Genomic DNA, 48,501 nt, shown 5'->3' on the forward strand with positions numbered 1-48,501 from the left:
AAAAGTTACTGTATCTGGATCAAAAAGAGTTTTTGGTCTAAATACCATTATTGGAAATGTTCCCGCATAATCTTTTCTGCTAAGATAAATTCTTAAATATGCATTAGAAAATGTTCCCCCTGGTGGGATTGTTGGTGTATCAATTGTTATCAAGGTTCTGTAAATGTCATTAAGTGAAGTGAAGCTACCTATAAACATTGGGATAGTATCTATAAAGTTCGTATTTGGGTATGCTTTTGCGATGTAAGGATTTTCATTCGGGGTTAATATAATTGTAGGCATCAGTATCATCCTTTCTTTTAAATAATTTTACTAACAAATATTCTTGTAGTTAAATATTTCTTTTCCTGATACATAATATTAGAATGATAAAACAAGGTTACAAAAATGATATAAATAAACTTGAAATATTGGCTTATTAATTTGAATTCTATGAATTATGGTATAATGTCAATAATAATTAATAGTTAGTATATTTTTAAAAGAAAGATAAATAAGTCTATTTTATATTTTTAGGAGGAAATTAATGACTTATCATCAAGGAAGTTTTAATCGTTTTACTTTTGCAGAGCAAACAATTGGAGAGATTAAAAAGTACTTTATAAAGAAAAAGTATGCTGAAGGAACTATTATTTATTGTTTGCTTGAACGTGGATTAGAAATGTTGTTTTTTGATTATAAAGTTGAGTCTAATCAGAAACTATCTTTATTTGAAAGTCAAGATGTATTAGAAATATTTTATTGTATTAGTGGTGAGATCATTTTAAATTATCATAAGTATAATATTGTATTAAAAGAGAATATGATTGGTATGTATGACTTTAATGTTTGTCCTAAGTATGTCATGCTGGAAGAAGGAGAAGTTAAAGGTATTAGCCTTATATTAGATATTAATCTAGCTGATGAAGTTATTGGAAGATATCTAAAGAAAGATGTTTTAAAAATGAGTCAACTTAAGAAAATGATCTCTGATAAAAAAGAATTGTTGCTTGCTTTTGGAAGCAACAATATACGTAAAATATTCACTCAAATTGCTGAAAATACATTTGAGTTTGATAGAGAGTACCTTCTGCTAAAAGCAATTGAACTAATATTAGTAATAAGCAAAGGATTGAAGAGTAAATTGCAAGAGAGCCGTACTAATAAAAGAAGTATCCGTGACCGTAGAATATATGAAAAAGCTGTTGTATATATGGAAGAAAATATGGGGAATACTTTAACAGTTAGTGATATAGCTTATTCAGTCGGGCTTTCACAAAGACAGCTTTCAAATATTTTTTTAGAAATTGCAGATAAGAATGTATATGCTTTTTTAAAGCAGATACGCCTTTTAGAGGCAAAACGGATGATAAAAGAAACAAGACTGTCAATAACGGAAATTGCAGGTGAAGTTGGCTGGCAAAATCCAAGTAAATTTTCCTCTTCATTCAAGAAGGAGTTTGGATATACTCCCAGTTGGTTCCGTAAAGAGTATTAAATATGTTTTTATTGCAAAATTGGATTAGTATAGGTGGAAATGGAGTTGTCTCTTAAATAGTTGAAGCATATAATAGAGCCATAGTTAGATTAATCTAACTATGGCTCTATTATATGCTTGACCTATTTTAAAATATAAAGTAACTATACGTGGCCTAATACACAATTTTAAAGATTGGAGGTTAAAATACATGATTGCCCAAAATCGAACATTTTATATTGCAGAAAGTTTAAAAATTGATAAAAGGAATATTAAGCAGTATAAGAAGTATCTTAAAGAGAACTTAACTAGTTTTTATGAGCAGCTAGATAGGGAAGGTATTATTGATTCATATGCTATATTTCAACACAAAAAATCTGTAGAAAAGCATGGTGACTTTGATATGTGGAATTTTCTTATACTTGTGCAGTTGAAAAATAAAGAGAGTGGAAAAACATTTCTAAATAGAAGAGAAAAAATAAAAAAGATATTGGGGACACAGGTTATACGCATGGAGTTACTCATGACAACTCCAGAAAGTACTTACCCTATACCATCTTCAACTGTTCAGAAGAGACGAAGCAAGCCAATTTTTGCAGTTGAGTATGTTGACGTACAAGAAGAGTATCTAAAGGAATTTCAAGATATTATGATTTTCAATAATGGACCTGCTATGAAGTATATTATGAATAATGCTAAATGGTGCCATAATTTTATAGCATTAGAAACTATAGAAGTCTATTATCATAATGAAAATTATCCAAAATGGAATCAGTTACATGTAATCGGTCTTTACCCAGAGTCAATTTTATTTTATAAAAAGGACTTTTCGGAAGGGTTAGACCAAGCAAATAATATTTCATTTGATGATAACTTTAATAGGTTAAAAGAAATTCGTACTATGCTGTATAAAACAATAGGAAGAAAAATCCACTATTAAGGTTAAGTTTTTCTTGCTTTGACCTGTTTTTGAGAATAATGATATAATTATAATTATAAAAATTGACTTCTTTAGTCAGAATGTTAGGTGAAAAGATGAAAGAAAAAATATTAGTTGTTGAAGATGAAAAAAGCATTGCTGATGCAATTGCATATGCATTTAAAAGAGAAGGGTATCAAGTCGAAGTTGCATATGACGGAGAGACAGCTATTAAAAAAACACTAGAATTTTGCCCCAAGGCCATGATTTTAGATGTAATGCTTCCAGGGATGGATGGTTATGAGGTTTTAAAGAAGGTTCAAGACAAGGATAGGATGGGAGTTATTATGTTAACGGCAAAGGAGGATATTGTTAACAAAGTGTTAGGACTTGAACTTGGAGCTGATGACTATATCACAAAGCCCTTTGACATGAGGGAACTTCTTGCACGATTAAAATCATTGTTAAGGAGAATGCAGTCTATAGTAAAGAGACAAGAATCTTCCGAGGTTGCATTGGGGGGAGTGGTGATTAATTTAAAACAGAGGTCAGCTTTTGCCGGAAATAAAAAGTTGGATTTGACGCCAAAAGAATATGATTTATTAGTACTTCTAGTTTCTAATCCAAACAGGGTTTATACAAGAGACCAGATTTTAGATTTAGTATGGGGAATGGATTATATAGGAGGAACTCGTACTGTAGATATTCACATCCAGAGGATAAGAAAAAAGCTAGGTTCTGAATTCAATGTATTATTGCAAACTGTTCACGGTGTTGGCTATAAAGCTTTAGGGGGTTAATGTGAGAATAAGTATAAAGATCAGATTTAGTATTTTTCTAGCTGTACTTTTGCTTCTTACCTTAATAATTTTAAGTTCATTGGTACTAGAAGGAATTGAAAAGGACCAACAGAAGCAATATGAGGAGTATTTAGCTCAGCAAGCTAAAACAGCAAATTTATATTTTATCCAGTTAATTTTGGCTGAATCCAGTAAAGTGCCTAGTAATTTTCTAGCATCAAAGGGAGAAGAATTTGCTGAGCAACTTGAATTGATTATTGGCCAATCAGTTGTTTTATATAATCAATCTGGGACAATAGTTAGTGAAAAAGCACCTCAAAATCAATCTAATGATTTAAAGGATGCCCTTCAGTTTGCACTTGATAATAAAACAGCTTATCAGATTGAGAATGATTCCTTGTATTACATGACCCCTTTGAAGGTGGGAAACGAGCAAGTTGGGGTTATACAGTTTTACTATTCCCTTTCAAGGAACTTAGAGTTTTATAACCATATTAAACTATTATTTATATATATAGGAACAGGAGTATTTATTCTTAGCTTTATTTTGGCATATTTTTACTTTAATTCCTTTGCTAATGGAATTATCATGCTTGAGAAAATGATATATAGAATTCGTAAAGGTCATTATGAAACTAAAGTCCTTACTCGTAAAGATGAAATTGGGAAACTAAGTGAAGGTATTCATGAAATGAGTGAGCAAATCATGAAAACCATACAAAATATGAAAAAAGAACAAGAGAATTTAAGATTAGCAGTTAATAAATTATCTCAGCTTGAAAAACAGCAAAAACAATTCATTGGTAATGTAACACACGAGTTTAAAACACCTTTGACATCGGTCAAAGCTTATATTGATTTATTAGAAATGTATCCAGATGATGAAGAACTATTGAAAACAGCGAAAACAAATATAAAAAATGAAACTCAACGTCTTTATGAAATGGTTGAGAAAGTACTAGAGTTATCTTCCTTAGAAAAGTATGATTTTGAGTTTAACAAAGAGAAGATAGATGTTAAAGAATCAATTTTGCAGGTGTTGAATAGCTTGAAAGGAAAGATGGATAAGTTCGGTATAAATCTGGAAACTGAATTGACTAAGGCTTATGTGGAAGCTGACAAAGACAGTATGATAATTATACTTGTGAATCTAATGGACAATGCAATTAAATACAATAAAACAAGGGGCAATATTTCTGTGAAGAGTTATGTGAAAGATAATCAAGTCATAATTGAAATTGCTGATACTGGTATTGGAATTCCAGAAAAAGTGGTCAATAAAATTTTTCAACCCTTTTTTACAGTTGATAAAAATCGTTCTCGGCAAAATGGTGGTACGGGATTAGGCTTAGCACTTGTTAAAAATCAAGTTGAAATTCAAGGAGGCTCTATATCTCTTGTAGATACAAGCTCGAAGGGATCTACATTTAGAATTTCATTTCCATTATATAAACTATCAAAAACAAAAAAATAAGTTTACATTTTAGAAACATTCGTTGAAGTTTTGGAAATAAATCCTTGGTATAATATGAATCAAGGAGGCGGTTTATTTGAAGAAGAGTAAATTGATTAAAGTTTCAGTTGCTTTGGTATTAGTGTTATCCATCACAGCTTGCAGTGCAGAGAAAGATGGAAATAGAACTGTTATTAAAGAATCTGATAAAATCATAACAATAATTGAAGATGATAATGATGATTTAGGTGAGATTAAAGTATCAGTAGAAAAAATTGAACAGTATAAGGATTTAGAAATATCTGATTGGCTAGATGATAACACAGTTATTATTTCAAAGGAAAATGAGTCGTTAGAAAAAATGAGACTAGAAGAGTTGGCGGACCTATATCCTAAAAGTCTATACCTTTATAATTTAGATACCAAAGAATACGAACTAATTAAAGAAAAAGAAAATATGTTTTTGGGGGGTGCGAACTTGTCTCCTGATAAGAGGCACGTATTATATTATGGTAACACTTTAGGTGATCCTAGCTATTATATAATGGATATCGACAATCAAGAAACATTTCGTATTTTCAGTGAAGAAATTGGAGCACCTTATAGTGCTGAATGGACTAGTGAGGGATCAGTTATAGGAGCATCTTATAATGGAGGTGCATATTTAGCGAGTACATCAGGAGAAATTGCTCCCTTGATAGGTTTAGAAAAAGAATCTTTGTTTATTGTTAGAGAAATGAAAGAATGGATTTATTACAACACAAATTCCAACACAACTTTAATGAGGTTGAATCAGGCGACAAAGGCAAAGATAAGCTTGAATATAAATCATGCGTATAGAGTTTTCCCTGCACCGGATGGAAGTCAAATACTAGTTCTACAAGATAACGGGTCAACAAAAACTTTGATTCTATGCGATGCTAATGGTGAAAACATGAAAACCATTGCAGAAGGAACAGAGCTTAATGGGGTTTCATGGTCGCCAGATCAGCAAATGATTGCATATAGCCTGAAAGAAATTGTAAACGGTAGAACTAGTAGTGACCTTTATATTTACAGCATGTTAACTAACGAAGCTACTAAAATAGTGGTTGATGTTGGGAATATAGTAACTTGCTGGAGTCCTTCAGGGAAAGCACTGGCTTATACTGAATGGAATGACTCACGATATAATAGTAGCATTGTGTATTTGAAGCAATCGCTACAGGAATAAATTAAAATGTATGGTATTTTCCCTCTCAACTAGTAGTTGGGAGGTTTTTATTATTGAAGGAAGTTTTACATAAAATAGTGACTTTTTCAAAAAAATTTATATTTTAATAAAATAAATTATAGCTATTGCATATTACGTTACGTAATGTGCTTTAATAGAAATAAGGAGGAATAAAAGATGCAAAAGGAAAATAGGTTTTCTGTAGGAGATGTTGCTAGATTGACAGGTGTTACCATTCGTACTTTACAATATTACGATAACATCGGACTAGTACCTTTAGAAAGAGAAACTACTAATGGGAATAGATATTATAGGGAATCCGATTTAACAAGACTTCAACAGGTTTTATTTTATAAGTCATTAGGATTAAAAATTGAAGATATTAAAAATCTTCTTGTAGAGACTGTGACAATAGAACAACTTATCTCTGTTTTAGAAAAGCAGAAGGATATATTTTACAACAAGTTAAATGATTTAAAAAGTAGTATAGCATATATTGAAGCAAGTTTAGTCAGCTTGGAAGAGAATAATAGCATTCATTGGGGCAATTTAATTCAATTAATAGTATCTTTGAACAAAGAAACTGTTTTTGAATATGAAGATGTTGAATATGATAAACATACTGAAAATATTTTTACTAAATATTATGATAATACTGAAGCAGTTATGGAAGTATATTGGGACTGGAAAAAACTTATATTAGAAGCTATTTCACATATTCTAAATGATGTCCAGCCAGGAAGTAGACAGGGACAGATATTTGCGAAAAAGTGGGTGGATATGATTTTACAAATAACCAATGGGAGAGAAGATTTACTAGAAGCTCATAAAACATCATATGAAAACCGAGGGCAATGGCCAGAAGAAGATCGTAGACTAATGGAGTTTGCGAATAACTTTATTGATAAAGCTACCGAAGTGTATCTATCATCTGATAAAAATAAAGGTTTGGAGGGAGAATATGATAAAAATTAAGGATTTAACAAAAAACTTTAAGGATAAAGTAGCTGTAGAAGGACTATCTTTAAATATTCGTCCAGGTGTAGTAACAGGTTTTTTAGGACCAAACGGAGCAGGAAAGTCAACAACCATGAAGATGATTCTAGACTTAATAAAACCAACTCAGGGAGAAGTAACTATTGACGGAAAATACTATAAAGACTTAAAAAACACTACTTCAAAGATTGGAGCACTAATTGACGGAAATGCAGTAAATCCAAATTTGACAGCTAGACAACATTTAGAATTAATTGCTACAGCTGGTGGAATAGCTATTGAGCAAGTAGAAAATATGCTCTATAAGACTGGATTGAGTAAAGTTAAGAGTAATCCAATAGGAGAATTTTCCCTAGGAATGAGACAACGTTTAGGGATTGCTGCTGCTCTTTTGGGAGAACCGGAAACTGTGATATTAGATGAACCTTTTAATGGATTAGATGTAGACGGAATCCATTGGTTGAGGCAGTTAGCTAAAGACTTAGCTAGGCAAGGGAAGGCAGTTTTAATTTCTAGTCATCTAATGAGTGAAGTGCAAGCTGTTGCTGAAAGAATTATTGTTTTGGCAAAAGGGAAATTAATTGCAGATATGACTATAGAAGAAATGTCTAAAAAAAGCTTGAGTGCGTATATAAAAGTAAAAAGTGAAAACAATGAGTTGCTAAGTTCTTTATTAAAGAAAAAAGGGGCATTTATTCAAAATGCAAATGATGAAAATTTACATATTCGTAAAATGACGTTGAAACAGATAGGAATTATGGCAAAAGAAAGTCATATTGCTTTATTTGAATTAAAAGAGATGCAACCTTCACTTGAAGAGCTATTTGTAGAATTAACTGAGGGTAAGGTAGAGTATATATCCACAAAAGATATTAGGGAAAGAAAGGATGGTAGGAAATGAAAAATCTAATTCAATCAGAAATCAAAAAAATCTTTTTTCTCAAATTTTCTAAAAATTATCTTATATCTATGATAGCTATGGGCTTAGCATTAGGGATAATCTTTTCTTTAACCACTAATGTAACCCAAGGAAAAGCAATAACAGAATTGTCTCCAATGGATATAGTTTCAACAAATATGCTGGGAGTTGACTTAGCTAATGTCATGCTAATTATCTTTACTGCTTTATCAATTTCAAAGGAATTTTCTACAGATGCAATATACGTTTCTTTAGTGGTAACACCTAATAGAAAGAAATTCTTTGCTAGCAAAATGATAACTTATTTTTTATTATCTATTGTGGTAAGTATAGTTATGGTAGCTCTAACCTATTTAACTAGTCAGTTGATTTTATCAGTGCATGGTATGTCTAGAATCGCATTTCAAAATGCCAATTTAAGGCAGTTTCTTTTAGGGGTTTCAGTTATGCCAGTATTTTATTGTCTCTTAGCAGTAGCGGCTACATTTATATTTGAAAGTAGTGGAGGGTCTATTACTTTCTCTCTAGGAATTATGGCTATACCTGCTCTTATTAAAATGTTTTCAAGCACTATTCAAAAATTAGTTATGCCAATATTGCCACAGTCAGCAATACATAGTCTATCAGGGGTAGCTGAGCAAAATTCTTTCGAATCATTAGGAATATTTTTTAGCATATGTATTTTATTAGCTTGGATTATACTAGTATCATTGATAGCTGTTGTAAAGTTCCAAAAACAGGATATATAACTATTGTAAATATGGTCATATTAATTCATTATATAATAGTAAAATGTTTAATGTTAAAAACACTATACTTTCAATGTTAACTTCAAGTTAGTTGAGATTAATCTAATATACATTATTTTCGTATATTAGATTAATTATATCAGAGATATATACAAATTTTATATCTTTATTTTGTAATTTAGGGTACATTGACTTAATAGCTTTTGCAGTAACTGTTCCTCCTTCTACACCAACATGTCCTATTCCTATAGCATACCCTCTTTCCAAAGCTATTTCGCCTAATTTTTCTATCTGTTTTTCTATATGATTTTGATTTTGTGTTCCGTCAAGAAAGATATCACGGGTAGCAAATTTAACATTCAAATTTTTTGATATATCTGGTATCACAGATTTTGGTGTCGTCTTACTATCTATAAAAAATAAATTTCTATCTTTTATAATTTTTAAAACAGATTCAATTATTCTTTCATCTTGAGTAATCTTTGATCCCATATGATTATTCATTCCTACAGCAAATGGAATTTGTGATAAACTATCTTCAATGCAGCTCTGAATCTCTTCATTTGATAAATCATCGGTAATTCCTCTTGGGCCTAACCACTCCTTCTTTCCATGTTCTGGCTCCATTGGGATATGTAATATTACTTCTAATTTTGCTTCGTGAGCTGCCTGAGCATCACTTTCACTAAAAGGTTGAAATGGCATTACCGCTGCAGTCAAGGGAATATTAAGATTATACATGTCTTCTGTACCTTGACTGTTATTTCCAAAATCATCTATTATTATAGCTATGTAGCTAGTTTTTCTAGAATTAGTTTCTATTGTATTAGTATGTATGGTTGAAATAATACTTATTATTATAAGGGTTAATATTATAATCATAAAAATTGTTGTTAAGCGTTTTTTTGAGATTATTATAAACATTTAGTATTCCTCCTTTTATAAAATAAAGAAAGTATTAGCTCATAATACAATATATATTCAAAAATATTTAATAAATACAGAATCTTAGATAGAAATAATTTTGTAATCTAAGATTTTATTTATATTTTTGTTGTGTATTAAACTTATATAGTGATATCAACAATTTTTTATAATATTGTTTTGAGACAGCTATTTTATAAACTAAAAGCAGGATTATTGTTCATAGTACGAGAATTAAATATTAAATTAACTATTAATGATAGGAGGCAAAATATGTTTGAAGTTAAAAATATTGAGCCAGAAATGACCTATAGTATTAGACATAGTATTCTACGTCCTCATCAGTCATTTGAAGACTGCAAATATGATACAGATTTTGAAAAAAATACATTTCATGTTGGAGCATTTTATCAAGGAAGGCTAATAAGTATTGCATCATTTTGTGAAAGAAAAAATATTGATTTTACTAGTGAAAAGCAATATCAATTAAGAGCGATGGCAACCCTTGAGGAGTATAGAAAGCTAGGGGCTGGAAGAGCAGTTGTTAATTATGCAGAAAGCTTTTTACAAAGGGAAAAAATTGAGATTTTATGGTGTAAAGGAAGAACTAATGTCCAAAAGTATTATAAAAGACTAGGATTTATAACACATGGCGAAGTCTTTGATTACCCGCCTATTGGACCTCATATTATTATGTATAAAAAAATAAATGAAGGAAATATATATTAAAACTTTTGACAACAATATCTTAATGACTTGATATTCAGCCACTTTACAATTCAATTTGGGGGAAAGTTGTCTGTAAGATAGAAAGGGTATTCAATCAATAAGTACATAATTCCTTCATTTGTTATAACTATTATAATACTGTAATTGTATTTGAAGATTCTATTTTTGGGAATAAATAATAGTGAAGATTAAAATAAATTAATCCTTTAGGCTCGAGTATTTTGGTTAGAGGTGATTGATAATGGTAAATGAATTATTGAAAAAGCAAAAAGACTTTTTTAAGAAAGGCTATACTAGTGATATTGACTTTAGATTGAATTCCTTAGGAAAACTTAGAAAATCTATACAGTATTATGAAAAAGATATATTAGAAGCATTACAAGTTGATTTAGGTAAGCCTCATTTTGAAGGATATGCAACTGAGGTAGGATATGTACTTGATAGTATAAGTTATATGGAAAAAAATCTCAAGAAATGGACAAAGGATAAAAAAGTCAAAACACCTATTCATCAAGCCCTTACAAAAAGCTTTATAAGGTATGAGCCCTATGGAACAGTGCTAATAATAGGGCCATTTAACTATCCTTTTCAGTTAATAATAGAGCCGATGATTGGTGCTATTGCAGCTGGTAATACTGTAATATTAAAGCCTTCGCAAGATACAGTAAAAACTGAGGCAATAATAAAAAGGATTATCAATGAGGTGTTTGAAGAAGAGTATATTAGTGTTATAACAGGTGGAAGAGAAGTAACGTCTGAACTAATTAATTCGAAATTTGACTATATATTTTTTACAGGGAGCGTTCCAGTAGGAAAGATTGTGATGGAGGCAGCATCTAAAAATCTAGTTCCAGTTACCCTTGAACTGGGAGGAAAAAGTCCAGTAATTGTTCATAAGGATTCAAATTTAGATAAAGCCGCCAAAAGAATAATGTGGGGAAAATTTATTAATACTGGACAGACATGTGTAGCTCCAGACTACGTGTATATACATAAGGATATAAAGGATGAGCTATTACAGAAAATGAAGGAAGTATTAATAGAGTTTTATGGTGATAAGCCTAAGAATAGTGAAGACTATGGCAAGATAGTAAATACCAGACAATTTGATAGATTAGTAACACTTATAGATGAAGATAAAGTTTTTTATGGTGGGAATTACGATAGAGAAGAATTATATATAGAACCAACGATTTTAAATAATGTTACTTGGATGGATAAGGTTATGGAGGATGAGATATTTGGACCTATTTTACCTGTAATGGAGTACGGTGATATAAATAAAGTTATAGATATAATAAATTCTAATCCGAAGCCACTATCCTTTTACATATTTTCAGAAAATGAACGGATACAAAATATGACTATTGATAGGATATCCTTTGGTGGAGGATGTATAAACGATACTATATCTCACGTAGCCACTCCCTATATGCCTTTTGGTGGGGTAGGTAACTCTGGTATTGGATCTTATCATGGAGAGTATAGCTTCTATACATTCTCTCACGCTAAAAGTATAATAAAGAAATCAACTATATTTGATTTAAATCTTATATTTCCACCATATAAGGATAGAATTAATATACTTAAAAAAGTTCTAAAATAGAGTTAGTTTATATATTAAGTTGAAAACTTGTTTGAAAGGCTGAAATTATGAAGACCAATAAAATGGGGTAGATGAAATGAAAAAAATTAAAATGAGTAAATTACAAGCTCGTCGTTTTCTTGTAAATTATCATGGACTAGATAGCTATAATCACTTTGAAGGAGAAGAAGGTGTTTTAGAATTTATGAGAAAGGTAGGATGTATTCAGTATGACCCTCTTAATGTTGTAGGACGAAATCCAGATTTAGTTTTACAATCTAGAATTAAAGGGTACACATCAGATATCTTGGAAAAGCTTCTATATACAGATAGATCTTTAGTAGATGGTTGGGACAAGATGATGGCTATATATAGAAAAGAAGATTGGGCACCTATGGGTCATGTAAGGAATAAGCATATTGAATCTTTTATAGGTACAATGAATAATAGAGGGACTATGAAAGCTTTAGACTTAATTGATGAAATAAGGAATATAATAAAGCAAAATGGACCAATACAAGCCCGTGATATAAACATAGGTGTTTCACCGAAAGGGTCGTGGGGACATAGAAAGCTATCCAGTGTTGCACTTGACTACATGTTTAACAATGGAGAGTTAGGAATATTTAGAAAAAACAATACTCAAAAAGTTTATGATTTAATAGAAAATTTATTACCAACTGAAATAATTGATAAGGACTCATTTAATAGTAATTATGAATTTCATAAATGGTACTTCAAGAGGCGTATTGGAAGTGTGGGAATGATATGGAAACGTAGTGGAGGTGGCTGGCTAGGACATTTTCTCTCAAACAAGGAATTAAGAAATACTATTATTGATGAATTATTAAGTGAAAATAGTATTGTACCTGTATCTATTGAAGGAATTAATGATGATTTTTATATTAGGACTGAAGATGTTAAAAACTTTGATTTTACAGAAGTAAAAGAGGATATGTCAATGCGTTTTTTAGCTCCACTTGATAATATTTTATGGGATAGGTCTATGATTGAAGAAATTTTTGACTTCAAATATAGATGGGAAGTTTATGTTCCTAAAGATAAAAGAAAATATGGTTATTATGTGCTTCCTGTGCTTTATGGTGATAAGCTTATAGCTAGATTTGAACCTGAATTACATAGGGGGAATGAACCTCTAGTAATAAAAAGGTGGTGGTGGGAAGAAGGAATTATAATAACCGATAAAATGAAGAAATCTGTAAAAGATAGCCTAGAAGAGTTTTGCAATTATCTTCAGGCTGATGGTTTAGCTAAAGAAAGCATTAGCAAAATCTATTGAAGATAATATACATAATATCTACTTAATAGACTGTAAAGCCCTCAACGATTGTTGAGGGCATATCTGTTATAGATATTATTTTAATGTAGTTATAGACTCAGAGAGATACATATTATATAGAGGATATAATACGTATTTATTTACTAGGCTTTAACTTATTAGACTCTAAGAATTCCAGTATACGACTAGATTGATTAACAACTACGTGTCCTGTATTAGGTAACAATGTATCATTAGTTTGAGAAGTAAATCTCTTAAGATGATTGATACTTTTTTGAGCAGGAATCAAATTGTCACGTTCTCCAAAGATGACTTGTATTGGCATTGTTAATTTGGATAGAGACACTCCATCAAAAACTGGAAGCTTTTCTAATCTAGGATTAAAGTGCTTACTAATCAGTTGTGTGAATTCAAGAGCACTTTTCATATCAGATGTTGATACTGAAGGGGTTGCATCATTATACACTAATTTCATGGCTTGTTTTTTACCCCATTTGCCTAATAGAGATAAAAAGAGATTCTTCCATAAAAAGCTAGACTTTGTTTTTGCAAGTCCTCCTGGGCATAAAAGAACTAGCTGTTCTACCTTATCTGGATATGTGGTTGCAAAATCTAATGCCATCCAGCCACCCAATGATAGACCAACGATTGAGCATGTCTTGAGGCCAAGTGATTTAAAGGTTTCATCTAGCCAACTAGAATAATCACCGCTTTCATAAGTAGGACGATTGGGGTCAGAGAAACCTGCTTCTCCTATTAAGTCGATAGCATAGACATGATGAGTTTTGCTAAATGTTATTACATCACTATACCAACAGAAAGAGTTTGATACACTTCCATGAAGTAATATTAGGGGTGGATTATCATTTGACCCAGATTCAATTACAAAAGTAGAACCAAAGCTTGTATCAACTTTATATTGTTTGTTCTCAACAGGCCAACTTGATAGTATTTCCTGATATCTCTTTAAAACTTCTTGTTTGCCTTCTTCAGACTTGAATATTTTTTTCATAATTTATATTCCCCTCAACTCATTTTAAAAGCCATTCTTCAGCTTCTTTTTTATTATCATAGACCCTAAAACTATTACTCTTATTTATTTCAAGGGCCATTTCTTTAAATTTACCTTTTTGACTGATGCTGTTTGGAATAATAGCAGCTACTTTCACATTGTAATTAATAAATTTTTGAATTATATTACCTGCTACCTTAGTCTTAAGTTTATAAAAGTCCTCAGACAATGTATTGTGATGTAACATAAGTAAGTTTGTATCCTTTTCTCCACATAAAGCTACCAATTCTAGAGCATCATCTTCGGTTTTTAGTGGAGTAGCAGCTGACATAAAATCTATATATCTTTTATGATTTTTTTCTATAACTTCATATTTCAATTTCTCTTTCTCCTTTCTAACTTGATTTTCAAATAACTTTTCCCTTAATTCTTGGATCCAATCTAATTCATTCTTATATGAGAATATAATGTTTTTATAAATCATATCCCATATGAAAGCTTCTCTATCATCTCTATTAGGCGTATAACGAGCACGTCTTCTCTTTTCTTGTTCAATAACTAACTGTATTTTGAGTTCTTCTTCATAACTTGTAAGAAGCCCATTTAACTCTTGGTTAGATAGTACATTAGACCAGGCCAGTTGTATTAAAAAAGTCTTTTTAAGTTCAGGGGCTTCTGGGCTAGACATAGTCCACTCCTTTAATTCATTTAAACCTTCATCTGTAATCTTATATGTTTTTTTAGAAGGTGCTCCATCCTGATGAAAAACTTCACTGGAAACAAAACCTTTATCTTGTAATTGAACTAGGGCTTTATAGATTTGATTATTATTGCCAGACCAATACATAAAAGTGGAATCCTTAAAAATTTTCTTTAACTCATATCCAGTTGAAGGCTTCCAGCTAAGGATACCCAGGATTGCAAATTTAATTGACATTAATTACACTTCCTTTTTAAATAATTTCATATAACCATAACATATGTTAATAGTAACATATGTTATTTTGATAGTCAACTTTTTTTAAAACAAAATTCAGATTAATTTAATTGAAGAACAACATATTTAAATTTTGATGAGATTAAGTTATTGATCCTCGAGTAATAAAGCATGATTCATGGAATTTTAGTTGTTATATATAAAGTTAATTTAGCAAAGAAGAATTATGGGATTTGGACATATGTCCTTTTGCTTAAGAAATATATAAAATATAATATTTATAATAAGAGGAGGAGTGAAATGGAAAATATAAATAATCCACGGGTATTAAAAGAGTATGTGGATAAATTCAATATCAACAGTTTATTTCAAGATAATATGATGGAAGATATGAAGTTGTGTAAATTTAATTCTGAAGAAATTATTTTTTTAGAAGAAGAGCATATAGAGAATTTTTATTTTATAGTTGAAGGCAAGGTAAGAGTGAAGGCTTCATTGAAAAGTGGCAAGGAAATTTTACTTAGATTTATTCAACCATTTAATACTTTAGGTGAAATTGAACTAATGGGAGATTGTTGTGCCAAGAATAGAGTTGAATCAGTTAAAGAGTCTTTGCTAATTGGTATTTCAATAGATAAAATGAGAAAATTTGCATTTGAAGATATAAAATTTCTTAAATATATTAATGGAATTTTAAGTCATAAGATATCCACAATTGATAAAACTATGGCTTTAAATTTAACATATCCATTAGATGTCAGGTTAGCGAATTATTTAATTACAATAAACTCTACAAATGAAAATAGAATTAATGAACTAGAAACTAATGATTTAAATGATATAGCAGAGATATTAGGTAGTAGCTTGAGACATTTGAATAGAGTTATAAAGGACATGAGTGATTTAGGTATATTGAAGAAACAGAATAAAAAATTGTTAATTCAAGATTATGATAAATTAAAGCAAATGTCTGTTGAACTTTACTTTTAATGTGAAATGGAGGGGAATAATGTATAGAGGAATACTTTTTTCAATAATGGCAGGACTTTTTATAGCAGTACAAGGAATTTTTAATACAAGAGTTAGTGACAAAATCGGTTTTTGGGAAGCAAATACCTTTGTGAAGGGAACTGCTTTCTTATTTGCTCTCATTATTACTTTGATATCAGGTAAAGGAAACTTTTCAAATATTACACAAATAAATAAGGTGTATTTATTAGGAGGAGTGATGGGAGCAATAATTGTATTTGGAGTTATGAAGGGAATAACATATATTGGAGCCACTAATGCAGTAACTTTAATAATAGTATCACAAATTATATGTGCATTAATAATAAATAGTTTAGGATTATTTGGGGAGAACAAGCTAAGTATTACTCCTATTAAAGTATTAGGATTAGCTTTTATGTTTGTCGGTATTATCCTCTTTCAATTCAAAGGGTTGAGTGAGTAGATAATCTCTCATATTAAATAGTTATTAGAAGAATAGTGATATTATAAAAATAAAGGTGGTTTTAATAAAGTAGACAAGAATATTTTAAAACAGATATGTGCTAATTAGGCAACTAAGAAAGGTAGAGGATTAATATGAAGTTTATATCTATTGGCGACAATTGTATGGATGTATACAAGCAGATGGGAAAAGCTTTCCCAGGAGGAAATTCAGTGAATTTTTCTGTTTATGTGAAGCAGCTAGGAGAATGTTCTTCCTATCTAGGAGTAGTAGGTAATGATGATTATGGAGATATCATGATAGAACAAATTAGATCAAAGAAAGTAGATATAAGCCATGTACAAAAAGTAGAAGGTGAAACTGCCCATACAAATGTAGAGATTAAAAACGGTGATAGGATATTAAATGACTATGATGAAGGTGTTTTAAAGCATTTCAATCTATCTGACGAGGACTTACAATACATTAGAAGTCATGACTTTCTGCATACAGCCATTTGGGGAAACTGTGAAAGGTATCTAAACTATTTGAAGGATTATGTAACAATCTCTTTTGATTTTGCAGATAGAATTGATTTAGTTAAGATAAAAGAGGTTTGTCCTAATGTCGATTATGCCTTTCTATCTTATAGTGAGGACAATCTTTCTATAAGAAATACTTTAGAACAGATAGTTAGTCTTGGTCCAAAATGTGCAGTAGCAACTTTGGGAGCTAATGGAAGTGTTGCTTATGATGGTGTAAGCTTTTATAAAGAAAAAGCAAAAAGAATTGATGTAGTAGACACATTAGGAGCAGGTGATTCGTTTATAGCTGCATTTATGGTAGGTATAGCAAAAGGCTATGATGTAAGAATGTGTTTGCAAATGGGAACTAGAAAAGCATCAAAGACAATCACATATTTTGGAGCATGGTAAATAAGGAAGTATTCCTATTGCAATATAATTTTGATAGATATTATAATAAAGATGTAGATAAAGCACCGCATAGTATAGAACCCACAGTTAGTGCAAAATCAGTATTTTCTTTGAACCTATCGAGAATGTAGATGAAATTAATATAGTTTTAAATGTAGGTTTTGAAGAATTTAAATTTGATAATATAGAAGTGTAAAAATAATTATTATAAAGGATAAAGGGACTCTTTTGAGTGCCTTTATTATGTTTTTTTGATATTATTTGTTTCTACAATTATAATTAATAATATAAACTTAATTTTATAAATTATAATTTGATAAATAAGTCTGAGCAAGATTATAAATGTTAAATTTTGTAATTAAATATTTAATAAGCTACTAGCTAAGAAAGATGGTGATAGTTTGTTAAAAAGAATAAAAAATATGACTTTACAATTAAAGATTACTATTATCTTCATATCAATGACTCTATTAATTTTGCTAATTCTAGGATCTATATTTTATACAAATACTACTGAAACCTTAAAAGAATCTAAGGAAAAGGAAATGAAGACTATTGCCATTGAAACAGCGAATAAAATTGAGAGATTTCTATTTGAGCGTTCAGGAGATATAGACGTATTATCAGAATCAAAAATTTTAACTATGCCAGAAGTTCAGAATAGTACACGGCTTCACTTTTTATCTAATGTTATGGAAGCATATAAGACATATGATAGTATCTTTGTCTTAGATTTAAATGGGAAAGTGACACTTTCAACTGGTGACGTGCCTAATATTGAGAGAATACGCAATGGATTAATAAACTCAGATTCATATATATCTGAGATAATTACAAATGAAGAAGGAGAAAAATTAATTTGTTTTTCTAAGTTTTTAATTAATGAATCTGGAGTAAAAATAGGTACTGTAGTTGAAGTAATGAATTTTCACTCCATTGAAGAAATAGTTGAAAATGTAACTGTTGGGAAGAGTGGATATGCTAAGCTAGAGGTAGTCAAGTCAAATGTGGAAATTAACAGTGACAATCATGCTGTTAAAATAAAGAGTCAAGGTGAGGATTATATCACTATTAGTGTACCTATTAAAGAATTTTACTCTAATAAAAGTCAATGGAGTATTAAAGTTTTACAGAGGGAAGATGAGGCATATGAAGTTATAAATAATTTTATTAAATACTTATTACTAATATCCTTTGTTATATTTGTCCTGTTTTCTTTCTTATCTATAATTATATCAAAGGTAATTACTGAGCCTATAAGAAACTTAATGTACAAGGTTAATCAGCTTATGAAAGGAAATAAAAGATATAATTTTAAATACAAGACTAAAAATGAAATAAAGAGTTTAACATCTTCTTTTGATATATTACTTGAGCAGCTGAACTTTATGATGCAAATGGTTCTTGAAAAGACAGGAGAAGCTGCATATATGGGTGAATTTAATGAGAATATTAAAGATCTATTTAAAAGTATTTCAAAGGGAATCCTAACAATAGATGCTAAAGGTCAGGTGACATCTATAAATAGAGCTGCAGCACATATTTTAAAGTTGGACTATAATAATGAGTATGATTTAAATATTAATAATAATGAAACCCCGGGATTAGGCGATTTCTTCAAAATTCTAAAAAATAGTTTTGTTAATGATATAAAATATAGAGGAGAAATATGTAATATTTCCCATGGCAAAGAAGGATTTATTCCTGTTATATTTAATACTCTTAGACAAACTGATCATAATGGAGAGCTAATAGGAATGACAGTAATTATTAATAATTTAGAAGAAAAGAGAATGTTTCAAGAGAGCATATTTAGAGAAAAGCATTTATCTCAACTTGGAGAGCTGTCAGCTGGTATGGCTCATGAAATACGAAATCCATTGGCTTCGATTAAAGGATATGCTCAAATTGCTCGCATGGAGTTAGAAGAAAGTCATCAAAGTTATGAAGATTTAACTATTATTCTAAATGAAGTTGAGAGGTTAGATAGGATTATTGAACGATTTATGGCATTTGCAAGACCAAACCAACCAATAAAAACGGAAGTTTCAATTGGAGACTTGATTGATGAAACAATAAGGTTAATGAAAAGCGACCTTGTTAAGAATAGAATAAAAGTAAAGTTTGTAAGAGCAAATAACGATAAGATATTAGTTGACTATGAGCAGATAAAACAAGTACTTATTAATATATTAATCAATGCTATTCAAGCATCCAGCCATGGAGATGAAATTCTTATTAAAACCTATGGAATCTATAAGGAAAATTTTTTTGCAATTAAAATAATTGACCAAGGGGTAGGCATTAATGATGAAATAATAGATAAAATCTTCACACCTTTTTATACAACTAAAGAAGATGGTTCCGGGCTAGGTTTATCTATTTCGTCCCAAATTATTAAAAATCATCAAGGATTCCTTGAGATTGACAATACGTTGAAAAGGGGAACAAGTATACTAATTAAATTGCCAATGAGAGGTGAAGATAAAAATGAATAATTTAAATGTTTTAATTGCAGAGGACGAAGCTAACTTGGCTAGATTATTAGATAGAATATTACGAAAAAGAGGGTATAATACTTTTGTAGTTAATAATGGGGAAAAAGCTCTAAATATTGTAAAAAATGAGCCAATTGATATCGTGATAACAGATATTCGGATGCCTGGGATTGATGGTATAACTTTACTAAAGGAAATAAAAGCATTTGACTCATGCGTTGAGGTTATTGTGATGACAGCATTTGCAACTGTGGATACTGCAATTGATGCTATAAAGATAGGTGCAAGGGATTATATACGTAAACCTTTTGATGTAGAAGAAGTGCTGGAGGCTATAGAAAAAGCTAAACTGATAGTAGGGCATAACTCAGAGTATGATACTCATGATTTTAAGACTGACGAGATTTTAGTTACTAATAGTATGTCCATGAGGAGTCTTAAGAAATTAATCGAAAAAGTAGCAAGTAGCAAAGCTACAGTAAATATATATGGTGAAACAGGAGTTGGTAAAGAACTTGTGGCTAAAACAATTCATGAAATAAGTGATCGTAGTGAAAAGCCTTTTATTAAAGTTAATTGTTCTGCATTACCAGAGACTCTTTTGGAAAGTGAATTATTTGGATATGAAAAAGGTGCATTTACAGGGGCTTTTAAGCGCAAGCTTGGTCGTTTTGAGCTTGCCAACGAAGGAACTATATTTTTAGACGAAATTGGTGATGTCTCTCCTTTGATTCAACTAAAACTGTTGAGAGTGATTCAACAAAAAGAACTTGAACGCTTAGGAGGAACTCAAACAATACCGCTAGATATTCGCGTTATTACTGCCACTAATAAGGATTTGGAGGGACTTGTTAAAGAGAATAAGTTTAGAGAAGATTTATATTATAGATTAAATGTCATCCCTATAAAAGTTTCTCCACTACGGGATAGAAAAGAGGATATTCCTGAATTAGTTAATACATTTATTAGAATTGCTTGTGAGAAAAACAATATACCAATAAAGAGATTTTCACCAAAAGCTTTAGAAATGCTTTCTAATTATTCTTGGCCTGGTAATGTTAGGGAACTTGAGAACATCGTTGAAAGGATAATTATAATAAGTGAGGGTCAAATAATTGAACACTCAGATTTGCCAGAATGTATTTGCTCTGAATTGGACATGAGCGATGGAGGTACCTTAGATGCTAGAAAGGACGAAGTGGAAGAACAAGTTATTAGAAAAGCTATTATAGAAACTCAAGGAAATATGACAAAAGCTGCTAGAAAACTTGGTGTTTCAAGAAGAACATTATATCGTAAGATTCACAAGTATGAAATAGACGAAAAAGAAATGGATTGAAATAAATTAATGGGACATAAATGTCACACTGTGAAAAATATGTCCCAATAAGTCAATATAAGCACAGCTAAAAGTAGGTATTAACCTGCTTTTTTTATTGGCATAATATTTGCTTCTTAGTTAGTATGTTAAACAAAAAATCAAAGGAGGAGTTATATATGGGTTTTGATACAGGTAGTACGGCATTTATGCTAATAGCTACAAGTTTAGTAATGTTAATGACTCCAGGATTAGCATTTTTTTATGGAGGGCTTGTTGGTAGAAGAAATGTTATAACAATTATGATGCAAAGCTTTGTATCACTGGGGATTACAACAATACTATGGTATACTGTTGGATATTCTTTATGCTTTAGTGGAGATGTTGGAGGTATTATTGGAAATTTAGATATGATGTTTTTAAGAGGAGTATCTATTACAGACGCTTTCTCTCCCACCAATAATATCCCTATGATTGTATTTATCGCTTATCAAATGATGTTTGCAGTAATCACTCCTGCGTTAATAACGGGGGCATTTGCTGATAGAGTAACCTTTAAAGCGTATATTATATTCCAAGTCGCATGGTTACTCCTTGTATATTTTCCATTTACACATATGATTTGGGGTGGAGGATTTTTATCAAATCTAGGAGTTCTTGACTTTGCTGGAGGTATTGTTGTTCATACTACTGCTGGGATGGCGGCATTAGCTTCTGTCTTTTTCGTTGGAAAAAGGCACTGTAAGCCAAGTGAGCCGCACAATATCCCTTTAATTGCTATGGGAACTGCTCTATTATGGTTTGGTTGGTATGGATTTAATGCAGGAAGTGAGCTGCGTGTTGATAGCATTACTACACTGGCGTTCTTAAATACAGATATTGCAGCTTCGTTTGCAGCTATTGTGTGGTTGATTATTGAATGGAAAGAAGTAGGTAAGCCTAGATTTGTTGGCCTTTTAACAGGGGCGGTAGCAGGTCTAGCTACCATTACTCCAGCAGCTGGATTTATTAGCACAAATATGGCTGCAATAGTTGGTATTTCTGCAGGTATTGTATGTTACTTTGCAGTTAAGTTGAAAAATAAACTTAAATGGGATGATGCATTAGATGTATGGGGAGTACACGGTGTTGGAGGTATTTTAGGAGTAATTTGTTTAGGCTTATTTAGTAGTACTGCTGTAAATAGCAGTGGTGCTAATGGATTATTCTATGGTGGAACTCAATTTTTTCTAGTGGAAACTGGAGCAGTTATCTTTGCTGCTGCTTATGCCTTCGTTATATCTTATGTACTTCTAAAAATAATTAGTAAAATAACCCCTGTTAGAGTAACAAATGAAGTTGAAGACTTTGGGTTAGATTTTGAAATTCACGGAGAGAATGCTTATTACATTCAATAGATAATAATTAAAGGTACCCGCTACGGGTACCTTTTATCTTATTTATAGTTTTCTCTAGATTTCGCTATAGTTTTAACTGCTTCTTCTACTCCGGCCCAGCCTTTAACTATAACTTCTTTTTCTTCTAAATTCTTATACACTGAGAAAAAATGTTCAAATTCCTTTAGTATATGATTTTCCAAGTCTTCAAGGGATCTTATATTTTCAAATCTTGGGTCATTTGAGGGAACTCCTAAGATTTTTTCATCCCTTCCCTTTTCATCTTCCATAATGAACATACCTATTATTCTGGCTTTGATTAAACACCCTGGAAAAGTTGGAAAAGTAGTTATTACCATGGCGTCTAAGGGATCTCCATCATCTGCCAAAGTATTTTGTATAAATCCATAATCAGCTGGATAATAAACAGGAGAATATAAAACTCTATCTAATCTAAACATTCCTTTTTCTTTATCAAACTCATATTTGTTGTTACTTCCTCTGGGTATTTCTACAAAAACTTCCATACAAGGAGCCGACATAATATACACCTCACTTTATAAATTACAATCATTGTTATTATAACACTATATATGCTTTATAGACTTAAAAAAATGTAATATTTATAAATTTATATTGTTTTACATTTTTTTTCATGCGATCAGAAGAATATGTATTTTTTACTGAGTTAAATTCAATAAAATTATATATATGCAATCTAAAAATGAAAGATGAAATGAAAAACTTGCAAACGCTTTCATGTCAGGTCTATGGAAGAAATATACAAAAACCACGATATAAATATTAAAATAGCTTAACTATGTCAAAAAATAACAAATAGCACATAGTCTCAATGTTAAGAAAAAATGCAATAGGAAAACGATATCCTGCAAATTTCAGAAAATTAACCATTGACATTGGATTAGAAATCCTTATATAATAACAATTAAATATTAAAAAGTTGTAACATTTCAAATTATAAGGGGGTAAATTATTGTGAAAAAATCATTTCGTATTTTGGCTTTGTTACTTGTGCTAGTTTTAGCATCTTCTATAGCTTTAGTTGGGTGTGGAGACAGTACAGAAGAGAGTGGAAAATATTTAAGATTGGCTAAGGACGTGGAATTATCGTCAATGGATCAACATATTGCTACAGATGGATTGGCATTTGAGACTATAGCTGCAACAATAGAAGGATTATATAGTTTAGATGCGGCTGGTAATACAATACCTGCTATCGCACTTTCCCATGACGTGAGCGATGATGGACTAAAATATACGTTTAAGTTAAGGGAAAACGCAAAATGGTCAAATGGAGATAAAGTTACAGCCAATGATTTTGTATTTAGTTGGAGAAGATTAGTGAATCCCAATACTGCAAGTGAATACAACTTTATTGCAGATGTAGCTGGACTAAAGAATGCTGCTAAAATAGTGGATGGAGAACTTCCTAAAGAAGAATTAGGTGTAAAGGCATTAGATGACCATACACTAGAGGTTGAGCTAGAAAGGCCTACGCCTTACTTTATTTCTTTAACAGCTTTTGCTACATTCTTTCCTTTAAATGAAGAGTTTGTTACAGAAAAAGGAGATCAATATGCATTAAATCCAGAAAATATATTGTCTAATGGGCCATTTAAGATGGTTGAGTGGAATAAAGGCTATGGATATAAGTTAAATAAAAATACTGACTATTATGATGCAGAAAATGTAAAAGTTGATGGATTGGAATTTCGTATTATAAAGGACCCTCAAACAGCAGTTCTGAAATTTGATTCAGATGAGCTAGACGTGGTGAAATTATCGGCGGAGCTTGTTGAAAAATATAAGTCTGATGAAAGTTTTAAACTAATAGGAGCAGGATATTTATGGTATATGTCATTTAATCAGGAAACAGAATTATTTAAAAATGTTAATATGCGTAAAGCTTTTAGCCATGCAGTAGATAAGTCTCATATTGCAGATAATATACTAAATGATGGTTCTTTGGTGGCTGATTTTATAGTTCCTATAGGATTAGCTACTGGTCCAGATGGCAAGGATTTTAGAGATGAGGCAGGAACATATTCTCAATATGATAAAGCTTTAGCACTAGACTATTGGAATCAAGCAAAATCTGAATTAGGAAAAGAAGAATTGGAAGTAGAAGTGTTATTTGATGATTCTGAGACTGTCAAGAAGATGGCAGAATTTATTCAAGCTGAATTAGAGACTAACTTACCAGGATTGACTGTTAAGTTGAAATCACAGCCAAAGAAAAATCGTTTAGCATTAATGAGATCAGGAGACTTTGAACTTGGACTTACAAGATGGGGGCCAGACTATTCGGATCCGCTAACTTACCTAGAATTATTTATAACAGATGGATCATCTAATAGTCCAAATTACTCAAGCCAAGTATATGACGACCTTGTATATTCTGCATCACGTGGAGATCTTTCCTCTGATCCTATTGGAAGATGGGAGGCAATGATAGAGGCAGAAAGAGTTCTGTTAGAGGAAGATGCAGCAGTTGGACCTTTATATCAAAGGGGATATGCTTTCTTGATTAACTCTAAAGTGACAGGAATTGAAGACCATGTTGTTGGAACGCCTTTCATATATAAGAGTGTTGAGATAAGCGAATAGTTATTTGAGGAAAATGTATGAAAAGAGAAAGTCATAGGCTTAAGTCTATGACTTTCTTAAAATAATTATTTTAGTGAATTGGGTTGAAATGGAGTTGATAGAGGATGTTTAAATATATTCGAAATAGATTAATAATTTCAATTGTAACATTACTTGTAATTTTATCTGTGCTTTTTTTATTACTAGACTTAATGCCAGGGTCACCATTTAATGATGAAAAACTTAGCGAAGACCAAAAGGGAATGCTCTATGCAAAATATAATCTAGATAAGCCTTTGCATATTAGATATTTCACATATATGAAGAATGTAATATTCAAAGGAGATTTTGGTGAGTCATATACGATACAAAAAAACGTACCTGTATCAACTTTGCTTAAGGATAGGCTACCGATTTCTATAAGATTAGGTATACAATCTCTTTTAGTAGGAGCTTTAATAGGTGTCTTATTTGGTTCAGTTGCAGCAATTAATAAAAATTCAGGGTGGGATACCTTTACTACAGTGTTTTCAGTTCTGGGAATTTCAGTACCATCTTATGTTTTTGCCCTTGGATTAAGTTATTTTCTAGGTTATAAAATTCATTTATTTCCTTTTACCTATGATATATATAAGCCCTTAGAATCTAGTGTTCTACCAACCATAGCTTTGTCAATGTTTGTTATAGCAACTGTTGCTAGATTTATGAGAACAGAGCTAGTTGAAGTCCTTGGTTCAGAATATATCCTTTTAGCAGAGGCTAAAGGACTAAAAACAAGAAAGGTTCTTATAAAGCACTCTATAAGAAATGCACTAATACCTGTAATAACAGTTTTAGGACCCATAACGGTTAGTCTCTTAACGGGATCTCTTGTTATCGAGAGAATATTTGGGATACCAGGACTAGGAGATTTATTGGTAACTGCCATAAGTGTAAATGACTTTAATGTTGTAATATCTATAGCCTTTTTCTACAGTATGTTTTATATTGCAATGATGTTAATAATTGATGTGCTATATGGTGTTATCGACCCTAGAATTAGAGTAGCAAAGGGGGAGCAAAATGGATAATCTAGCTAAAAAATATGATAAAAAGTCCTTTGAAAGGATATTGAAAAATGAAAAAGTTCAAACTGATGTTGTGTATAAAGGCATAAGTTTTTGGAAGGATGTAGGACTTAGGTTTTATCAAAACAAAGGAGCTTTGATAGGATTAATATTAATTGTGATAATAGTAATTATGGCTTTTGTAGGACCTACTATGAATAAACATACTTACAAAAGTTTAGAAACAGAGCATCTCAACTTACCCCCAAGAATACAAGGTATAGAGAATTTAGGAGTTTTTGATGGTGAAATCAATGGAGTAAATGTATATCAAGAAAAAGGCTTAGATGATGTATATTATTGGTTTGGTACCGATAGCCTAGGAAGAGACATTTGGACGAGAGTATGGGTAGGAACTCAAGTATCCATATATATAGCTTTACTAGCAGTGGTTATTGATATGTTTATTGGCATGGGCTATGGATTAATTTCTGGATATTTAGGTGGAAAAGTAGATGTATTTATGCAGAGATTTATTGAAATATTAAGTGGAATTCCAAATTTAGTTGTTGTAACCCTATTTGTTATGATTTTAAATCCTGGAATTTTATCTATTTCATTGGCACTGGTGATAACGGGGTGGATAGGTATGAGCAGAGTAGTTCGTTCTCAGGTTCTAAGACTAAAGGAATTAGATTTTATTTTAGCTTCGAGAACATTAGGAGCAAGTACATCTCAAATTATAATAAAAGACTTATTTCCCAATATTTTTGGTCAAGTCATTATAATGAGCATGTTTTCAATACCAAAGTCAATTTTCTACGAATCATTTTTGGCCTTTATAGGTCTTGGACTTCAGCCTCCTATGGCCTCACTGGGAGTTTTAATTAATGATGGTTATAAATCAATATTAGTATATCCCCACATGATTATTTCACCAGTAATAGTGTTAGCAATATTAATGTTGAGCTTCAATTTATTAGCTGATGGGTTAAGGGATGCATTGGACCCTAAAATGAAGGAACATTAGGTAAAGAAAGTATGAAAGAAGGTGAGAAAGTGGAGAAAATATTAGAAGTAAAAAATCTATGCGTATCGTTTAAAACCCATAATGGAGTTGTAAAAGCAATTAGGGGTGTTAGCTTTGATCTATTTAAAGGAGAAACTCTAGCAATAGTAGGTGAGAGTGGTTCGGGGAAATCTGTTACGACTAAAGTTCTAATGGGTATCCTTGCTAAGAATGGAATTATAGAAGAAGGAGAAGTTTTATTTGATAATAAAGATTTGACTAAAATAACAAAAAAGGAAATATCAAATATTAAGGGTAAGGATATTGCAATAATATTTCAAGATCCAATGACATCTTTAAATCCCACAATGACAGTAGGGTACCAAATAGCAGAGAGTATAATTGAACATCAAGGGCTAACTAAAAATGAAGCTAAAAGTAAAGCTATGGAACTTATTAAGCTTGTTGGAATCAATCAATCAGAAAAAAGATATAAACAGTACCCACATCAATTAAGTGGTGGTATGAGACAGAGAATAGTGATTGCCATAGCTTTGGCATGCAATCCAAGAATTCTAATTGCTGATGAACCAACTACTGCATTGGATGTTACTATACAGGCACAGATATTAGATTTGATTAAAGAGTTACAGGAGAAAATCGGTTTGTCTATAATATTTATCACTCATGATTTAGGAGTTGTAGCAAATGTAGCTGACAGAGTAGCTGTAATGTATGCTGGTAAAATAGTAGAATTTGGAACAGCAGAAGAAATTTTCTTTGATCCAAGGCATCCATACACTTGGGGTCTATTGGCATCTGTACCAGATTTGAATAGTGAAATAAATAAGCTCTATGCTATACCAGGAGCACCTCCTAATTTATTATATCCACCTAAAGGGGATGCATTTGCTTTAAGAAGTGACTTTGCATTAAAAGTTGACTTAGAAGAAGAGCCTCCATTTTTTAAAGTAACTGATACACATTATGCAGCGACATGGTTACTACATGAGAATGCCCCTAAGGTTGAAATGCCAGAGATATTGAAAGTAAGGATAGAGAGTATGAAGAAAGAGGTGTCTCAATATGACTACTAAGAATCAAGTAATCTTAAGGGTGGAAAATTTAAGTCAGCATTTTAAGTTGGGGAGAAAAAATATTTTAAAAGCAATGGATAAAGTTTCTTTTACAGTAAATAAAGGAGAGACCTTTGGATTAGTTGGGGAAAGTGGCTCAGGCAAATCTACTACAGGTAGAAGTATTATAAGGTTATATAATCCTACAGATGGAGATGTTGAGTTTTTAGGAAAAAGAATTTCAGGAAAGATTGACAAAAGAACAGAATCAATGTTGAGAACAAAAATGCAGATGATTTTCCAAGATCCCATGGCATCATTAAATCCTAGAAAAACAGTTTTGGATATAATAGCCCAAGGGTTAGATATCCATAAGTTATATAAAACTAAGAAAGAGAGAAATAAAAAAGTATATGACATACTGGAAACTGTTGGATTATCTAAAGAACATGCCCATCGTTATCCCCATGAATTTAGTGGTGGACAACGACAGAGGATAGGGATAGCAAGAGCTTTGGTTGTAGATCCTGAGTTCGTAATTGCGGATGAAGCTATCAGTGCATTGGATGTATCAATTCAAGCGCAGGTAGTTAATCTTCTAAAAAAAATGCAGGAAGAAAGAGAGTTAACTTATATATTTATCGCTCATGATCTTTCCATGGTTAGATATATTAGTGACCGAATTGGTGTTATGCATTTAGGGAAAATGGTTGAAATAGGTTCGGCAAGTAATATTTATAATAATCCAATACACCCTTATACAAAGTCACTGTTATCTGCTATCCCCCATCCAAATCCATTGTTAGAAAGATATAGAAAACGGGTCGATTATGATAAATCAAATATTGACTATGACGAAGGTGAATTAGTTGAAATCGAAAAGGACCATTTTGTGTTAGGTACTGAAGGAGAAATTAAGAGGTGGACAGCATAAACTATTGAGGACTAGCTTGGTGAAAAAAGTAATCAAGCTAGTTTTTATTTTTTTTGAATGGAAAGTTAACTTGACATACCAAAGGGAATATATTACAATAAAATGGAAAGGAAGCTTTACAATCATTGTGAGGTGATATTTTGAAGAATCGTCTTGATGAAATTAGAAAAAAACATAATATGACTCAAGAAGAGTTGGCAGAAAAACTGAAGGTGTCCAGACAAACAATAGGTTCATTGGAGAATGGTAGATATAATCCATCAATAATTTTAGCTTTTAAAATCGCAAAGTTATTTAAAACTAGTATTGAAGAAATATTTATTTATGGGGAGAGTGAAGAAAATGAATAAATGGAAAAATAAAGTTGCTCTGTACTGGATTCTTCTAATTGTTGGGGTTGTAATAGCGTGTATCGGCGGTTTTCTATTAAGAGAAACAGAACCAAAGGCTTTATCAGGAGTCTTTATAGGTATAGGCGCAGGATTATTAGGATTATCAGTAGGAGAGCTTATTAATATAAAGGTTGTCAATAGATATCCAGATTATAAACGAATGATAGATATTGAAAATAAAGATGAGAGAAATATTAAAATTAAGAATCTAGCTAAGGCAAAGGCTTTTGATTTTATGATAAAGGTCTTTGGAATACTAATGCTTGTATATGCATTAATGAATGAAAAATTAGTGACAATATTAATGCTAGTAGGGGTATATTTATCAGTTGTAACAGTCTATGTAGTATTTTTTAATAAGTATTCAAGAGAAATGTAGAGTAGCTATATTATTTGACTGAGTTAAGTAATTATTAGTCGTAGGAGGGGTGAAATATATGGATAACAGAGATAAAATAAAAGTATATATAAAAGAAATATCAGAAATTAAGGGTAAATCAAGTTCGAAGATAATTAAGGTTTTAAAATTAGAATTACTTGAAAGATGTCTTAAAAGAATAGGCCAGTTTTTAGAAACTTGTGATGAGTGTAATATATACTTTCAAGAAATTGATGATATAATTTCAAAAGTCAATGAATATGTAGAGAAATCTGATAAAAATACTCTCAAGGAATATCGTTACCAGATGAAAGGCATAGTGGAACATTTGAAAAAGAAACATGGATTAATAGATGAAGGACATTATGTAAGTCAATATATGACTATAGGAATGACGATTGGAGTAAGTATAGGAATTACAATGGATAATATCGCAATAGGGATATCATTAGGTATCGCCGTAGGAGTAGCTATTGGATCATCATATGATGCCAAAGCAAAGAAAGAAGGGAGAGTAATCTAGATACTGAATTAAAAAAAGGCATATATGACAACCTGTTGTCATATATGCTTAAATATAATATTAGTAACAATACTTATCTAGGAGAGATAATATGAGGTTTATTGAAGCTAAAAAAATATTATCTAATTGGTCTGATGGAAAAGGGTGGTTTGGGAACAATTATGGTATGAATATCTATAAAGGCTGTTGTCATGGTTGTATATACTGTGACTCCAGAAGTGAATGCTACAAAGTATATAATTTTGATGAAGTGAGAGCTAAGAAAGACGTTCTCTTACTGTTGGAAAAAGAGCTAATTTCTAAAAGAAAAAAAGGTGTTATAGGAAATGGAGCTATGAGTGATCCCTACAATCCCTTTGAAAGAAAATATGAGTTTACCAGAGGAACACTTAAGCTAATTAATAAGTATGGTTTTGGCGCAAGCTTATTGACAAAATCTGATTTAGTCACTAGAGATGTTGATATATTAGAAAAAATAAAATCTCATTCTCCTGTCATGGTGAAATTCACCATAACAACTTATGATGATGAACTTTGCAAGAAAATTGAACCTAATGTAACCGTAACCTCGAAAAGATTTTTAGCTTTAAAGAAGATTTCAGAAGCAGGAATATTTACAGGAGTTCTTTGTTGGCCTATTCTTCCCTTTATAAATGATACAGAGGAAAATATTAAGAGCATTATTAAAGCTACTGCTGAAAATGGTGGTAAGTTCGTAGCGCCATGCTTAGGGGTAACACTTAGACAAAATCAGAGAACGTACTTTTATAATAAGCTAGATATACTTTTTCCAGGAGTAAAAGAAAAATATATTAAAACCTTCGGAGATAGTTATGAGTGTAATTCTATTAATATCGATAAATTGAACGATATATTTAAAAAAGAATGTAAAAAGTATGGGTTATTATATAAGATGTCGGATATCAGAAAAGCTATGAGAAGTAAGTACATACACAAACAGATATCTCTTTTTGATTAGGCAGAGGTATCCATGAATAGTATATAAACTTTATTTAAATACATATTTAGCCAACTTGTGAAAGAAGCGAAATAAAAAGAAATAAAAAGAAATCTTAGAATTGTATATGATTAATGAGAATGAAAAAAACATATAGCTTTCTAGCTTTAAAAGAAATCTGACCTGAAGCTTAATAGGTCATTTTTTTCTATAGATGTATAATTATATTAATATAACTAGGGTAATAATAAAAATGATTAGGTATCATAAAAAATACTTTTGCTTTTACAAAATTTGTATTGACATTGAATTGTCTATTGTATATATTATTCTTATTTGAAGAATTAAAAGAAGGTGATAAATGTGTTCAAGAATCAAAATCAGACACCGTTATTTGACGCAATCAAAGCGTATCATGATAGGAGTGTAATACCCTTTGATGTGCCTGGACATAAACATGGAGTGGGGCTTAAAGAGTTGGGAGAATACCTGGGACCCAAAGTATTAGAGATAGATGTGAATTCTATGAAACCTTTAGACAATATTAGTAATCCTGTTAGTGTTATCAAAGATGCTCAAGAATTAATGGCAGAAGCCTATATGTGTGATCACGCTTTTTTCTTAGTAAATGGAACTACTTCTGGGGTTCAAGCAATGATTATGAGTGTATGTCAACCAGGAGATAAGATAATACTGCCTAGAAATGCCCATAAGTCTGCGGTAAATGGAATGATACTTAGTGGAGCCTTGCCCATTTATATTCAGCCGGAAACTAATGATGAATTAGGCATTGCCATGGGAGTAACTTTAGAAAGTATTGAAAAAGCAATTGCCAAAAATACCGATGCAAAAGCTATATTTTTAATAAACCCTACATACTATGGTGCAGCATCAGATATTAAAAAGATAATAAAATTAGCTCATAGACACGGAATTGCAGTGTTACTTGATGAAGCCCACGGCGCACATTTGAGCTTTCATAAGGATCTTCCCATATCTGGCATGGAGGTAGGAGGAGATATGGCAGCGGTAAGTCTCCACAAAACAGGAGGCTCACTGACTCAAAGCTCGGCTCTTTTACTGAATGAAGGCTTTATTGATAAAAATACTGTAAGAACTACACTAAATTTAATGCAAACAACTAGTGCTTCGTATTTATTAATGACTAGTCTTGATATAGCTAGAAAAATGTTAGCGACAGAAGGTGAAAAGGTAATTTCTAAAACTTTAGGTTTAGCAAGATATGCTAGGGAAGAAATTAATAAGATTGAAGGGCTATATGCCTTTGGTAAGGAATTAGTAGGAGAACCAGGAGTTCATGCATTTGATGAAACTAAACTAGGGGTAAATGTTTCTGGACTAGGCATTTCTGGATTCAAAGCATACGATATACTTCGTGATGAGTACAATATTCAGATGGAGCTAGGTGATGCATATAATATTCTTGGAATAATTAGTGTAGGCGATACAGAAGAATCAATTCAGGCATTGATTGATGCATTAAAAGATATGAGTAGTAAGTATAGTGGAAAAAATATTAAGTTTAAAAAGAAAAAGGTTTTAGAGAATCCCGAGGTAATAGTATCACCAAGAAATGCATTTTATGCTCGAAAGAGATTTGTTAAGCTTGATGAGGCAGAAGGTGAGATAAGTGGTGAATCTATTATGGCATATCCTCCAGGTATTCCAATTGTAACTCCTGGAGAAAGGATAAGCGCTGAAATGATAGAATATATTAAATTCTTGAAGAGTCAAAACAGTATATTGACAGATATGGAAGATCCAACTTTAAAAAATGTTAAAGTTTTAGGAGTATAATATAGATATTTTAGAATATTAAAATATTGATGAAATTAGTAGTAAGGTATATAATCGTCTTATTAACTAAGAATGAATATGCTGAAAGCAATTTTAATGAAGTTGGTAATAGAATACTTAGCGTATAATTTTATTAGGAGGTTTGGAAATGGAACTTTGGTATACAGAGATGCATACAGAAAATGCTAAATTATCGATGAAAGTAAAGGAACAACTTTTTTCAGAGGAAAGTGAATTTCAAAAGGTAGATGTTTTTGATACCTATGAATTTGGTAGATTACTAACTATTGATGGATTAGTAATGGTTACACAAAAAGATGAGTTTGTTTATCATGATATGATTGTACATGTGGCAATGGCAACTAATCCAAATATTAAAAAGGCACTTGTAATAGGTGGCGGTGATGGAGGAACAGCAAGAGAGTTAACTAGATACAACTCTATTGAGAAAATGGATATGGTTGAAATTGATGAGTTAGTGGTTAGAGCCTCCAAGGAATACTTACCATTTACTGCTGGTAAATTAGATGATCCTAGAGTAAATCTATTTTTTGAAGATGGAGTTAAGTTTGTTGAAGATAAAAAGGGTGAATATGATTTAATCATCGTTGATTCAACAGATCCAATAGGACCGGGAGAAGGTTTGTTTTCTATTGAATTCTATCAAAATTGCTATGATGCATTAACTGAGAATGGAATACTAATTAATCAAAAAGAAAGTCCGTATTATGCAAGAGATGCTAAGGAAATGATTAGGGCAGATCAAAAAATTAAAAAGATATTCCCTATTGCTATGACATATAAGTACCATATACCTACATATCCTTCTGGATTATGGTTATTTGGATTTGCGTCAAAGGGATTACATCCAATAGAAGATTTAGATGCAGATAAATGGAATGGCTTAGGTCTAAAAACTAAATATTATAATACTGACTTACATGTAGGGTCCTTTGCTTTACCAAATTATGTAAAAGAGATGATAGAAAATGGTATTATCTAAAAATGTATCCACTTTTATAGGACTTGATAATGAATATGAGGAATCAAAAGTGGTTGTGTTTGGGTGTCCCTATGATGGAACAACATCCTTTAGACCAGGAACTAGGTTTGCTCCTGGAGTAATGAGAAGTGAATCTTTTGGCCTGGAAACATATAGTCCATATCTTGATTTAGATTTAGAGGATTACAAAGCCTTCGATGCAGGAGATTTAGAATTTCCATTTGGAAATACTGAAAAGGTCTTAAAGATGATTGAAGATTTTACTGATAATATAGTGAAAGATAATAAAGTACCTATAATGATTGGAGGGGAGCATTTAGTCACCCTACCAGTCATTAAATCGGTATATAAAAGGCATAAAGATTTATACATTTTGCATTTTGACGCTCATACTGATTTAAGAGAGGATTATTTAGGAGAAAAACTATCCCATGCAACGGTCATTAGAAGAGCTTGGGAGTTTGTAGGAGATAATAGAATATATCAATTTGGTATTAGATCAGGTGAAAAGAAAGAGTTTGAGTGGGCAAAAGAGCACACCAATTTAACTAAATTTAATTGTGATGGATTAAATGAAGTGGTTAAATATTTAAAGGATAAGCCAGTATATATTACTATTGATTTAGATATATTAGATCCATCTATTTTTCCAGGAACAGGAACTATAGAGCCTGGGGGGATTTTCTTCAGTGATATGATAAAGATAATAAGTCTGTTCAAGGAATTAAATGTAGTAGGAGCTGATGTAGTCGAATTATCACCTCATTACGATGCAAGTGGAGCATCTACTGCTGTAGCATGTAAGGTTTTACGAGAATTGATTTTATCTATAGTAGTAAATAAATAGTTTTATTAATATAAAAAAGCAAGCCCTCACAAAATTGTGAGGGCTTTAAATATATAGAGGGCTTTTCTATATATCTAAGAGCTATTTTAAAAATTATAAATAGTACTATATAAATGAAAAAGTATAATTATTAATTGTTTTCTAATGCTTTTGATTTAACTGCTTCATCACTCTTAAGTGCCTTTAATATTGCCCACATTGCGAATATCATTACAAATGCAAAAGGGAATGCAGCAACTATTGAACCTGTTTGTAATGCTGTAAGACCACCAGTTAGCATAAGTGTAGCAGCTAATACCGATTGGATAACACCCCAAGTTAGTTTACGAACAGTACCTGGATTTAAGTTACCGTTTTCAGACATCATACCAAGAACAAATGTTGCAGAATCAGCAGATGTGACAAAGAAAGTACAAAGAAGTACCACTGCAATTGTTGATATTATAGAACCCATAGGTATCTGTTCCATAATAACAAATAACGCAGTCTCAGTTGTTTGTATTGCTTCTTGAGCTATTCCAAAGTTTTGTAACCCTTCATTTATACCGATACCACCGAATACAGCAAACCATACGAAAGACCCTAAGGTTGGGGCAACAAGAACACCACCAATAAATTCTCTTATAGTTCTTCCTTTTGAGATACGAGCAATGAAGGTTCCAACAAATGGAGCCCAAGCTATCCACCATGCCCAATAGAAGATTGTCCATCCACCATACCATGTACTACCACCAAACGGGTCAATCTGGAAGCTATCTTTTACAACTGAACTTAAATAATCACCTATACCACTAGTAAGTCCATTAATAATTAATACAGTAGGGCCTATAATTAAACCTAATGCAATTAAAACGCCGCATAATGTAACATTTACATTAGATAGAAATTTAATTCCTTTATCTAATCCAGTTATAGCTGAAATCATGAACAGAACAGTTATAACTGTTATTACTACTATTCTTATTAAATTAGTTTCAGGTAGTCCGTATAAGAAATGAAGTCCACTTGTTGTTTGCATTGTAGCCATACCTAAAGAAGTAGCTACGCCTGCAACTGTTGCAAATATTGCCAAAATATCAATAATCTTTCCTATTGGACCTTTAACTCTTTCCTCACCTATTAAAGGTATGAAAATACTGCTGATAAGACCAGGCTTATTCTTTCTAAACTGCATATAAGCCAGTGGAAGAGCTATTATAGTATAGTTGGCCCAAGGATGTAGTCCCCAGTGTAGGAAGGATTTCTTAATAGCGAAGTTAGCAGCTTCAACCGTTCCCCCATCCATACCTAATGGATTGACAAAGTGGTTGAGAGGCTCTGCAACTCCCCAGAAAACTAAGCCAACACCCATACCTGCACTAAATAGCATAGCAAACCATGAGATATTACTATACTCAGGTTTTGAATCATCTGGACCTAACCTTATTTTTCCATATTTACTAAATAACAAGTAAAGACAGAATATTACGAAAAGTGACATTGTGATTAAATAAAACCACCCAAAATTACCAACGAAAAAATCAAATGCATCGGTTGTAGCACCTCCGAAGCTATTTGGAAATATTAATCCCCAACCAACTATTATGGCCACAACTACAAGTGATATAATAAAAACTTGGTTTTTTCTCATTAAGCTGCCTCCTTATTTTAATATAAGTGAGAGCTGTCTATATTATATTTTTACTGTGAAAACTGTTTGTTCTTTTATATCTGTAGTTAATGCGTCTAGTGCTACTCCAACTCTGTGATAACGTAATTTCCATTGTTGTTCTTTAGATGTATCAGGATTTCCTAATGGATAAGGAATAGATATAGTAGGTACAATTTTATTTGAGCCAACTGTTTTAGCAACAGGTATTAAGTTGGCCATTTGTACTATCGGGAATCCTGCTCGTTCTATTTCTTTTACGATCGTTGCTCCGCAACGTGTACAGGTGCCTCAGGTCGAAACTAATATAACTCCATCAACATTAGCTTCTTTTAAGTATTCAGACATTTCTTTACCCATTCTAGCAGCTTCTGCCTGAGTGGTACCAGTACCAACAGTTGAATAGAAGTACTCATGAACCTTACCTATTTTTCCTTCTTTTTCATATACTCTTAGAGCATCTAAAGGTAAGATAACATTAGGATCTGCGTCTGCTGCAGCTGGGTCAAAGCCAGCATGTATAGTTTTGAATTCGCCACTTTTTAATCTCTCCATACTAGAAATATCGTATCTTCCCCATCTAGTTGCTGAAGCTGACTGAATTCTATCTGGATTATCTACTGGAACTATACCTCCTGTATTGACTAAAGCAATAGTTGCCTTACTTAAATCTTTTATAGGTGAAGCAATTGGAACTCTATCAGCTTTAGGAATAGGAAGTTCTGTTTCAAACGTTTCCCCATTTAATTTTTTAATAAGCATATCTACAACTCTATCTGATGCAGGAGTATTTGAATCTAACCAAACTTGATGTCTTATTCCTCTTGGGAAGTATCCCTCATCTTCAGCAGGTAATAGATTTTCATTATTTAATAGCTTATCACCAAACTTAGCTATAGTTTTTATATCTTTTCTCATTTTAGCTGCACTATGACCACCTTTAAAGATATAAACATCTTTTTTGAACATCTCAACTCCTGGGTTCTCAATATGCATTGATGATATAACTGGAACTCCAAATTTTTCTTTTACAGCTTTACAAATAACACCACATGCATTTCCGTATCTACCAGCCTGGAATGCAGGTCCTGCAAAGAAAATATCAAATTCTTTATCTTCTAAAAATCCTAGAATAGTTTCTACGGCTTCATCTTGATTTGATCCCATAAAGTTATCACCACATATTATCGTGTGAGTTACTTGAGCGTTATTTAGCTTTTTATCCAACTCAGTTGCAGGGCCAACTAAACCTTCTTTTATCACCGGGGCAAAATCAGCTTTATCTTCTCCACCAATTTGACCAAAAAATTGATTTAAATACAAAATAGCCTTTTTCATAGTTTCACCTCCTTAAAAGTCCTTCATTGTCTTAGTAGACCATCCAACCACTTGATCTCCACAGAACATAGCATTATTTTCCATGATTATAGAGCCATCTTCTTTAACAGAAGAACCAAGCTTTTCATCGCCTTCCCATCCACCTGATAATCCATCTCTAGCTAATGATTGAAGCTCGCCGACAACCGTCTTCATTGGTGGAAGTTTGATAAGTTCTGATACATTACCGCAGGATACAATAGCATCAGCTTTTTCGTCTAATGAAACTAGAGGCTGAGAAGCTCCATCCCTTCCAGTACATTCATTAGTGAGTCCAACGGTCTTAACACCAGCATCTTCTAGAGCAACAATACAAGCAATAAAGTCAGCATCTGGATTACCGTAGCCTTCTTCAGCAACTATTGCTCCATCTGCTCCTAAAGATTTAGCTAATTGTGCAACAAATTGAGCAGATCTTTCTTTCTGTTCGAGAGCTACATTTAAGTTTGACATTATAACACCTAGGAAGTTTAACGTTTTCCCATGCTCTTTATACAACCTCTTTATTGTGGGAAAATTCTGAAAATCGTAGGTTGACCATTTTGAAGAACAAGGCATAAAGCTTCCAGAAATCATGGCACCATCTAGAACTTCATTAGGATGCATAAATGTGGGAACCATGTGATTGCAGTCCCATCCATAGTTAAGATCATTATAACCTGATTCCTCCATTTGAGATTGAGGTTGAAGAACAAGAACCATTGATGGTAAGTTATTGATATCAGTAGACCTTTTTGTAACTGGATCCAAATCAAAGGTTTCTATTTCTTCAGGCTCTAAATCTTTGACACAACTACCTATATATTCTGACAGCCTCATACCAGCCCATCTAAGAGCACGATTCTTTTTCTGTTGCTCTCTTTTTTCAAATTCTTCGTTAGTGTCTGCAACTAATACAATGTTCTTGAGCTGAGAATAGTAAGTATATTTAGCACCTTCTCCACTCATATCTATTAAACCATCTTGAAATCCACCCCAATGTTTTCCAACTACTAAAACACTACATTCTTTTAGGGCGTGAGTTCTACCATTACCTACTTGTAGTAACTCTCCAGTTACTCCAGGGAAAACTGGACCTCCTGACACTCTACATCTTGGTTCAATAGCTTCTTTAACAGGAACTAAACGAACTTCATCACCAGGCTTTACAATTAATAGGTCTGCTTCAGTGATATCTTCATCTTCTTTAACTATAGATAAAGCTTCTTCCTTATTAATTGTAAGAACCCCATCTTTAAAGGAAGTAAATTCACCAAAGACAATATCTTTTACGTGAAAATTACCTAGCTCTAAGCGCATATTAACACTCCTTTCTTATTATAAATTATTAAATTGAAATGTTACGTATTTAACAATATTGTAACATAATCATGATTACAAAACAATCGTGATTATACGATAAATTTATACTATTCAGATTTTTATAAAAATTATCTATAGTATTCAATGATTAATTGCATTTATGAATACAAATTTTGTAAATATACTTCAAATAAATTGTTTTAAAAAAGGGATTATGATATCATAATAAGAATGAAGAGTACTAAACTCTAGCATAAAGGACATAGGCGAAAATAATAATATGTAGAAGTTGGTGAAAAGATGGAAAAAAAAGAAATTCAGAGAAAAAGAATGATGTCTATATTTATTGATGCTGCAGCAAAAATCTTAGAAAATGAGGGTATTGAAGCCATTACTATAAGAAAGGTGGCTAACATAGCAGGGTATAATAGCGCTACTTTATATAATTATTTTGAAAATATAGACCACTTAGTATTTTTTGCAGCTATGGGATTCATTAAAGAGTATGCATACAATTTAGAAGAGTACATTAAAGGTGCAAAAAGTGGGATAGAAAAATACAAATTAATTTGGGAATGTTTCTGTAACTACTCATTTAAGAAACCAGAAGTATATTATGCTATATTTTTTGCTAGGCTAAATAATTCTCTAGAGGATTATGTAACAGAGTACTATAAAATATTTCCAGAAGAATTAGGGACTCACGGTGAAAACATATCTACAATGCTTTTAAAACATAATATATATGATAGGGGTAAAACTTCTCTAGAGATATGTGTTAATGAAGGGTATGTAAAAGAAGAAGATATGGAAGAAGTTAATGAGATGACATTACTACTTTATCAAGGAATTCTTTTAAAGGTAATAAATAAAAAAATCGATTCAGCAGAAGCAAGAAAAAGAATTTTAAAATATATTGATCAAACCTTAAAAGCCTATAGAGTAAAATAATATAGAATAAGAATATTATAATTAGTTCATGAATTCTATGAAACTTATAAATTGTTTAGCCATTGGAGAGAGATGTATATTTGTTTAAGAAATTTGAAACAAAGGAGAAAATAAATGTTTAATGAATTGATAAGTGCTTTTTTCTTTATTTTTGTAGCTGAGATGGGAGATAAAACTCAAATATTAGCTATGACATTTGCCACGCAATATTCTACGACTAAAGTATTAGCAGGGGTATTTTTAGGGGCATTGTTGAATCATGGTTTGGCGATTATCTTGGGATCCTATTTAGCAAATGCAATTCCCATGAATACCGTTCAAATAATAGCAGGCATAGCATTTGTTGGTTTTGGACTTTGGGCCTTAAGAGCTGAAGAGGATGAAGATGAAGAAAATGCTTCACAGAATAAATTTGGACCAGTATTTACTGTAGCACTGGCTTTTTTTATTGGAGAATTAGGTGATAAGACTCAATTGACTGCTATGACATTAGCTACTAGTGCTGATTTTCCAGCATTTATCTTAATGGGAACTGTACTTGGAATGCTTGTAACTAGTGGTATAGGAATATTTATAGGTAGAAAGGTTGGAGAGAAAATACCTGAAGTAGCTATAAAAACAATTTCTTCAGCAGTCTTTATTTTCTTTGGAACTGTTAAGTTAGTAAGTACTGTTCCTTCAAACTATATAAATATAATAACTGTCATTATATATGTATTAGTTTTAGGAACTTTTATTTTTATATTAGGAAAGCCAATATTGGAGATGAGAAAATCAAAGCAAAAAACAGCATTAAAAGAAGTTGCTTCAACATTGTATATTCAAGCGCATCATATGAAGAAAGCTGTAGATGAAATCTGTCTTGGGGAAGAGAAATGTGGTCATTGTGAAGGCAAGCAATGTTTAATTGGTTTTGCCAGGGATGCATTGGAGTTAGCTGAGAATGAAGAATATATACTCTCGCCAGATTGGGCAAAATTACCAACTAAGAATGATGCTAAAGCATTTGATGAAGATAGAATAGTTCATGCTCTTAGTTTATTAGTTGACCATATGACTAGTATAGGGAATTTTCAAGATGAAAATTATGTAGTTAATAGAGCCAGAGAAGCACTTGAGAAGATAGCTATTGGCGAAACATTACCTTTAGCGATAACTCTTAATGAGTACATAAAAAATATGAAGAAGAAGGATAAAAAGTTGGCTAAAAAAATAGAAGCTAAAATTATGGAAAATAGAAAAGAAAGGAAAGAAAAAAGAGAGTAGGCTTTGGGGGAAGGACTACTCTCAAAAATATCATATAAAGGGGTCTTTTGATTGGGAATTATTAATATTATACCCACTTATAGAAAAGTTATAACATGAAAATAAAAAATAATTATAAATTTTATTTTGCTAAGCAAACACTATATTAAAAATTAATGTTATAGTTAGAACCTGCATCCAATTGATGTAGGTTTTTTTAAAATAGTCATACTAATTTTTAAAATAAGAGGATTACATATTAAGGGTTACTCAAGAATATATTTTGTTTGTAATATATAATTCCCTTAAATAATAGGACAGTGTTATAATTATAATAATAGGGTTCACTGAATGAGTATAAGAAAGCTATAAAATATAAATAGAAGGGGGTTGTATCATGATTAAGTTAATAAAAAATGGAGAGATTTATTCTCCAGATTATCTTGGTAGAAAAGACATCCTTATAGTAGGAGATAGAATAGGATATATAAAGGAAAACATAGATGTTCCTAACGATTTTGTAGACATAGAAGTAATAGATGCTGAAAATCAATTAGTAGTACCAGGATTTATTGATTCTCATGTCCATATAGTCGGAGGAGGCGGAGAAGGAAGTTATAAAACTAGAACCCCAGAAATCCAATTAACTGATATAACCAAAGGGGGAGTAACAACTATTATTGGAGTTCTTGGAACCGATGGGACTACAAGAACAATGTCAAATTTACTGGCGAAAGCCAGAGGATTGGAAGAAGAGGGAATAAGCTGTTGGGTACATACTGGATCATATCAAGTTCCAGTTAGAACCGTTACTGGAAGTATACAAGATGACATTATATTAATAGATAAAATCATTGGAGTAGGAGAAATAGCCATATCGGATCATAGGTCTTCACAACCAACTGTTGCAGATATAGCAAAGCTAGCAGCAGAGGCTAGAGTTGGTGGCATTTTATCTGGCAAGGGTGGCATTATTAATATACATATGGGCTCTGGAGAAAGAAGATTTGATTATTTAGAAGAGATAGTTGAGAACACCGAGATACCAATTACACAGTTTCTACCTACCCATGTTGCTAGAAATGAGGAATTATTAGAAGCTGCTATAAGATATGGACAAAAGGGTGGTTTTCTAGATTTAACAACCAGTACAACTAAGCAATTTTCTGATGATGATATAACAAAATGTAGTAGAGCACTGAGAGAACTTTTAGACAATAATGTTAACATAAATAATATAACTTTTAGTTCCGATGGACAAGGAAGTCTTCCAAAGTTTGATGATAAAGGAAAGTTTATTAAACTAGGTATAGGTAAGGTAACTTCGTTATATAAAGAGGTTAGAGATGCTATTTTAGATGAGAATATTCCAATACAAGATGCATTAAAAGTAATTACTGTTAATCCGGCAAATATTCTTAAACTAGATGGTAAAGGATATATTGATGAAGACTATGATGCAGATATAGTTCTTATAGATAAAGAGAGCTTAAATATAAAAACGGTTATAGCTAGAGGAAAAGTAATGATAGATAATGGAGAAACGCTAGTAAAAGGTACATTTGAAGAGTAATTAGATAGATGAAATTAATGTATAAATAATAAATATAAAATTCTCTAATTTCTTATAAATTTAGTGTTTAATAAACTAGGACTGGGGAATATATAATAATGATAATAAATCTCATTTACGAGTTTGTTATATAAAATTATATATGGTACTTTAGTTGCATTGTTCCAGTATGGGGAGAATGCAGATAGATAAAAGCACTATGATAAACAATTATAAGGAGGAGATATTATGGAAAGATTTGTTGGAAAGAAAGCACCAAATTTTAATATGAAAACTGTATTAGGAAATGGTGAAGATTTTAGTGAAGCGAAATTAGACGATTATAAAGGTAAATGGTTAGTAATGTTTTTTTATCCGTTAGACTTTACTTTTGTATGCCCTACAGAAATCACAGGATATAGTAAAAGATATGAGGAATTTAAAAAAGAAGGTGCTGAAATATTAGGAGTAAGTGCCGATAGCGAGCATTCACATAAGGCTTGGATAAATGGAGAATTAGGAAAGCTTAACTTCCCATTAGCATCTGATATGACTAAAACAGTTGCAAGAGATTATGGAGTATTAGTAGAAGAAGAAGGGATAGCTCTGAGAGGGCTATTTATTATAGATCCAGAGGGAACTGTTAGATACTCTGTAGTTCATGACTTAAATGTAGGAAGAAGTGTTGATGAAACATTACGTGTACTTAAAGCTTTAAAAACTGGTGGTTTATGCCCTGTAGATTGGGATGAAGGAAAAGAACTACTATAGAATATAGAAGTTGATTTTTATAGTTCCATATAAAAGGTATAAATTCATAAGTAAACATATAGTGAAATAACCAGTGGAAAATCCACTGGTTATTTTAATTTTGAATTTTATTTATTAAAACTATTCAAACTTATCATAGTAAATTAAATCTTTGGGAATTCCTTTATTCGTAAGGATATCTACTACTGAGTCAATCATCCTAGGACTTCCACATAAGTAAGCTTCTTTATTGCCGCCATTTTCTAAATATTTTTTCAATGAATCAGTAACTCTACCCTGTTCTCCATCCCAGCCATCTTCTTCAGTAGCTCTAGATAAGCAAGGGATAAATCTAAAGTTTGGTAACTCTTGTTGAAGGTTTTCAAGTTCATCCATAAAGAATAAATCCTCTAAATGTCTAGCTCCAAAGTAGAAGGTTGCCTTTCTATTTATATTCTCAGCTTTCATGTAATTTAATATTGCTAAGATTGGAGCCATACCTGTACCAACACCTACCATAACCATTTCTCTATCATTATCATGATAGTAGAAATCACCATAGGGTCCATTGAAAACTACATTATCCTTTTCATTTAAAAATTGATGTACATAAGTAGTACATATACCGTTAGGAACATATCCAATTATAAGCTCTATATGTTTAGTGTCAAAGGGGGAAGATGCTATTGAATATGCACGGTAAACCTCTTCGCTATTTCCCTTGTATTTTGGAGCTTTAAGTTGTATATATTGACCTGGTTTAAAATTGATTTCTTCATCATCAGGAAGTTTAAATCTTAGATGCTTAATAGTAGGCGTTACATCCTTTATATAATCAACATTTGCATCATATTCTTTAACACTAAATAATTCTTCTGGAATTTCTATTTTTATATTTTCTTTAACCTTACATTGACAAGATAGTCGTACATTATTTTTCACATCATCATCAGTTAGATAGCCTAGCTCCGTTGGTAATACAGGACCTCCACCTTCTATTACCTTGACTTTGCAGTATCCACAGCTCCCTTTACCTCCACAGGCTGAAGGGATAAAAATTTTATTTTCTATAAGAGATGATAATAATGTGTCTCCGCCGTCAACAACATACTCTTTATCATCATTTATTGTAATATTAACTTCACCATAATTTGCTATAGTACGATTAGCTAAAGATAATAGAAAAGCTAATATACCAGTAATTGATGAAATTGTACCTACTGTAATTAATATAGTACCCATTCTATCACTCCTATTGTATTTGAACTATACCGGAAAATCCTATAAAAGCTAATGCCATTAAACCAGTAACAATTATTGTGATTCCGGGACCTTCCAATCCTTTTGGAACTTTAGCATACTTTAGTCTTTTTCTAATGCCTGCCATAGCAACAATAGCTAGAGTCCAGCCTACACCTGAACCAAACCCAAATAATAAGGATTGAAGCATATTATATTCTCTAATTACCATGAATAAGGAAACCCCTAAGATAGCACAGTTTACTGTAATAAGGGGAAGAAATATTCCCAAAGCATAGTACAAATTAGGTAAATATCTTTCAACAATCATTTCCACAAGCTGAACAAAAGCTGCTATTGTAATAATAAAGACTATAAATCTAAATGATTCTAATCCCAGTGGCTCTAATACATGGTGATAAATAACATAGTTTAGCACAGTTGTAAAAGTTAGAACAAAAGTAACTGCCTGACCTAAACCAAGAGAAGTTTTTATTTCACTTGATACTGCTATAAAAGAACACATACCTAAAAAATTGGTTAAAATTATATTATTAGTAAAAATGGCTGCAAATAAAATAACAACTGGATTTATTTCCATTAGGCTTTAGCCACCTCCTGTTTATTGCTTTCTTCATCTTCTGGGGATAAAGATCTAGCAACCCAAATCACTATACCTAGCATAAAGAATGCTCCAGGTGCCATAATCATTACTATCCAATTTGTCCACCAAGCACCTAGCACTTGAATTCCAAATATACTTCCAAATCCCAATAACTCTCTAAAGAAAGCTATAATTAATAATATTATTGCATATCCTGTTCCCGAGGCTACACCATCTAAGAAGGCATAAATAGGTGGGTTGTTTTGCGCATATGATTCGCATCTTCCCATGATAATACAATTAGTAATAATGAGTCCAACATACGGACCTAATGCTTCGCTCATCTCAGGATAATAGGCCTTTAAGAAAATATCCACAATAATAACAAAAGAAGATATAATTAGAACCTGAACCATCATTCTTATATGCTTGGGTGTAAACTTTCTTATAAGAGAAACAGTTAACTCAGAGAAAGATGTAACAAAGATCAATCCTAGTCCCATTACAAGAGAATTAAGCATAAGATTAGTTACGGCTAATGCCGAGCAAATACCTAGTATTTGTCTAAATATAGGATTATCTCCCCATACCCCAAGGGTAAATATTTTTCTAACCTTAGTATTGTCCATCTAGATTAACCTCCTTTGCAAAAGATAAAAAGTCTTCAATATCTACATTTAAGAATTCTCTAACAGAATCTGATGTAAGAGTTGCACCAGATATGGCATCCACATTTCCACCAGGTTTAGGGTTATATATTATGTATTTTCCTTCTTGGGAAGATTCTAAATTTATGCCTCGAAACTGTTCTTTGAACCAGCTTTCATCAATTCTTCCACCTAGACCTGGAGTCTCACTATGGGATACGAAATCAATTCCTAATAAAGTCTTGAAATCCTTTGATATAGCAGCAAAGCCTTTAACAGTACCCCAAAGAGCTGATCCTTCTATAGGGAAAGCGTATCCAATTATATTGCCATTCTCCTCGGCTGTATAAATTGTTTTATTATTTATTTTTTTCTCAGTAATATTTTCATTGTACTTATCTTCAATAGCCTGAGGGTCTTCATTTTCCGTTTGAATATTAAAAGCATAAAGTAATTTCCGTCTTATTTTATTATTTTGATTAAAGTCAATCCTATCTGCTGTTGAATAATTAAGGAAGGCTAAGATAGAAGAAAATACTACAGTTACTATTACCATAAAAAATACTGGATAGCCGATAGATTTTTTCATGCTGTCACCTTCTTCGATTGTTTTCTATACTTTTTAAATGATTTAACGCCCTCATCTATTATAGGTGCAAAAGTATTTCCAATTAGGATTGCAAACATTATTCCGCCAGCAAATAGAGCATAGCCTCTAATAACCACTGTTATTAAACCAATTAAAATACCATAAATCCATTTTCCTTCCTTTGTTTTAGGTGATGAGATAGGGTCTGTAGCCATAAATACAGTTCCAAATAAAAAACCACCTGATAATATACCGAATAGTGGATTAGGAACTTCAGTAACTCCCATAATATTTAAAATAAAACTTAGGGAAATAAAGCCAACAGCAACTCCTGCAATGGTTTGCCAAGCAGCAGTTTTTGTATAAATTAGATATATTGCTGCAATAATAATTAAAATAGCACAGGTTTCACCTAAAGAACCAGCTATATTACCCCATAGTAGATTAAGATAAGGTGTTAATGTACCTGTTCCTCTATAAATTAACATAGGAGTCGAGCTTGAAAGGACATCTATACTACTGGTAATATATTTAGCAAAGCCACCAGGGAAAGAGGTAGATGCACTTGCCCATTGCGTAGTCAATTCAGTAGGGAAAGATACATACACAAAGGCTCTTGCTACGAGAGCAGGATTAAAAACATTTTTTCCGAATCCTCCAAACACTTCTTTACCAAAAACAATTCCAAAAATAATACCAACAACTGCTATCCAATAAGGAGTTCTAGCAGGTAAGGTTAAGGTATATAAGATACAGGTTACTATAACTGCTTCAGATATAGGTTTATTATCTCTTTTTTCAAATATCCATTCTGTTAAAGAGCCAAAGATAGTAACTACTGCAAGTAAAATTAAAGAGCGCCATCCAAAAAAGTAAACTGAAGCTAAAATTAATGGCGCTAAAGAATAAATAACTTTTCGCATCATCATTTGCTTTTTAAATAGATTTTTAAAATTCAATTCCAAAGTTGTCACCCCCAAGTATTAATAAAGAAATATACCTATTTTCTAAATATATTCCCAAAATATTAATATAAAAACAAATTTAAGGAAAAATTTTAAAATTTAATTTAAAAACAAATATAATCCTCAATTGGATAGGAATATTGGCAAATCAAATGGGTCTAATAGGTACAATTTTTAAATGTATTCCAATTGTATCTATCGATATCATGGTATATAATAGAATTGTAGGTATAAATACAAACAAAAACTATTATCTAGAAAGTTTCATAGTAAGCAATTACTTGATTTAGTATCTTAACAACAGCTTTGTGGGGATAATAGGAACTTAAAAAGATGAATATTATACCATTATTGAGTTAGAATTATAGAATATAATAAAGCTGAAGTTGAGGATTAAGTGAAAGCATAGAATTAGCAATATTAGTGTTTATCTTTTGATAAGACTCCCACTTCTATAAGTGGGAGAGAAGACTTCTCTTCAGGTGGAGT

At 31.7% G+C, this 48,501-nt stretch carries 46 protein-coding genes; 33 read left to right on the forward strand and 13 right to left on the reverse strand.

Going from position 1 to position 48,501, the window contains the following annotated elements:
• Positions 1–282: DNRLRE domain-containing protein (locus JMO20_RS14550; protein ID WP_202710425.1), on the reverse strand; the 282-nt coding region annotated here is incomplete at its 3' end.
• Between the two features lie 244 nt (positions 283–526).
• On the opposite strand from JMO20_RS14550, the gene JMO20_RS14555 reads away from it, so the two are divergent.
• From JMO20_RS14555 to JMO20_RS14590, 8 genes are all read left to right on the forward strand, one after another.
• Positions 527–1,477 carry a helix-turn-helix domain-containing protein gene (locus JMO20_RS14555; protein ID WP_202710426.1) on the forward strand — a complete coding sequence of 317 codons (951 nt, stop codon included), beginning with the start codon at positions 527–529 and terminating at the stop codon, positions 1,475–1,477.
• 190 nt (positions 1,478–1,667) lie between these two features.
• Positions 1,668–2,396, forward strand: a complete 729-nt coding sequence (locus tag JMO20_RS14560) for a hypothetical protein (protein WP_202710427.1) — start codon at positions 1,668–1,670, stop codon at positions 2,394–2,396.
• A 62-nt stretch (positions 2,397–2,458) separates the two neighbouring features.
• Positions 2,459–3,175 carry a response regulator transcription factor gene (locus JMO20_RS14565; protein WP_279380147.1) on the forward strand — a complete coding sequence of 239 codons (717 nt, stop codon included), beginning with the start codon at positions 2,459–2,461 and terminating at the stop codon, positions 3,173–3,175.
• A gap of 1 nt (position 3,176) precedes the next feature.
• Positions 3,177–4,649: an ATP-binding protein gene (locus JMO20_RS20655; RefSeq protein ID WP_202710428.1), complete on the forward strand. Its 1,473-nt coding sequence runs from the start codon at positions 3,177–3,179 to the stop codon at positions 4,647–4,649.
• 76 nt (positions 4,650–4,725) lie between these two features.
• Positions 4,726–5,841, forward strand: coding sequence for a TolB-like translocation protein (locus tag JMO20_RS14575; RefSeq protein WP_202710429.1), 1,116 nt, complete (start codon positions 4,726–4,728; stop codon positions 5,839–5,841).
• Between the two features lie 177 nt (positions 5,842–6,018).
• Positions 6,019–6,816 carry a MerR family transcriptional regulator gene (locus JMO20_RS14580; RefSeq protein WP_202710430.1) on the forward strand — a complete coding sequence of 266 codons (798 nt, stop codon included), beginning with the start codon at positions 6,019–6,021 and terminating at the stop codon, positions 6,814–6,816.
• Positions 6,803–7,738, forward strand: a complete 936-nt coding sequence (locus tag JMO20_RS14585; protein ID WP_202710431.1) for an ABC transporter ATP-binding protein — start codon at positions 6,803–6,805, stop codon at positions 7,736–7,738. Before JMO20_RS14580 ends, JMO20_RS14585 begins: the two co-directional genes overlap by 14 nt.
• Positions 7,735–8,505 carry an ABC transporter permease gene (locus JMO20_RS14590; protein ID WP_202710432.1) on the forward strand — a complete coding sequence of 257 codons (771 nt, stop codon included), beginning with the start codon at positions 7,735–7,737 and terminating at the stop codon, positions 8,503–8,505. Before JMO20_RS14585 ends, JMO20_RS14590 begins: the two co-directional genes overlap by 4 nt.
• 102 nt (positions 8,506–8,607) lie before the next feature.
• Here JMO20_RS14590 and JMO20_RS14595 read toward each other — a convergent pair whose 3' ends face one another.
• Positions 8,608–9,429: a divergent polysaccharide deacetylase family protein gene (locus JMO20_RS14595; protein ID WP_202710433.1), complete on the reverse strand. Its 822-nt coding sequence runs from the start codon at positions 9,427–9,429 to the stop codon at positions 8,608–8,610.
• Positions 9,430–9,702: 273 nt separating this feature from the next.
• Between JMO20_RS14595 and JMO20_RS14600 the strand changes: the two genes are divergently transcribed.
• From JMO20_RS14600 to JMO20_RS14610, 3 genes are all read left to right on the forward strand, one after another.
• On the forward strand, positions 9,703–10,158 hold the full coding sequence (locus JMO20_RS14600) for a GNAT family N-acetyltransferase (RefSeq protein WP_202710434.1): 456 nt from the start codon (positions 9,703–9,705) through the stop codon (positions 10,156–10,158).
• Positions 10,159–10,399: 241 nt separating this feature from the next.
• Positions 10,400–11,764: an aldehyde dehydrogenase gene (locus tag JMO20_RS14605; RefSeq protein ID WP_202710435.1), complete on the forward strand. Its 1,365-nt coding sequence runs from the start codon at positions 10,400–10,402 to the stop codon at positions 11,762–11,764.
• 76 nt (positions 11,765–11,840) lie between these two features.
• Positions 11,841–13,043, forward strand: a complete 1,203-nt coding sequence (locus JMO20_RS14610; protein WP_202710436.1) for a winged helix-turn-helix domain-containing protein — start codon at positions 11,841–11,843, stop codon at positions 13,041–13,043.
• 136 nt (positions 13,044–13,179) lie between these two features.
• Here JMO20_RS14610 and JMO20_RS14615 read toward each other — a convergent pair whose 3' ends face one another.
• Both JMO20_RS14615 and JMO20_RS14620 read right to left on the reverse strand, forming a co-directional pair.
• Positions 13,180–14,055, reverse strand: a complete 876-nt coding sequence (locus tag JMO20_RS14615) for an alpha/beta fold hydrolase (RefSeq protein WP_202710437.1) — start codon at positions 14,053–14,055, stop codon at positions 13,180–13,182.
• Positions 14,056–14,074: 19 nt separating this feature from the next.
• Positions 14,075–14,992, reverse strand: coding sequence for a PadR family transcriptional regulator (locus tag JMO20_RS14620; protein ID WP_202710438.1), 918 nt, complete (start codon positions 14,990–14,992; stop codon positions 14,075–14,077).
• A gap of 300 nt (positions 14,993–15,292) precedes the next feature.
• On the opposite strand from JMO20_RS14620, the gene JMO20_RS14625 reads away from it, so the two are divergent.
• From JMO20_RS14625 to JMO20_RS14650, 6 genes are all read left to right on the forward strand, one after another.
• A complete protein-coding gene (locus JMO20_RS14625; protein WP_202710439.1) occupies positions 15,293–15,982 on the forward strand; it encodes a Crp/Fnr family transcriptional regulator in 690 nt (229 codons plus the stop codon).
• Positions 15,983–16,001: 19 nt separating this feature from the next.
• The gene (locus tag JMO20_RS14630) at positions 16,002–16,445 is read left to right on the forward strand and encodes a DMT family transporter (RefSeq protein ID WP_202710440.1); all 444 of its coding nucleotides are present in this window, start codon (positions 16,002–16,004) and stop codon (positions 16,443–16,445) included.
• Between the two features lie 134 nt (positions 16,446–16,579).
• Complete coding sequence (gene frlD / locus JMO20_RS14635; protein WP_202710441.1) at positions 16,580–17,359, forward strand: fructoselysine 6-kinase; 780 nt, start codon at positions 16,580–16,582, stop codon at positions 17,357–17,359.
• Positions 17,360–17,781: 422 nt separating this feature from the next.
• On the forward strand, positions 17,782–19,857 hold the full coding sequence (locus JMO20_RS14640; protein WP_202710442.1) for an ATP-binding protein: 2,076 nt from the start codon (positions 17,782–17,784) through the stop codon (positions 19,855–19,857).
• The gene (locus JMO20_RS14645; protein ID WP_202710465.1) at positions 19,850–21,196 is read left to right on the forward strand and encodes a sigma-54-dependent transcriptional regulator; all 1,347 of its coding nucleotides are present in this window, start codon (positions 19,850–19,852) and stop codon (positions 21,194–21,196) included. The genes JMO20_RS14640 and JMO20_RS14645 overlap by 8 nt, the downstream gene beginning before the upstream one ends.
• Before the next feature lie 158 nt (positions 21,197–21,354).
• Positions 21,355–22,572 carry an ammonium transporter gene (locus JMO20_RS14650; protein ID WP_202710443.1) on the forward strand — a complete coding sequence of 406 codons (1,218 nt, stop codon included), beginning with the start codon at positions 21,355–21,357 and terminating at the stop codon, positions 22,570–22,572.
• Between the two features lie 38 nt (positions 22,573–22,610).
• Here JMO20_RS14650 and JMO20_RS14655 read toward each other — a convergent pair whose 3' ends face one another.
• Positions 22,611–23,093 (reverse strand): inorganic diphosphatase, encoded by a 483-nt coding sequence (locus JMO20_RS14655; protein WP_243414757.1) that lies wholly within the window; start codon positions 23,091–23,093, stop codon positions 22,611–22,613.
• Between the two features lie 454 nt (positions 23,094–23,547).
• Between JMO20_RS14655 and JMO20_RS14660 the strand changes: the two genes are divergently transcribed.
• The 12 genes from JMO20_RS14660 to speB all read left to right on the forward strand — a co-directional run bounded on the left by JMO20_RS14660 (position 23,548) and on the right by speB (position 35,143).
• A complete protein-coding gene (locus JMO20_RS14660; protein WP_202710444.1) occupies positions 23,548–25,179 on the forward strand; it encodes an ABC transporter substrate-binding protein in 1,632 nt (543 codons plus the stop codon).
• Positions 25,180–25,283: 104 nt separating this feature from the next.
• Positions 25,284–26,228, forward strand: a complete 945-nt coding sequence (locus JMO20_RS14665; RefSeq protein WP_202710445.1) for an ABC transporter permease — start codon at positions 25,284–25,286, stop codon at positions 26,226–26,228.
• Positions 26,221–27,234: an oligopeptide ABC transporter permease gene (gene opp3C, locus JMO20_RS14670; protein WP_202710446.1), complete on the forward strand. Its 1,014-nt coding sequence runs from the start codon at positions 26,221–26,223 to the stop codon at positions 27,232–27,234. The genes JMO20_RS14665 and opp3C overlap by 8 nt, the downstream gene beginning before the upstream one ends.
• 29 nt (positions 27,235–27,263) lie before the next feature.
• The gene (locus JMO20_RS14675) at positions 27,264–28,310 is read left to right on the forward strand and encodes an oligopeptide/dipeptide ABC transporter ATP-binding protein (RefSeq protein WP_202710467.1); all 1,047 of its coding nucleotides are present in this window, start codon (positions 27,264–27,266) and stop codon (positions 28,308–28,310) included.
• Positions 28,300–29,223 carry an ABC transporter ATP-binding protein gene (locus JMO20_RS14680; protein ID WP_202710447.1) on the forward strand — a complete coding sequence of 308 codons (924 nt, stop codon included), beginning with the start codon at positions 28,300–28,302 and terminating at the stop codon, positions 29,221–29,223. The genes JMO20_RS14675 and JMO20_RS14680 overlap by 11 nt, the downstream gene beginning before the upstream one ends.
• Before the next feature lie 140 nt (positions 29,224–29,363).
• Positions 29,364–29,573: a helix-turn-helix transcriptional regulator gene (locus JMO20_RS14685; protein WP_202710448.1), complete on the forward strand. Its 210-nt coding sequence runs from the start codon at positions 29,364–29,366 to the stop codon at positions 29,571–29,573.
• A complete protein-coding gene (locus JMO20_RS14690) occupies positions 29,566–29,994 on the forward strand; it encodes a DUF2178 domain-containing protein (protein WP_202710449.1) in 429 nt (142 codons plus the stop codon). The genes JMO20_RS14685 and JMO20_RS14690 overlap by 8 nt, the downstream gene beginning before the upstream one ends.
• A 58-nt stretch (positions 29,995–30,052) precedes the next feature.
• Positions 30,053–30,517, forward strand: coding sequence for a glycine zipper domain-containing protein (locus JMO20_RS14695; protein WP_202710450.1), 465 nt, complete (start codon positions 30,053–30,055; stop codon positions 30,515–30,517).
• A 91-nt stretch (positions 30,518–30,608) separates the two neighbouring features.
• Positions 30,609–31,496, forward strand: coding sequence for an SPL family radical SAM protein (locus JMO20_RS14700; protein ID WP_202710451.1), 888 nt, complete (start codon positions 30,609–30,611; stop codon positions 31,494–31,496).
• Positions 31,497–31,838: 342 nt separating this feature from the next.
• Positions 31,839–33,293: an aminotransferase class I/II-fold pyridoxal phosphate-dependent enzyme gene (locus JMO20_RS14705; protein ID WP_341534037.1), complete on the forward strand. Its 1,455-nt coding sequence runs from the start codon at positions 31,839–31,841 to the stop codon at positions 33,291–33,293.
• Between the two features lie 148 nt (positions 33,294–33,441).
• Positions 33,442–34,296 carry a polyamine aminopropyltransferase gene (gene speE / locus JMO20_RS14710; RefSeq protein ID WP_202710452.1) on the forward strand — a complete coding sequence of 285 codons (855 nt, stop codon included), beginning with the start codon at positions 33,442–33,444 and terminating at the stop codon, positions 34,294–34,296.
• The gene (gene speB / locus JMO20_RS14715; RefSeq protein WP_202710453.1) at positions 34,283–35,143 is read left to right on the forward strand and encodes an agmatinase; all 861 of its coding nucleotides are present in this window, start codon (positions 34,283–34,285) and stop codon (positions 35,141–35,143) included. The genes speE and speB overlap by 14 nt, the downstream gene beginning before the upstream one ends.
• A gap of 130 nt (positions 35,144–35,273) precedes the next feature.
• On the opposite strand, the gene JMO20_RS14720 is transcribed toward speB, so the two are convergent.
• Genes JMO20_RS14720 through JMO20_RS14730 form a run of 3 tightly spaced genes read right to left on the reverse strand, consistent with a single transcriptional unit; the run spans position 35,274 to position 39,467 of the window.
• A complete protein-coding gene (locus JMO20_RS14720) occupies positions 35,274–36,773 on the reverse strand; it encodes a glycine betaine uptake BCCT transporter (RefSeq protein ID WP_202710454.1) in 1,500 nt (499 codons plus the stop codon).
• 42 nt (positions 36,774–36,815) lie between these two features.
• Positions 36,816–38,129 (reverse strand): betaine reductase selenoprotein B, encoded by a 1,314-nt coding sequence (gene grdH / locus JMO20_RS14725; protein ID WP_202710455.1) that lies wholly within the window; start codon positions 38,127–38,129, stop codon positions 36,816–36,818.
• Positions 38,130–38,141: 12 nt separating this feature from the next.
• Positions 38,142–39,467 carry a glycine/sarcosine/betaine reductase component B subunit gene (locus JMO20_RS14730; protein ID WP_202710456.1) on the reverse strand — a complete coding sequence of 442 codons (1,326 nt, stop codon included), beginning with the start codon at positions 39,465–39,467 and terminating at the stop codon, positions 38,142–38,144.
• Between the two features lie 303 nt (positions 39,468–39,770).
• Between JMO20_RS14730 and JMO20_RS14735 the strand changes: the two genes are divergently transcribed.
• The 4 genes from JMO20_RS14735 (at position 39,771) to JMO20_RS14750 (ending at position 43,989) form a co-directional block, all read left to right on the forward strand.
• On the forward strand, positions 39,771–40,421 hold the full coding sequence (locus JMO20_RS14735) for a TetR/AcrR family transcriptional regulator (protein WP_202710457.1): 651 nt from the start codon (positions 39,771–39,773) through the stop codon (positions 40,419–40,421).
• A gap of 114 nt (positions 40,422–40,535) precedes the next feature.
• Complete coding sequence (locus JMO20_RS14740) at positions 40,536–41,687, forward strand: TMEM165/GDT1 family protein (protein WP_202710458.1); 1,152 nt, start codon at positions 40,536–40,538, stop codon at positions 41,685–41,687.
• Positions 41,688–42,063: 376 nt separating this feature from the next.
• A complete protein-coding gene (gene iadA, locus JMO20_RS14745) occupies positions 42,064–43,239 on the forward strand; it encodes a beta-aspartyl-peptidase (RefSeq protein ID WP_202710459.1) in 1,176 nt (391 codons plus the stop codon).
• Positions 43,240–43,467: 228 nt separating this feature from the next.
• On the forward strand, positions 43,468–43,989 hold the full coding sequence (locus JMO20_RS14750; RefSeq protein ID WP_207753520.1) for a peroxiredoxin: 522 nt from the start codon (positions 43,468–43,470) through the stop codon (positions 43,987–43,989).
• A 120-nt stretch (positions 43,990–44,109) separates the two neighbouring features.
• On the opposite strand, the gene JMO20_RS14755 is transcribed toward JMO20_RS14750, so the two are convergent.
• The 5 genes from JMO20_RS14755 to JMO20_RS14775 are packed head-to-tail and all read right to left on the reverse strand — an operon-like array spanning position 44,110 to position 48,021.
• Positions 44,110–45,210, reverse strand: coding sequence for an NADH:ubiquinone reductase (Na(+)-transporting) subunit F (locus tag JMO20_RS14755; protein WP_202710460.1), 1,101 nt, complete (start codon positions 45,208–45,210; stop codon positions 44,110–44,112).
• A 10-nt stretch (positions 45,211–45,220) separates the two neighbouring features.
• Complete coding sequence (locus JMO20_RS14760; RefSeq protein ID WP_202710461.1) at positions 45,221–45,808, reverse strand: NADH:ubiquinone reductase (Na(+)-transporting) subunit E; 588 nt, start codon at positions 45,806–45,808, stop codon at positions 45,221–45,223.
• A complete protein-coding gene (locus tag JMO20_RS14765; protein WP_202710462.1) occupies positions 45,808–46,440 on the reverse strand; it encodes an NADH:ubiquinone reductase (Na(+)-transporting) subunit D in 633 nt (210 codons plus the stop codon). The genes JMO20_RS14760 and JMO20_RS14765 overlap by 1 nt, the downstream gene beginning before the upstream one ends.
• Positions 46,427–47,047: an RnfABCDGE type electron transport complex subunit G gene (locus JMO20_RS14770; protein ID WP_202710463.1), complete on the reverse strand. Its 621-nt coding sequence runs from the start codon at positions 47,045–47,047 to the stop codon at positions 46,427–46,429. Before JMO20_RS14770 ends, JMO20_RS14765 begins: the two co-directional genes overlap by 14 nt.
• Complete coding sequence (locus JMO20_RS14775) at positions 47,044–48,021, reverse strand: RnfABCDGE type electron transport complex subunit D (protein WP_424141331.1); 978 nt, start codon at positions 48,019–48,021, stop codon at positions 47,044–47,046. The genes JMO20_RS14770 and JMO20_RS14775 overlap by 4 nt, the downstream gene beginning before the upstream one ends.
• Positions 48,022–48,501 lie beyond the last annotated feature (480 nt).

This window comes from Sporosalibacterium faouarense (genome assembly GCF_016765695.1).
GTDB classification, from domain to species: Bacteria; Bacillota; Clostridia; order Tissierellales; family VENL01; genus Sporosalibacterium; species Sporosalibacterium faouarense.

Coding starts and splice junctions, on each gene's coding strand:
- JMO20_RS14555 (WP_202710426.1), top strand. CDS start 527: ATGACTTATCATCAAGGAAGTTTTAATCGTTTTACTTTTGCAGAGCAA.
- JMO20_RS14560 (WP_202710427.1), top strand. CDS start 1,668: ATGATTGCCCAAAATCGAACATTTTATATTGCAGAAAGTTTAAAAATT.
- JMO20_RS14580 (WP_202710430.1), top strand. CDS start 6,019: ATGCAAAAGGAAAATAGGTTTTCTGTAGGAGATGTTGCTAGATTGACA.
- JMO20_RS14585 (WP_202710431.1), top strand. CDS start 6,803: ATGATAAAAATTAAGGATTTAACAAAAAACTTTAAGGATAAAGTAGCT.
- JMO20_RS14590 (WP_202710432.1), top strand. CDS start 7,735: ATGAAAAATCTAATTCAATCAGAAATCAAAAAAATCTTTTTTCTCAAA.
- JMO20_RS14595 (WP_202710433.1), bottom strand. CDS start 9,429: ATGTTTATAATAATCTCAAAAAAACGCTTAACAACAATTTTTATGATT.
- JMO20_RS14600 (WP_202710434.1), top strand. CDS start 9,703: ATGTTTGAAGTTAAAAATATTGAGCCAGAAATGACCTATAGTATTAGA.
- JMO20_RS14605 (WP_202710435.1), top strand. CDS start 10,400: ATGGTAAATGAATTATTGAAAAAGCAAAAAGACTTTTTTAAGAAAGGC.
- JMO20_RS14610 (WP_202710436.1), top strand. CDS start 11,841: ATGAAAAAAATTAAAATGAGTAAATTACAAGCTCGTCGTTTTCTTGTA.
- JMO20_RS14615 (WP_202710437.1), bottom strand. CDS start 14,055: ATGAAAAAAATATTCAAGTCTGAAGAAGGCAAACAAGAAGTTTTAAAG.
- JMO20_RS14620 (WP_202710438.1), bottom strand. CDS start 14,992: ATGTCAATTAAATTTGCAATCCTGGGTATCCTTAGCTGGAAGCCTTCA.
- JMO20_RS14625 (WP_202710439.1), top strand. CDS start 15,293: ATGGAAAATATAAATAATCCACGGGTATTAAAAGAGTATGTGGATAAA.
- JMO20_RS14630 (WP_202710440.1), top strand. CDS start 16,002: ATGTATAGAGGAATACTTTTTTCAATAATGGCAGGACTTTTTATAGCA.
- frlD (WP_202710441.1), top strand. CDS start 16,580: ATGAAGTTTATATCTATTGGCGACAATTGTATGGATGTATACAAGCAG.
- JMO20_RS14640 (WP_202710442.1), top strand. CDS start 17,782: ATGACTTTACAATTAAAGATTACTATTATCTTCATATCAATGACTCTA.
- JMO20_RS14645 (WP_202710465.1), top strand. CDS start 19,850: ATGAATAATTTAAATGTTTTAATTGCAGAGGACGAAGCTAACTTGGCT.
- JMO20_RS14650 (WP_202710443.1), top strand. CDS start 21,355: ATGGGTTTTGATACAGGTAGTACGGCATTTATGCTAATAGCTACAAGT.
- JMO20_RS14655 (WP_243414757.1), bottom strand. CDS start 23,093: ATGTCGGCTCCTTGTATGGAAGTTTTTGTAGAAATACCCAGAGGAAGT.
- JMO20_RS14665 (WP_202710445.1), top strand. CDS start 25,284: ATGTTTAAATATATTCGAAATAGATTAATAATTTCAATTGTAACATTA.
- opp3C (WP_202710446.1), top strand. CDS start 26,221: ATGGATAATCTAGCTAAAAAATATGATAAAAAGTCCTTTGAAAGGATA.
- JMO20_RS14680 (WP_202710447.1), top strand. CDS start 28,300: ATGACTACTAAGAATCAAGTAATCTTAAGGGTGGAAAATTTAAGTCAG.
- JMO20_RS14690 (WP_202710449.1), top strand. CDS start 29,566: ATGAATAAATGGAAAAATAAAGTTGCTCTGTACTGGATTCTTCTAATT.
- JMO20_RS14695 (WP_202710450.1), top strand. CDS start 30,053: ATGGATAACAGAGATAAAATAAAAGTATATATAAAAGAAATATCAGAA.
- JMO20_RS14700 (WP_202710451.1), top strand. CDS start 30,609: ATGAGGTTTATTGAAGCTAAAAAAATATTATCTAATTGGTCTGATGGA.
- speE (WP_202710452.1), top strand. CDS start 33,442: ATGGAACTTTGGTATACAGAGATGCATACAGAAAATGCTAAATTATCG.
- speB (WP_202710453.1), top strand. CDS start 34,283: ATGGTATTATCTAAAAATGTATCCACTTTTATAGGACTTGATAATGAA.
- JMO20_RS14720 (WP_202710454.1), bottom strand. CDS start 36,773: ATGAGAAAAAACCAAGTTTTTATTATATCACTTGTAGTTGTGGCCATA.
- JMO20_RS14730 (WP_202710456.1), bottom strand. CDS start 39,467: ATGCGCTTAGAGCTAGGTAATTTTCACGTAAAAGATATTGTCTTTGGT.
- JMO20_RS14735 (WP_202710457.1), top strand. CDS start 39,771: ATGGAAAAAAAAGAAATTCAGAGAAAAAGAATGATGTCTATATTTATT.
- JMO20_RS14740 (WP_202710458.1), top strand. CDS start 40,536: ATGTTTAATGAATTGATAAGTGCTTTTTTCTTTATTTTTGTAGCTGAG.
- iadA (WP_202710459.1), top strand. CDS start 42,064: ATGATTAAGTTAATAAAAAATGGAGAGATTTATTCTCCAGATTATCTT.
- JMO20_RS14750 (WP_207753520.1), top strand. CDS start 43,468: ATGGAAAGATTTGTTGGAAAGAAAGCACCAAATTTTAATATGAAAACT.
- JMO20_RS14755 (WP_202710460.1), bottom strand. CDS start 45,210: ATGGGTACTATATTAATTACAGTAGGTACAATTTCATCAATTACTGGT.
- JMO20_RS14760 (WP_202710461.1), bottom strand. CDS start 45,808: ATGGAAATAAATCCAGTTGTTATTTTATTTGCAGCCATTTTTACTAAT.
- JMO20_RS14765 (WP_202710462.1), bottom strand. CDS start 46,440: ATGGACAATACTAAGGTTAGAAAAATATTTACCCTTGGGGTATGGGGA.
- JMO20_RS14770 (WP_202710463.1), bottom strand. CDS start 47,047: ATGAAAAAATCTATCGGCTATCCAGTATTTTTTATGGTAATAGTAACT.